Origin of the sequence: Butyrivibrio sp. M55 (assembly GCF_900116865.1) — a bacterium.
Classification (GTDB): Bacteria; Bacillota; Clostridia; order Lachnospirales; family Lachnospiraceae; genus Butyrivibrio.
The window spans coordinates 1-57,671 of record NZ_FPCD01000007.1; the positions used below are offsets into that span (position 1 = coordinate 1).

The 57,671-nt window shown below is 40.2% G+C and carries 53 protein-coding genes, 2 tRNA genes and 1 riboswitch (1 of these 56 running past the window's edge); of the genes, 46 read left to right on the top strand and 9 right to left on the bottom strand.

The features are described 5' to 3' along the window. Positions 1-21: 21 nt before the first annotated feature. The 18 genes from BM398_RS09310 to BM398_RS09395 all read left to right on the top strand — a co-directional run bounded on the left by BM398_RS09310 (position 22) and on the right by BM398_RS09395 (position 14,750). Positions 22-93, top strand: a tRNA-Glu gene (locus BM398_RS09310). A 27-nt stretch (positions 94-120) separates the two neighbouring features. After that, positions 121-191: transfer RNA gene (locus BM398_RS09315), tRNA-Cys, on the top strand. Positions 192-269: 78 nt separating this feature from the next. Then, on the top strand, positions 270-1,178 hold the full coding sequence (locus BM398_RS09320; RefSeq protein ID WP_092337438.1) for a S1 RNA-binding domain-containing protein: 909 nt from the start codon (positions 270-272) through the stop codon (positions 1,176-1,178). A gap of 28 nt (positions 1,179-1,206) precedes the next feature. Continuing rightward, on the top strand, positions 1,207-1,923 hold the full coding sequence (locus tag BM398_RS09325; protein WP_026656497.1) for an NAD-dependent protein deacylase: 717 nt from the start codon (positions 1,207-1,209) through the stop codon (positions 1,921-1,923). Continuing rightward, on the top strand, positions 1,923-2,096 hold the full coding sequence (locus BM398_RS09330) for a DUF951 domain-containing protein (RefSeq protein WP_074461860.1): 174 nt from the start codon (positions 1,923-1,925) through the stop codon (positions 2,094-2,096). The genes BM398_RS09325 and BM398_RS09330 overlap by 1 nt, the downstream gene beginning before the upstream one ends. A gap of 107 nt (positions 2,097-2,203) precedes the next feature. Beyond that, positions 2,204-2,491, top strand: coding sequence for a 30S ribosomal protein S6 (gene rpsF, locus BM398_RS09335; RefSeq protein ID WP_026514351.1), 288 nt, complete (start codon positions 2,204-2,206; stop codon positions 2,489-2,491). Between the two features lie 19 nt (positions 2,492-2,510). After that, a complete protein-coding gene (locus BM398_RS09340) occupies positions 2,511-2,966 on the top strand; it encodes a single-stranded DNA-binding protein (RefSeq protein WP_092337439.1) in 456 nt (151 codons plus the stop codon). A 19-nt stretch (positions 2,967-2,985) separates the two neighbouring features. Beyond that, positions 2,986-3,249 (top strand): 30S ribosomal protein S18, encoded by a 264-nt coding sequence (gene rpsR / locus BM398_RS09345; protein WP_026489979.1) that lies wholly within the window; start codon positions 2,986-2,988, stop codon positions 3,247-3,249. A 160-nt stretch (positions 3,250-3,409) separates the two neighbouring features. Continuing rightward, positions 3,410-4,303: an ABC transporter ATP-binding protein gene (locus BM398_RS09350; RefSeq protein WP_092337440.1), complete on the top strand. Its 894-nt coding sequence runs from the start codon at positions 3,410-3,412 to the stop codon at positions 4,301-4,303. Beyond that, on the top strand, positions 4,269-5,066 hold the full coding sequence (locus BM398_RS09355) for an ABC transporter permease (protein ID WP_175531902.1): 798 nt from the start codon (positions 4,269-4,271) through the stop codon (positions 5,064-5,066). Before BM398_RS09350 ends, BM398_RS09355 begins: the two co-directional genes overlap by 35 nt. Beyond that, complete coding sequence (locus tag BM398_RS09360) at positions 5,047-5,796, top strand: LytR/AlgR family response regulator transcription factor (protein WP_092337442.1); 750 nt, start codon at positions 5,047-5,049, stop codon at positions 5,794-5,796. Before BM398_RS09355 ends, BM398_RS09360 begins: the two co-directional genes overlap by 20 nt. Next, positions 5,793-7,070, top strand: coding sequence for a sensor histidine kinase (locus BM398_RS09365; RefSeq protein ID WP_175531903.1), 1,278 nt, complete (start codon positions 5,793-5,795; stop codon positions 7,068-7,070). Before BM398_RS09360 ends, BM398_RS09365 begins: the two co-directional genes overlap by 4 nt. Positions 7,071-7,178: 108 nt before the next feature. Next, positions 7,179-7,262, top strand: a riboswitch (cyclic di-GMP riboswitch). Between the two features lie 123 nt (positions 7,263-7,385). Further along, positions 7,386-8,690 carry a protein kinase family protein gene (locus BM398_RS09370; protein ID WP_175531904.1) on the top strand — a complete coding sequence of 435 codons (1,305 nt, stop codon included), beginning with the start codon at positions 7,386-7,388 and terminating at the stop codon, positions 8,688-8,690. Further along, on the top strand, positions 8,683-9,594 hold the full coding sequence (locus BM398_RS09375; protein WP_092337445.1) for a serine/threonine-protein kinase: 912 nt from the start codon (positions 8,683-8,685) through the stop codon (positions 9,592-9,594). Before BM398_RS09370 ends, BM398_RS09375 begins: the two co-directional genes overlap by 8 nt. A 110-nt stretch (positions 9,595-9,704) precedes the next feature. Continuing rightward, positions 9,705-12,830 carry a DEAD/DEAH box helicase gene (locus BM398_RS09380; protein ID WP_092337446.1) on the top strand — a complete coding sequence of 1,042 codons (3,126 nt, stop codon included), beginning with the start codon at positions 9,705-9,707 and terminating at the stop codon, positions 12,828-12,830. After that, complete coding sequence (locus BM398_RS09385) at positions 12,823-13,797, top strand: hypothetical protein (RefSeq protein WP_092337447.1); 975 nt, start codon at positions 12,823-12,825, stop codon at positions 13,795-13,797. The genes BM398_RS09380 and BM398_RS09385 overlap by 8 nt, the downstream gene beginning before the upstream one ends. Continuing rightward, the gene (locus tag BM398_RS09390; RefSeq protein WP_092337448.1) at positions 13,790-14,374 is read left to right on the top strand and encodes a hypothetical protein; all 585 of its coding nucleotides are present in this window, start codon (positions 13,790-13,792) and stop codon (positions 14,372-14,374) included. Before BM398_RS09385 ends, BM398_RS09390 begins: the two co-directional genes overlap by 8 nt. After that, the gene (locus BM398_RS09395) at positions 14,358-14,750 is read left to right on the top strand and encodes a hypothetical protein (RefSeq protein WP_026656509.1); all 393 of its coding nucleotides are present in this window, start codon (positions 14,358-14,360) and stop codon (positions 14,748-14,750) included. The genes BM398_RS09390 and BM398_RS09395 overlap by 17 nt, the downstream gene beginning before the upstream one ends. Before the next feature lie 67 nt (positions 14,751-14,817). On the opposite strand, the gene BM398_RS09400 is transcribed toward BM398_RS09395, so the two are convergent. Then, the gene (locus tag BM398_RS09400; RefSeq protein WP_026656510.1) at positions 14,818-15,462 is read right to left on the bottom strand and encodes a DUF4867 family protein; all 645 of its coding nucleotides are present in this window, start codon (positions 15,460-15,462) and stop codon (positions 14,818-14,820) included. A 183-nt stretch (positions 15,463-15,645) separates the two neighbouring features. On the opposite strand from BM398_RS09400, the gene BM398_RS09405 reads away from it, so the two are divergent. The 12 genes from BM398_RS09405 (at position 15,646) to dnaB (ending at position 28,330) form a co-directional block, all read left to right on the top strand. Beyond that, entirely contained in the window at positions 15,646-16,287 is a 642-nt protein-coding gene (locus BM398_RS09405) for an HAD-IA family hydrolase (RefSeq protein ID WP_092337449.1), read from the top strand. Between the two features lie 68 nt (positions 16,288-16,355). Then, positions 16,356-16,529, top strand: a complete 174-nt coding sequence (locus BM398_RS09410) for a chorismate--pyruvate lyase (protein WP_092337450.1) — start codon at positions 16,356-16,358, stop codon at positions 16,527-16,529. Positions 16,530-16,680: 151 nt separating this feature from the next. Then, the gene (locus BM398_RS09415; protein ID WP_092337451.1) at positions 16,681-16,896 is read left to right on the top strand and encodes a hypothetical protein; all 216 of its coding nucleotides are present in this window, start codon (positions 16,681-16,683) and stop codon (positions 16,894-16,896) included. A gap of 88 nt (positions 16,897-16,984) precedes the next feature. Continuing rightward, on the top strand, positions 16,985-17,374 hold the full coding sequence (locus tag BM398_RS09420) for a hypothetical protein (RefSeq protein ID WP_092337452.1): 390 nt from the start codon (positions 16,985-16,987) through the stop codon (positions 17,372-17,374). A gap of 168 nt (positions 17,375-17,542) precedes the next feature. Further along, entirely contained in the window at positions 17,543-18,967 is a 1,425-nt protein-coding gene (locus BM398_RS09425; RefSeq protein WP_092337453.1) for an MBOAT family O-acyltransferase, read from the top strand. Between the two features lie 35 nt (positions 18,968-19,002). Continuing rightward, positions 19,003-20,010 carry a hypothetical protein gene (locus BM398_RS09430; RefSeq protein ID WP_139233806.1) on the top strand — a complete coding sequence of 336 codons (1,008 nt, stop codon included), beginning with the start codon at positions 19,003-19,005 and terminating at the stop codon, positions 20,008-20,010. A 16-nt stretch (positions 20,011-20,026) separates the two neighbouring features. Next, the gene (locus tag BM398_RS09435) at positions 20,027-21,256 is read left to right on the top strand and encodes a M48 family metallopeptidase (protein WP_092337455.1); all 1,230 of its coding nucleotides are present in this window, start codon (positions 20,027-20,029) and stop codon (positions 21,254-21,256) included. A gap of 61 nt (positions 21,257-21,317) precedes the next feature. Then, on the top strand, positions 21,318-21,503 hold the full coding sequence (locus BM398_RS09440) for a hypothetical protein (RefSeq protein WP_139233807.1): 186 nt from the start codon (positions 21,318-21,320) through the stop codon (positions 21,501-21,503). Between the two features lie 483 nt (positions 21,504-21,986). Beyond that, positions 21,987-24,353, top strand: coding sequence for a phosphoketolase family protein (locus BM398_RS09445; RefSeq protein ID WP_092337457.1), 2,367 nt, complete (start codon positions 21,987-21,989; stop codon positions 24,351-24,353). Positions 24,354-24,478: 125 nt separating this feature from the next. Then, positions 24,479-26,536 (top strand): DHH family phosphoesterase, encoded by a 2,058-nt coding sequence (locus BM398_RS09450; RefSeq protein ID WP_092337458.1) that lies wholly within the window; start codon positions 24,479-24,481, stop codon positions 26,534-26,536. After that, positions 26,537-26,983: a 50S ribosomal protein L9 gene (gene rplI, locus BM398_RS09455; protein WP_026656522.1), complete on the top strand. Its 447-nt coding sequence runs from the start codon at positions 26,537-26,539 to the stop codon at positions 26,981-26,983. It abuts the gene before it with no gap. Positions 26,984-26,986: 3 nt separating this feature from the next. Continuing rightward, positions 26,987-28,330: a replicative DNA helicase gene (dnaB, locus tag BM398_RS09460; protein WP_026656524.1), complete on the top strand. Its 1,344-nt coding sequence runs from the start codon at positions 26,987-26,989 to the stop codon at positions 28,328-28,330. Between the two features lie 164 nt (positions 28,331-28,494). Here dnaB and BM398_RS09465 read toward each other — a convergent pair whose 3' ends face one another. Next, positions 28,495-28,665, bottom strand: a complete 171-nt coding sequence (locus BM398_RS09465; protein WP_092337459.1) for a DUF362 domain-containing protein — start codon at positions 28,663-28,665, stop codon at positions 28,495-28,497. A gap of 420 nt (positions 28,666-29,085) precedes the next feature. On the opposite strand from BM398_RS09465, the gene nifJ reads away from it, so the two are divergent. Continuing rightward, the gene (gene nifJ / locus BM398_RS09470; RefSeq protein WP_092337460.1) at positions 29,086-32,616 is read left to right on the top strand and encodes a pyruvate:ferredoxin (flavodoxin) oxidoreductase; all 3,531 of its coding nucleotides are present in this window, start codon (positions 29,086-29,088) and stop codon (positions 32,614-32,616) included. A 79-nt stretch (positions 32,617-32,695) separates the two neighbouring features. On the opposite strand, the gene BM398_RS09475 is transcribed toward nifJ, so the two are convergent. After that, positions 32,696-33,493 (bottom strand): adaptor protein MecA, encoded by a 798-nt coding sequence (locus tag BM398_RS09475; protein ID WP_092337461.1) that lies wholly within the window; start codon positions 33,491-33,493, stop codon positions 32,696-32,698. A gap of 675 nt (positions 33,494-34,168) precedes the next feature. Between BM398_RS09475 and BM398_RS09480 the strand changes: the two genes are divergently transcribed. The 6 genes from BM398_RS09480 (at position 34,169) to BM398_RS09505 (ending at position 39,927) form a co-directional block, all read left to right on the top strand. Next, positions 34,169-35,986, top strand: coding sequence for a glycosyl hydrolase family 18 protein (locus tag BM398_RS09480; RefSeq protein ID WP_092337462.1), 1,818 nt, complete (start codon positions 34,169-34,171; stop codon positions 35,984-35,986). Position 35,987: 1 nt separating this feature from the next. After that, positions 35,988-37,046: an L-threonylcarbamoyladenylate synthase gene (locus BM398_RS09485; protein WP_092337463.1), complete on the top strand. Its 1,059-nt coding sequence runs from the start codon at positions 35,988-35,990 to the stop codon at positions 37,044-37,046. 87 nt (positions 37,047-37,133) lie between these two features. Further along, positions 37,134-37,562, top strand: coding sequence for a ribose 5-phosphate isomerase B (rpiB, locus tag BM398_RS09490; protein ID WP_026656529.1), 429 nt, complete (start codon positions 37,134-37,136; stop codon positions 37,560-37,562). A gap of 33 nt (positions 37,563-37,595) precedes the next feature. Continuing rightward, complete coding sequence (gene upp / locus BM398_RS09495) at positions 37,596-38,225, top strand: uracil phosphoribosyltransferase (RefSeq protein WP_026656531.1); 630 nt, start codon at positions 37,596-37,598, stop codon at positions 38,223-38,225. 9 nt (positions 38,226-38,234) lie between these two features. After that, positions 38,235-38,717, top strand: a complete 483-nt coding sequence (locus BM398_RS09500) for a deoxycytidylate deaminase (protein WP_026656532.1) — start codon at positions 38,235-38,237, stop codon at positions 38,715-38,717. A gap of 13 nt (positions 38,718-38,730) precedes the next feature. Beyond that, positions 38,731-39,927: a cell wall hydrolase gene (locus BM398_RS09505; RefSeq protein ID WP_242949797.1), complete on the top strand. Its 1,197-nt coding sequence runs from the start codon at positions 38,731-38,733 to the stop codon at positions 39,925-39,927. On the opposite strand, the gene BM398_RS09510 is transcribed toward BM398_RS09505, so the two are convergent. Next, a complete protein-coding gene (locus BM398_RS09510; protein WP_092337464.1) occupies positions 39,921-40,412 on the bottom strand; it encodes a ribonuclease FAU-1 family protein in 492 nt (163 codons plus the stop codon). The two genes, BM398_RS09505 and BM398_RS09510, sit on opposite strands and share 7 nt — an antisense overlap. A gap of 67 nt (positions 40,413-40,479) precedes the next feature. Here BM398_RS09510 and BM398_RS09515 point away from each other — a divergent pair, with 67 nt between their 5' ends. Together BM398_RS09515 and BM398_RS09520 are read left to right on the top strand one after the other, a co-directional pair. Beyond that, complete coding sequence (locus BM398_RS09515) at positions 40,480-43,203, top strand: hypothetical protein (protein WP_092337465.1); 2,724 nt, start codon at positions 40,480-40,482, stop codon at positions 43,201-43,203. 68 nt (positions 43,204-43,271) lie between these two features. Then, positions 43,272-44,006 carry a DNA/RNA non-specific endonuclease gene (locus BM398_RS09520; RefSeq protein WP_330390574.1) on the top strand — a complete coding sequence of 245 codons (735 nt, stop codon included), beginning with the start codon at positions 43,272-43,274 and terminating at the stop codon, positions 44,004-44,006. 121 nt (positions 44,007-44,127) lie between these two features. On the opposite strand, the gene BM398_RS09525 is transcribed toward BM398_RS09520, so the two are convergent. Next, entirely contained in the window at positions 44,128-44,757 is a 630-nt protein-coding gene (locus tag BM398_RS09525; protein ID WP_092337529.1) for a lactate utilization protein, read from the bottom strand. Between the two features lie 143 nt (positions 44,758-44,900). Here BM398_RS09525 and BM398_RS09530 point away from each other — a divergent pair, with 143 nt between their 5' ends. Next, entirely contained in the window at positions 44,901-45,554 is a 654-nt protein-coding gene (locus tag BM398_RS09530) for an HAD family hydrolase (protein ID WP_092337466.1), read from the top strand. A 36-nt stretch (positions 45,555-45,590) separates the two neighbouring features. Here BM398_RS09530 and BM398_RS09535 read toward each other — a convergent pair whose 3' ends face one another. From BM398_RS09535 to murC, 4 genes are all read right to left on the bottom strand, one after another. Further along, positions 45,591-46,805, bottom strand: coding sequence for a ribose-phosphate pyrophosphokinase (locus tag BM398_RS09535; RefSeq protein WP_026656540.1), 1,215 nt, complete (start codon positions 46,803-46,805; stop codon positions 45,591-45,593). After that, the gene (locus BM398_RS09540; protein WP_026656541.1) at positions 46,805-47,788 is read right to left on the bottom strand and encodes an ATP-binding protein; all 984 of its coding nucleotides are present in this window, start codon (positions 47,786-47,788) and stop codon (positions 46,805-46,807) included. Before BM398_RS09540 ends, BM398_RS09535 begins: the two co-directional genes overlap by 1 nt. A 159-nt stretch (positions 47,789-47,947) precedes the next feature. Beyond that, positions 47,948-49,039, bottom strand: a complete 1,092-nt coding sequence (locus BM398_RS09545) for a DnaD domain protein (RefSeq protein WP_242949798.1) — start codon at positions 49,037-49,039, stop codon at positions 47,948-47,950. A gap of 287 nt (positions 49,040-49,326) precedes the next feature. Further along, the gene (gene murC, locus BM398_RS09550; protein ID WP_092337467.1) at positions 49,327-50,721 is read right to left on the bottom strand and encodes a UDP-N-acetylmuramate--L-alanine ligase; all 1,395 of its coding nucleotides are present in this window, start codon (positions 50,719-50,721) and stop codon (positions 49,327-49,329) included. Positions 50,722-50,970: 249 nt separating this feature from the next. Between murC and BM398_RS09555 the strand changes: the two genes are divergently transcribed. From BM398_RS09555 to mfd, 6 genes are all read left to right on the top strand, one after another. Further along, on the top strand, positions 50,971-52,239 hold the full coding sequence (locus BM398_RS09555) for a glucose-1-phosphate adenylyltransferase (RefSeq protein WP_026656544.1): 1,269 nt from the start codon (positions 50,971-50,973) through the stop codon (positions 52,237-52,239). Position 52,240: 1 nt separating this feature from the next. Next, positions 52,241-53,359, top strand: a complete 1,119-nt coding sequence (glgD, locus tag BM398_RS09560; protein ID WP_026656545.1) for a glucose-1-phosphate adenylyltransferase subunit GlgD — start codon at positions 52,241-52,243, stop codon at positions 53,357-53,359. A gap of 55 nt (positions 53,360-53,414) precedes the next feature. After that, the gene (gene spoVG, locus BM398_RS09565) at positions 53,415-53,693 is read left to right on the top strand and encodes a septation regulator SpoVG (RefSeq protein WP_026514385.1); all 279 of its coding nucleotides are present in this window, start codon (positions 53,415-53,417) and stop codon (positions 53,691-53,693) included. Positions 53,694-53,885: 192 nt separating this feature from the next. Beyond that, positions 53,886-54,167, top strand: a complete 282-nt coding sequence (locus tag BM398_RS09570) for a hypothetical protein (protein WP_092337468.1) — start codon at positions 53,886-53,888, stop codon at positions 54,165-54,167. Between the two features lie 197 nt (positions 54,168-54,364). Then, complete coding sequence (gene pth / locus BM398_RS09575) at positions 54,365-54,934, top strand: aminoacyl-tRNA hydrolase (RefSeq protein WP_092337531.1); 570 nt, start codon at positions 54,365-54,367, stop codon at positions 54,932-54,934. Next, positions 54,935-57,671: the 5' portion of a transcription-repair coupling factor gene (gene mfd, locus BM398_RS09580; protein WP_092337469.1), read on the top strand. 818 nt of this gene lie beyond the right edge of the window; 2,737 of the gene's 3,555 nt are visible here — the first part of the coding sequence; the start codon lies at positions 54,935-54,937; its stop codon lies beyond the right edge, outside the window.

The following is a 57,671-nucleotide window of genomic DNA, read 5'->3' on the forward strand; positions in this document are numbered from 1 at the left end:
TGTAACTACGGTCTGTAATATGGCTCCGTGGTCAAGCGGTCAAGACATCGCCCTTTCACGGCGGTAACACGAGTTCGATTCTCGTCGGAGTCACTAAGATTCATTATCAATTACATATTTGGTGACATAGCCAAGCGGTAAGGCATAGGTCTGCAACACCTTGAGCGGCGGTTCAAATCCGCCTGTCACCTCTAAAAACTGTGAGTATTAAATATTCACAGTTTTTTTGTGCTATAATCTTTTTATCTGATTTATTTGGAGGTTAGTTTATGGCAGAAGAAACGATGAAAGATTTTAGCAAGGAGATTGAGAGCTCCTTCAGAAAGATAAAGGAAGGAGATATTATTGACGGAACTGTTATCGGTGTAAATGATACCGAAGTTATTTTGGATATTAAATATTATACTCAGGGAATAATTAGGCTTGAGGAACTTAGTGATGATCCCAAGTTTTCTATACATAGAGATATAAATGTCGGAGATGAAGTATCTGCTACTGTTATTTCAACAGACGACGGAGAAGGAAATATTCTTTTGTCCAAGAGAAGAGCAAATGAAGTTCTTGCATGGGATAAGCTTAATGCATTACTTGAATCCGGTGAGTATGTTGATGTTAAGATATCTGAAGCTGTTAAAGGCGGAGCAGTGGCTTTCCTTGAAGGAATAAGAGGATTTATTCCGGCATCTAAGCTTGATCTTTCTTTTGTAGAAGAAGACAAAATCGCTGATTATGTCGGTAAGACTGCAAAGGTTAGAGTAATTACTTCTGATGAAGAGAATGGTAAACTTGTTCTTTCGGCGAAAGATTATCTCAAGGAACAGGCTGATCTTAAGAGAAAAGAAATGGTTTCTAATGTAGAAGTCGGTCTTGTTACTGAGGGAACAGTTGAGAGTTTGCAGAATTACGGTGCATTTGTTGATCTGGGTAACGGACTTAGCGGACTTGTGCACATTTCTCAGATCTGCAACAACAGAATTGCACATCCTTCAGCTGTTCTTAAAGTCGGACAGAAGGTTAAAGTTAAAGTTATTTCAATTAAAGACGGAAAGCTTAGTCTTAGTATGAAAGCGCTTGAAGATATAGCTGCAACTGAGATTACAGAAGAAAAGATTGAATATCCAAGTGACGGAGATGCAACAACATCTTTGGCTGCGCTTCTTAAGAAAGCAGGTTTTTGATCATACATAAATAATGAAGGGGGATAATATGGACGAAGCTGTAAAAGAGTTAAAAGAAATAGTTGACGGTTCGAATAATATTGTCTTTTTTGGCGGTGCGGGAGTATCGACAGAGAGCGGCGTTCCCGATTTCAGGAGCGAAGACGGTCTTTATCATCAGCAGTACAAGTACCCTCCGGAGCAGATTTTAAGCCATACATTTTATATGAGAATGCCTGAAGAGTTCTTTAGATTCTATAAGGATAAACTTCTCATTACGGGTGTTAAGCCCAATAAAGCGCATCTTAAGCTTGCAGAACTTGAAAAGCAGGGTAAACTCCGTGCTGTTATTACACAGAATATTGACGGACTTCACCAGGCTGCAGGCAGTAAAGAAGTTTTGGAACTTCACGGTAGTGTGCATAGAAATTATTGCGAAAAATGCGGTAAGTTCTATGATTTTGACTACATGGCCAACGCGGAAGGAGTTCCCGTATGCAGTTGTGGCGGCAGGATAAAGCCTGATGTGGTCTTGTATGAAGAAGGCCTTGATATGGGGATAATGCAGAAAGCTGTTGAGTATATCAGTAATGCTGATGTCCTTATAATTGGTGGAACTTCACTGGCTGTTTATCCGGCGGCAGGACTTATTGACTATTACAGGGGAAATAAGCTTGTTCTTATCAACAAGTCGGCTACACCGAGGGATAGACAGGCTGATCTGGTAGTTCAAGGCGCAATAGGGGAGATTTTGGATCAGATTTAATGGATATTCAGGTTGGAAATATAATAAAACTAAAGAAACAACATCCTTGCGGTAGTTTTGAATGGGAAGTTTTGCGTGTGGGTGCGGACTTTCGAATCAAATGCCTTGGTTGCGGTCATCAGGTAATGATTTCCAGGAAAACACTGGAAAAGAGCATTAAAGGGATACGATAAAATGCTTGCATTTGGAACATATATATGATAGCATATTATTCTGTGATAAATTCCTTGCTGCTTGACTGATACAAGTAGCCAGAGACCAAAAGGAGGTAACAAATAGCATGAACAAATACGAATTAGCCGTTGTTGTTAGTGCAAAGATCGAAGACGATGCCAGAACAGCAGTCATCGAGAAGGTTAAGAAGACTATCGAGAAGCATGGTGGTCAGATTACCAATATTGATGAGTGGGGAAAGAAGAAGCTTGCTTATGAAATCGAGAAGATGACAGAAGGCTTCTACTATTTCATCCAGTTCGATGGCGAAGCAACAACTCCTGCAGAGATTGAAGCTCGCATGCGTATTATGGACGGTGTCATCAGATATTTATGCGTTAAGAACGAGGCTTAAATAGAAGAGGACGAAAAATATGAACAAAGTTATACTAATGGGACGTTTAACAAGAGACCCCGACGTAAGATATTCACAGGGTAATGAACCTATGGCTGTAGCAAGATATACACTTGCTGTAGACAGAAGATTTGCAAGAAGAGACCAGCAGGATTCTCAGACAGCAGATTTCATCGGTATCGTAGCTTTTGGCAGAGCCGGAGAGTTCGCTGAGAAGTATCTTAAGAAGGGTACTAAGGTTATCGTAACAGGACGTATCCAGACAGGTAGTTATACCAATAAGGATGGCGTTAAGGTATACACAACTGATGTAGTTGCAGAGGATCAGGAATTCGCTGAATCCAAGAATGCAGCATCCTCCAACGGAGGATCATTTGGAGGCGTTGCTCCCCAAGGAGAGCCCGCACCTTCTGCAGCCGGCGACGGCTTCATGAATATTCCCGACGGAATTGACGAGGAGCTGCCGTTCAATTAATTGAAGGAGGAATATTATAATGGCTTTCACAAAGTCTGATAAATCCGATGCTCCTATGAGGAGAAAGGGCGGAATGCACAGAAGAAAGAAAGTTTGTGTATTTTGCGGAAAAGATAACGTAATTGATTATAAGGATACAGCTAAGCTTAAGAAGTTCGTTTCTGAGAGCGGCAAGATTCTTCCCAGAAGAATCACTGGAAACTGCGCTAAGCACCAGAGAGAGCTTACTTCAGCAATCAAGAGAGCAAGACACCTTGCACTTATGCCTTACGTAGCTGAGTAATCAGTATATAAGTAAATTATTGAAGACACTTTTTAGAAGAGATTCTAAGAAGTGTCTTTTTTTGCCATTTATTACTTGGTTCAATACCAAAAATTACAATACAGAATAAATGCTGATTTCTAATGATAGTATTCTTATATAAATTTTCAGAGGTGAGAATATGTCTTTGTTAGAGATCAGAAATCTAAAGAAAGATTATGGCGGTTTCAAAGCGCTCAAAGGTGTAAATTTTAAGGTTAATGCAGGGGAGATAGTTGCTCTTTTAGGAAAAAACGGAGCAGGGAAAACTACTCTTTTAAACAGTATTGCAGGGAATGTTTTTCCTACAGGGGGAGATATAGTTTATAAAGGCGATACGCTACTTAAAGACAATTCAAGGCTTAATGAATTCGGAATACTGATTGAGCCTACTTTTATTCCCTATATGAATGCATATGAGAATTTGGATATATTAATCAAAACATTGGGGGGAAAAGTTCCGAAAGCAAAAATAGATAATCTGTTGAATGCGGTTGGGTTAGAAAAGAAATCAAAAGAAAAGACAAAAGCATTTTCTTTTGGAATGAAACAAAGGTTGGGGCTGGCGCAAGCTCTTTTAAACAATCCGGAGTTTCTTATACTGGATGAACCGTTTGTAGGATTGGATCCAATAGGGAAAAATATATTTAAAAGAATCCTTCTGGAAAAAGCGCACGATGAAAAAGTGGGAATATTGTTTTCAAGTCATGATTTGGAAGATGTTGAGGAAATATGTGATCGGGTGGTCTTAATAGATAACGGTGAAAAGAAATTTGATGGCGTGATGGAATACAGTAAAAAATATGTTGTCCAATGTGACCGAGTGTTGAACCCAGGAGAATTTGAAAAGTCAGGGGTAAAAGTTGATAAAAACAATATATTGATTGAACAAGTCGAAGATTTAAAACAGGTTCTTGATAAACTTGAAGAATTAAGTATTGACGTTTTGGATTTAGAAATAGAACGCAAATCTTTATATGATCTGTTTGAGGAGAAGGGCTATGAAAATATCGATATTGCATATCATAAAAATTGAATTGTTAAAATTTTTAAAGCGTAATGATATCTTGGCGGTTGCTGTAATTGTAGCCATTGGATTTATTTATGCGATCGGTATGAGAAACGAAATGTATGAAGGAGTAAAAAATCAGAATGCTTTATTTTGGATAACATTGCAACTTGTAACAACAACAGTTCTTTTTATTGGCCCGGTTGTGACAGCTTTTTTGGGAACTCAAATGTTATCAGGTGAAATTGACAATAAAAGTATTTCTTTGTTCACGGTGAGAATAAGGAACAGGAGAAATTTGTTTATAGGTAAAAGCTTAGCGTTACAAGTTATTACTGCGGTTTTCTTTGTGATTACAATTATTGTAATGCTGGCTATTTATTTTGGAATCGCGAATAACGGCAGCGTTTATACATCAGGAAAAATATTTGGAAATAATGTAGCAGATTTATTATGTCTTTTGCTTTTGATATATATGTATACGTTTTTCTTTATTCCACAGCTTGCATTGTGTATTGGGACAAGATATAAACCGATTATAACGATAGTGATTTCTTTTGTTGCATCTTTGGTATGCAATCACGTGCTGACGTATTCATTTGTAAAATATATTAATCCGATGAATTATATTTATCAGTTATCAGAAGATGTTTTGGAGACTACAGAAGTGTTAAGTATCAGCAGTACAGGGAGGGGGAAATGTGTGCTGATTCAATTGCTTTTATGTATGCTATACTATGTAGTGTTTATGGTGCTTGGAACAAAATCATTTGAGAGTAAAGAATTCTGAGAGAAGCGGTGACTGGATGCAGATTGCAATATGTGATGACAACAAAGATAATCTCGCGTTAATGGAAGATGTTATTGAGAACATCAGAATCAGAGATGTTGAGGTCGATTGCTTTGAGACCGGTGAAAGTCTTTTAGATTATCTGAATAAAAATTCTAATGTATTCTACCAAATATACCTGCTTGATATAGAGATGCCCGGAGTTAATGGGCTTGAAGCTGCAAAGAAGATAAGGGCTATAGACCAAAGAGCTGTTATTATCTTCGTTACGGCATACTCGGATTATGTCTTTAGCTCGTTTGAAGTACAGCCGTTCAGATTTGTAAATAAGCCTATAGATACGCATAAGCTTGAAGATGTAATACATGCAGCGGTAAATTATATTTATTCCAGTCAAAAATATATATTCATTTCTGTTGATAAAGCCAAAATACAGTTACGCTGTGAGAGCATAATGTATTTTGAAGGAGATAAACGAAAAATAAATGTCTATACAACAGATGAAAACTATTCTTTTTATTCAAAGATGTCCGATCTTGAGAAAATGGTGGACAACAATTGGTTTGTAAGAATCCATGCGTCATACATTGTTAATATGGATTATGTTAAAGTTATTTATTCCGATGAGATTATTTTGAATAACGGCGTCAGGTTGCCTATCAGTAAGAAATACCACAAAAGCGTTAAACTAGAGCATATGAGATATTTGAAATGGAGAATTGGACTATGAATCATGCGAAGATTAACATCTATCTCTATTTTCTTCTAAATTTATTTGATATTTGGATTGTCTTGCATTACTACGATAGGGTATTAGAGGCAATAAAGAAATATGATCTGATAAAAAAGGTGATGAGCGTTCTGTTCGTCATTTTATTTTCTGTTTTTATAAAATATGACCTGAAATATTGCAATCTTGTTTCGCTTTCTTTCTGGAGTTGCCTGTTTTTATGTGCATACAAAGGCGAAAAGAAAATGAAATTTGCATATGCTACTGTACTCATAGTTTTTGCCGGATTTGCGCAAACGTTGATGTATTTAATTGAGGGTAGTTCTTTAAATTCCGGATATGTTCTATTTATTCCACATTTATGCTTTTATATTGTTGTTGAAATAGTGGCAAGGTATCAAACTATAAAAAACAGAAAAGTTGATATGCGTGTTCTGCTGAAACTTTTATCGGTTCCGATCATTAGTTTCATTGCATTTACGTGCATTGCCATGCTAAGCGAAAGCCTGAGTATTAGCTCAAATCAAGAAAGGATACCCCTATTGGTACCATTAGCAGTTCTTGTCTTGTATGTGAATATTATGATCATTCATTTGTATGACTTGATCAGTGCATCCTATGAGGTTAGAAGACAGAACGAAGAGTATGAAAAGATAACCAATTGGCAGCGTTCGTATTATGAAGAGTTGTCTGAAAACCAAAAACTCATAAGAACAATAAAGCACGACATGCAGAATAATATGCAGTTGATTTCAGGCTTTTTGAAAGAAAAAAAGTATGACAAAGCGCAGAATCATTTACAGGAACTTATAGATGAACAATCTGCTATAAATAGTTTTGTTAACACCGGGAATGAAGCTATTGATACAGTTCTGAACATTAAATTTTCTGCAGCCGAACAAAACGGAATTACAGTCAAGAAAGATATAAATATCCCGGCCGGTTTACCAATCTCATATCATGATTGCATAAAAATATTTGGAAATCTTTTTGATAATTCAATCAATGCTTTGAAGAGCCTTGATTCAGGGGATAAGATATTAAGCTGTTTTATGTTCTATAGCGCGAATGCTCTTATTGTACAGGTTTCAAATCCGTACACAAAGAAAGATGATACATGTGATAAAGATGAATTTTTGCATGGACTTGGATTGGGTATAATTAAGTCAGCTGTTGAAAGTTATGAGGGGACTTTCGAGATATGTGATGATGGGAAAAATTTCACTGTAAATATTGTTTTATATATAAATAACGCACATCGGCAAAAAGTCTAAAAATTGCCGATGTGCGTTAATATTTTGACGAAAATTAAATTGTAGTTAAATTTCAAAACAATCAGAAAATTTTGTACAATTACTTGCATATTGTGTATTTATGTGATAGTATTTCGATGGCAAAACTAGAGTGATCTAGTGACGCAAAGCTATAGGGCCTATGCTGAACAGGGTAGGTAGCCAGTTGCTTTTTTTGGTAGCGATGCGGAAGTATCGCTTTTTTTGTACCTTAAAAATAGAGCATTATAGGTGGCCCCTGTAATGCTATTTCTTTTTTACCGGAAAATTTCAGTACGTGGTGGAGGAAATAAGCTGATGTTTTTTGATTTTTTGATCAAGGTGAGAATGCCCAATAATAAGACTCAGGAATTTGGTGCGTGGAAAGAGCTTCACAGTATATGTTGTGCAGTTGAGTCAAATGCGCGCATGGATCCTGACTCATGCATTATAAATATCAGACAGGCACTTGAAGTACTGTTTTCCGGTTTATGTCTTGATGCTGGATTTACGGATCTTCCGGATTCACTGTCAGGAATAATGGGGAAAAGTAAAGGTATAAGAGGGCTTTGGTATGGTGAATGTAATATAAATTCATTTTATCAGCTCAAGAATCAGGCAAATGAAATTGTACACATTTCAAAGGAAGTATCCGGCATACGGAAATATGAAATAAAGGGTAAGCATGCAGACGTGACAATGGCTTGTAAGCTTACAATGCTGTTTTATAAGTCTGTTGCAAACTTGTTCAAGATCGATAAAAAGCGAATGAAACCAATGGAAGCAGATATGCTTCCGTTTGGGGAATATGAAGTTATAAAAAAGATTCCGAAAAAGCCCTACGAATCTATAGAGGGTAATTTCAAATATATCGCCAGAAAGAATAACAATAATATTTCTACATATGTATATGTAAGACCCTTTTTAAACACTGATGAAAAAACAGCATTTAGTGACAGGGATATGGAAGCTCAGCAGTTCTTTAAGAATATGAGGGGCTCGAACAATATTATTGCGGGTGAAGAGTTAAGAACAAGCGCGTATTGCAATCTTAAATATCTGGTATATAACATACGTGAAAATACTAAGACACTCGATGAGATTGCAAAAGAAATTAAACCGTATGAACTTCTGGATATCATAGAGCAGGTTGCAAATGGTCTGAGCAGGCTGGCTTCTTCAAAAATAAATATTCATCACAGGGATATAAGACCCACATGTATTTTTGTATCTTCTTTTGAAGACGGATATGAAGCGAAGATTGGATGCTTTGAAACAGCAAAAATTGATTATAAAGAAAAGAGCATGGAGACAGTCGGAGCGTGGGTTGCGCAGAGACAAAAGAATAATGTATATACGCATCCGAGAATGCTTCTTGAATCAGAACACGATAACAAAGAATGGGAAGCTGGGGATGTATATTCACTTGCAATGGTTTTGTTAGCATGCCTTGATACATCAATTGAAAAAGGCGGTGCGGTGGATTGTTCTGTTTTGTATGATTACTACTCCGACGATTTTGTTGACGAGATAGAAGGAATAGTAAGAGCGGCCTCGCTTTCACAGATACCGGGCATGAGAGAATTTGACAGGATTCTTTTAGAGGAAATGGATAATGAATAAGATTGAGTTTGCAAACGTAAAGAGCTTTCGAATCGAGCAGACAGTACATACAAACGAGGAAGCCGGAACAAGCGTGTATATAGCCATAGATAATGATCTTAACAGAAGAGTTATCTTGAAGGTTATGCGTTTTGAGGATAAAGAACAAAAGAGGATAATACTTGAGGAAATCAGCAATCAGGTAGCACTTGAGCAGCATTCGGATTTTGCGCCTAAAATCTACAATTATTATGTAGATAATAAAGAGTCAAAGATAATAATCGAGATGCAGCATGTTGAAGGAAAGAGTCTTAGAGCAATATTGGAGAGCAGGCTTAACCTTAGAAAAGATAAAGTGTGGTATGACAAAGCATATAATCTTTTAATGGACATTGCTAAGGCTGTTTCATATATTCACGGATTGAGGGGATTTGTACATAAGGATCTCAAGCCTGAAAACATTATTGTGGTAAGCAAGAGAAATTCTGTTTACATTTTGGATTATGGTATAAGTGGACTTGCTCTGGCGGATAAAGGCACAGGTACTGCAAGATATATGGCACCTGAGCAGATTTCGGGAGCAAACAATAACTTTGTATATCAGGCAACAGATGTATATGCACTTGGTCAGATAGCATTGGAATTGTTTGGGATAGAACCGGTTGAATACGGAGTTGATGTTTTGCCCGACAGATCGGGTAGTTCATGGTTGACATTTAAAGACATATCAAGCATAGGAGGAGGTTTTTATCCCGGGCTTTTTAAGGTGATAAGCAAAGCATTATCCTTAAATCCCAAAGATAGATATATGGATTCAAGAGCCTTCTACGAAGCGCTTAACAGAGAAAGGAAATCAGGACATGGACTTGACAGGATTTCATATCGTGAAAATCAAAGAGCCACATTCAAAAGAAAGAATAGCTGATATTATGGATGAATTTGATATTAAAATTTTGGGAGCTTCAGAAGAAAAACTAAAAACGTTTCCTCTTCACATTAACGTACCGGATGAGGCAGAACTAATGAGGAATCCTTATGCAGAATAATATATTGAATCTTCGCCCTATTAACTATTTTACCTTAAAAGAAGAACTTTGCTTCTTTATGGGAGGTAGAGTAGCTGCGGGTAGACCTGAGGATAGGGATGGAATAATTGATGAGATCGTGAACGCGGATTGTGTGACAGTATGTAATCATATTGTGCGTGATGACCGTAATTACTATGTCTTTATGACTGCAAATTATAAATTTAATGCAATCCGTTCGGATGATAATAACTTCTCTATTACAAGTATTTTTTCCGGAAGAGAGTTTCAGGCTCAAAAGAAATACCTCTATAATCATGGAACTTTTTTGATTATTGCCGAAGGTCGAACCGCGATAGTTGCGGATGGCTATAAGAATACATTAAATGAAGAAACTTCCGAGGATTGGGGAATGACCCCGGAAGCTTTGACAGAGCTATGCGATGGTATCGATGCGTATTTTTTTAGTACCGAAAGAAGTGAAGAACTTAAGGTTGACAACAAATTCGCAAGAGAGATTATTCAACCGATAAAGAATTTTACAAAGTATGAAGATCAGGTAGAACAGCTTGATGCATACAAGGATAATTACGTTAACTACGATTATTGTGAGTTTGTTAAAGGTAAGGCAAAAAAGAAAACGTATAAATTCTTTTCATCTTCATTCGATCCCGATAGTGAGCTTTATTGTTCGGAAAGCAGAGTTGCAATCGAGACAAATGAAGAAATAAACGAGGATTTCCGAAGGAAGATAAAAGGAATAATCATCGACCGTATTGATGAAGAAAATGGCACGAGCTTTATTGTCGAATTCATTGAGCAGTTTGACGATAGTATTCTGGTGAAAAATAACGGTCATATGTTTTTGCAGATAAATGATGTCCAGAAGCGTGTAAGAGAAAGAGTAATTCAAAGTATTGAAAACGGAACCGTAGATTCCGGATATATGTATAAGCTTTTTGGAAGAAAAGGTCATCCTTCTGCAGAAGAAGATGAGGCTCCGGGATGGGATGAGTTTAAAGCAGAACTACTCAGCAAAGAGCAGAAGCCAAACGCTTCACAGATGCTGGCTATTGAGAGAGGAATCAAGACAAAAGACATACAGCTTGTATTGGGACCTCCGGGAACAGGAAAGACCACTGTAATAGTCAATTGGGTAAAATATTTTGTTAAGCATGGAAAAAGAGTGCTGGTATCATCTCAGAATAATTCAGCCGTAGATAATGTATTGGAGCGAGTCGGAAGAGATGAAAATGCCAGGATAATCAGAATAGGCAACATAGACAAGATTCAGGATAACTGCAAGCAGTATGCTCCTGAACAGCAAGTTGGAAAGACTGCTGAGGATTATTTAGAAAAACTCAAGATGAGCCAAAGCGGAATATTAAAAGACATGTCAGGTATCAAGGAGACGCTGGCTTATGTCGAGTCTGTCTATGATGATTATAAACTTTTTTCGGATTGTCGTAAGACTACCTGGGACAGCGCACTCTTACAAAAAGAAAAACTTAAGCAGTTATCGGATTTTTATAATGAAAAGTGCAACGCTCTTATAAAATATAGAAGTATATATGAGCTAAGAATCCGTAAAGATATTGCATATTTTGCCTTAAAGAAAAAAACAGGTTTTCTGAGTTTCCTTCTTAAACCGATTATTTTTTTGCTTGATAAAACAACAAAATATCTGAATAAGAAGCTTAAGGAGAGAGCGGACAGATACATAGAAAGTATACAAGATTACAACAGAAGTGCAGAAGAATTCAAAGCTTTAATAACCGATGCTAAATATGTTTCTGCCAAAAAAACATATGGGGAAATACTTCAAAAATGCAGTGGTTACAAGTTTGATCTGAAAAATGAAGGGCCTTTTCCGATAGAACCTTTATCTGCAGACTATCTTTTGAGCGATAATGTTGATCCTGTTACAGAGATTGATAATTATAGAAGAAAACTGACTGATATATATGCAAGACTTGTTATCGTGAAGAAGACATTGGACGATTGGGGAAAGTCGATTGAAACTCATAGAACAGAGATTGTTACAGATCTTTTGGTGGAAAACTCAAATGTTGTCGGTGCTACTTGTATAGGAATCAATACAAGACCAAAGTTCAGAAAGTTAAACTTTGATGTTTCCATCATTGACGAAAGTGGTCAGATACAGATTCATAACGCTATAGTGCCGATGACCAGAGCGCCCAAAACACTTATGCTTGGAGACCATTTGCAGATACCTCCGGCAGCAAATGATGCTGTTGTAAAACTTTGCAGAGATAACGAGGTTCCCGAGAAGCAGATTGAATTATTGAATAAGAGTTTCTTTGAATATCTTTTTACAAGATTTGAGAAGGAGGATGAAAACACTCCCAATCTGACAAGGTTGGATGAGCAGTTCAGAATGCCGGGTAATATTTCGGATGTCATATCTGATTGGTTCTATAAAGGGAATTATCATGCACACTATGATATGGGTGGATGGAATCCTATCATTTCAGGTACGACTACTCCTCTTATAACGATTTCAACAAGCAGGGAAAGGAATCGTTTTGAGACAGCTGAGCAAGGCGGTGGATATTCCAATGATCTTGAGGCAAGGATGGCAGCGAAGATTGTCGCATCACTTGCAGGTAGTGCGTTTAAGGCCGATAAGTCGGGAGTGAGCACGCCTCAGATTGGTATTATCTCTGCGTACGGTAAGCAGGTAAGGCTTATAAGGCAGAAGATAACGGAAGAGAATCTTGGTTTTTCACCGGATCAAGTATATAGTATAGCAGCATCTCTTGATAGCTTTCAGGGACAGGAACGACCGCTTATCATATATAGTTGCACGCGTAGCGCCGACGCAAAGCGTGTTCCGCCTTCAAGGGCTAGGGTTGGCTTCTTGAAAGAACTTAGAAGATTGAATGTTGCATTTACACGATGCCAGATTCAGTTGGTGATAATAGGTGATTTTGATTATCTGACTACGTGTGAATATGAAAAGATTGATGAGGAAACAGGCGAGCCGGTTCCAAATCAAAGCGAAAAGAAATATTCGGAGTTTATGACAAAGGTGCTTGATCAAGCTAAGAGTGATAAAGGTGAATTTTACTATGTTGATGAGTTTTATGAGAGGACAGGAATAAGCAATGTCTGATATTTCACTAACCAATAATGATGATCTGAAATTATTTAGAACATGTTGCCCTGAGATGTTTGAGGAAAACGATGTTGATATTTTTCGTAAATTTTTTTGCCCAATCTCAATAATTGAGGCGGACGTAAAAGAATATATCGTAGATGAATATGATAGTGTTGAACTGCTTGTGCTAAGGCTATATTCCGCAGGTATACGGGATATCAACATTATCAATGAACTCACCGGTATAGATATACATATGCTGGATAAGGTATTAAAAACTGAAATTTATACATACGGGCACATTAATCCAAATACCGGTGAACTGACGGAAGCCGGCAAGCAGACTTTGGAAGACAATAAAGATATAGAAAAATTGTTTCAGCATGCTCTTTATGATGTGAAACGTGAAATTCAGGCAGATTCACTTACCGGAACAATTATTAGAGCTGAAGCTGAGCAGCCCAAAGAAAAAATGGTAACGTTCAGTGACAGAATTAATCCTAATATCCTTCCTTTAGAAGCAGTAGTAATTGATTCTGAGCTTGAAAAAGAAATAACAGAACGACTTCAGATGTACATTAAGGAAGGGTATTTGACGGACGGAAATACCATAAATGAAATTGGTAATCTGAGATCAAAAGAAATCAGATATAGAGCAGCGTTCTTTGTTAAAATGAGAAAATTTGAATATCCATTTATTGCGATATCGTATTTCGAAAAAAAAGAAGAGAAGTGGGAAAAATATATTATACCCATTGCTATAGCAAAATCTGATTCTATTAAGTTTGATTATCCAAAGAGGAACAAGGAGTATCTTGTAAGAGAAGACCGGTACTTTGAATATCTGCTCGAGAAAAAAGAATTGTTTGATAATGAAGTTAAGCTTACTGAGGATGCAATCAGAGAGATTATTTTGAGTAATGACTATAACGATTCAAATGATTCTATCATTGATGAAAGCAGGGACGTAGTCAATGGATGATAATAATTTTTGGAAATGTAAGTGTGGTCGTGAAAATAGCATAATAGACAGATATTGTGTGTACTGTTCAGAAGAAATTCCTCAAGAATATATTGATAAAATTGCAAAAGAGGAAATCGCAGCAGTATGGCGCGATTTGCGTGACAGGGTAAATGAAAAATGGAAGAAAGGCGCAAAAGCTCGCTATGAGTTTTGCGTAAAGACATATAAGCCTGGAGTTGTTGGTTTTATACTGTCGGTTGCGACTATTACTCTTGTTGTGTCGAATGTACAATCTGGAGTTATAACAGCCCAGACGTTGTTAGAAAACATTTTCACCATATGTTTCGCGGCGATTTATAAAGCAGGAGATATTCTTTCTTTGATGCTTGAGATCATAGCGAAGCCATTGGATAGATTGTTTCATGGCTCGTTTGACCTTATTGTTATTCACAAAGAACAATTTGAGACCGTAAGTAAAACAAGCGCTGTATTGACCGAAAGGGTTGGAAGTATCTTAAAAGAGGTCAGTACGAATATTGAAAAACTAAATGCGTTGGAAAGGATAAAAGGGTTTATAAATGGGTTTATTAAATAGTATTTTTGCTTTTATTTGTGTAGTATTACAGCTGATGTCTCTTGCATTTGTCTGGCTGTTTGTGATAGAAATGCGAATGGGAGATGCATCCAGCCTTTTTGATGTCTATAAAAAGAATGGAGATTTTCTTTTCTGGTCTTCAGTAGTAATGGAAATAGTGTTGTGGCTTACGGTTCCCGGAATGCAAAGAGTTATATTGACAATGTTTATTATTTCTTTGATTGTGTGGTTGCTTTCGGCTGTTGGGCTTATGATCTTCTCAATTGGAAAAAAAGTTGATGGTTTAACAAAGCGTAATGCTATGTCGGCGGTAAAAGCATCTGTGATCAATACAATTACTTTTTGCATTATATCATGGTTGTTTATGGTGAAATGATTAAGCATCAAAAAAGATGTTGAGGTGTTGCCCCAACATCTTTTTTCTAAACAAAGTAATATCAAAATTATTTAAGATCGCCTGCGATGTCGATGTTCTCGCCTGTGATTCCAACCCATGCGCCGTTTGCAGCTTCAGAAGCTTCTGCGTGAGCAAGGAGCCACTTGTTTGTTGCTGTGAGCATGCGGTCTTCCTGGTTACGAGCTTCGAACTCAGGCTTGCCAACGTTGGTTCCCTTAGGAAGCCCTACAAGAACCTGGAATCCTGAATCTTTGCTTGCCTGGCAGGGAGCATAGTGAAGTGCTGTAGCGTAAACTTCGATCATTGTGCCTGCAGGGCAAAGGAAAGCTTTAACCTTGCTTGAATCAATCTTGTAGTCTACGATTTCTTCTCTTTTAGCAAGTAAAAGAATGAAATCTGTTGAACCAAGGTTGATCTCTGATGAACGGTGATACTCAAGGCAGTTGAGCTTGGTATTGTGTCCGTTGCACCATCCGAACTGCATATCGGAACCGCCAAAGAGGCTGTTTGTAATTGATGTTGCTGCAGCGAGAGACTGAAGTGCAGGCTCCTCGGCAACATAATCTGTTCCCTCGGGAACGGGAGTGCTTGACTTAAGAGCCTCCACGATTGCCTTCTTCTCTTCTTCATAACCCTCGATGATCCTGCCGTAATTTGTAAATTCAGGATCGTTTACATTATATATTTTCATAACCTTCTCCTTTCAAGAATTATTGATAATAATAATCATATTGCTATTTTACAGATAAATCTTATCATTTGGTAGCGATTTCTTTTCAAAAGTTGCTTTTGTTGTCAGATAAGCGATAAATCTTTACTTTCGAAGCGGCTGTGTGCTAAAGTGTGTAAAAGGTTTAGACAGGGGAGGAATTGGATGAAGTATAAAAATCTATTATTTGATCTTGACGGAACGCTGACTGATTCATCGGAAGGAATAATAAAGAGTGCGCTATATGCATTTGAAAAGATGCAGATAACTCCGCCTGGTGAGAACGATCTTTATACATTTATAGGACCACCACTCGGTGACAGTTTTGTAAAACACGGAGTTGAGGAAAAAGACAAGGATAGGGCGGTTGCAACATTCAGAGAACGATATACCAAGATTGGAAAGTTTGAAAATGCACCTTATCCCGGGATGATAGATCTTTTAAATAAACTAAAAAAAGAAGGATTCAAGTTATATGTTGCGACTTCAAAGCTTGAATCGATAGCGCTGGAAGTACTTGAGCATTTTAATATGACCGGTTATTTCGATGAGATTGCAGGATCTACAAAGGACGGCAGCAGGGAAAAGAAGGACGATGTCATAAGATACCTTCTTGATAAGATAGGAGAAGACGCGTCGGATACGGTTATGGTCGGTGACACAAATTTTGATGTCCTTGGAGCTGCGGAGCTTGGAATCCCTTGTATTGCGGTGACATGGGGATTTGGTGATATTGATGAGATGAAAAAAGCCGGTGCAGTCGCAATTGTTAGCAGTATGGATGAACTATACGAGGCAGTGAGATAATGATAGCTGTTGGCGCGTTTTACTATGATAGAGAAATTTCATATCGAATTTGAAAGGAGATAAGCCGGATGGAAACATGGTTTTATGTAGTTGAAAGTATTGACGGAGATTATGCGAATCTTCGCAGAACTGATATCGAGTCGAGTGATCTTAAGCTTGTTGCAAGAGCTCTTTTGCCCGATGGAATTGCGGAAGGGACCAAGCTTAAGTATGAGCTTATGCAGTATTCGATAGTAGAATGAGGAAAAGCTGTTCTTAATTTGCAAAAAAAGAGAAATAGGCATGTTTTTTTCTCCACAATGAATATGTATTTTAATAGTAGGGCGGCATATAATATATTCATCAGCAAGCATTAGATGACAATTACTTATGTTTGAAAGGATGGTGGAAAATATGTTGTCACTGCTTTTTATTATATTGTTCTTTATGATCTTCGGAAGGATGATCGGATTTGCTTTTAAAGCAACTTGGGGAGTCTTCAAGGTCGTAACATTTTTGATATTCTTACCTCTTATTCTGGTAGGACTGGTAGTTGGCGGACTTCTTTCCATTGCTTTCCCGATACTGTTGGTTGTCGGAGTTGTAAATCTGTTCATGAGACTGACGTAAAAGCTATCCGGATATTCAAAGCGTTCTGTTATTGAGTGAAATATTCAGTGTCTCAGTTGACAACTTGTTGAAAGGAGATGTTGAGAAGATGGAACGGATTGTTACGGAAGATGCGGAGATGGATATCAGAAAGATGACAATCTATGCCCGTATGATGACATTCTTTTTTGTGGGATTGCTTGTTTTGACACCAATCTTGGCGTACTTTCTCGGTTGGTGGTTTCTTATTCCATATGGAATATGGTCTGCGATTGGAATGTACTTCGCATTTAAGGTTGAGGAACTCAAGAAAAAACACAATGTACAGACTTATAAAGAAATCATCGCATTCACTAAGGGAGAGACGCTTTCGCCCAATGAAAAGATAATGGAAGGTGCGAAACGTCCATATCAGAAGGTTTTTGCGGTATTATTATCGGCGCTGGCTGCAATCGTAATATCAGGTGGACTTGGGTTTATTTTAATCAAATTTACTTAAAATGATTCAGAAGAACAGCAAGATTAATGAAAATATAGCATTATATATAACATAGGCTTCCGTTTTTGCGTTAACGGGAGCCTTTTTTCGTGAAAAAGTACATGGATGACAGCATATACGTTAAATGGTAGAATAAAAAACACAAGTTAGTTGTTGGGAGGATTGTTTGTGGCATTTTCGTTGTACACTGCTGTCTTTTTGATTTCTGTGATAGCAGTTTTTTTTATGGTTCGAAAAGAAGCAAGACCGCTTGTGCTGCTTCTGGCGAGTATTTCATATATAGATCATCTTAATGGAAGAGCTGTAGTTGTGCTTTTTGTGACAACTGCCATTGTTTACGCTTTTGGATTACTGATTCAGTTTTTTAAAGATAAGAATAGAAACAGGGTAGCAGGTGTCTGTCTTTTTGTGTGCTTATTTCTTCTGGTTTTTTCATTGTCTTTTCTAAAATTTTCATCCAGAATCCCGAGATTTTCAAATTTGATCATTCCGATCGGTTTTTCTTACTATGCGTTCCAGGCAATAGGATATATTGTTGATATTTACAACGGTAAGATACGTGCGGAAAAGAATATCATGTTCTTTGCGCTCTATATGAGCTTTTTTCCTAAATTTGTAAGTGGACCCATAGAAAGAGAAGAAGATTTCGTGGCACAGGTAAAAGAGCTTAAAAGTGTCAGATTTCTGGATGAGCAAAGAATGTCCGAGGCTTTTGGATACATATTGTACGGATATTTCTTGAAGCTCGTGGTCGCAGATAATTTGGGCGCTTTGGTGACTAAGCTGTTTAACGGTTACAGGGACAGCGGCAGTTTATGGCTCATGCTCGGATCGTTATCGTACACCATGCAGATTTACTGTGATTTTGCGGGATATTCGGCGTTGGCTGTGGGAGTATCAAGAATTTTTGGAATCAATCTCGTTCAGAATTTTACGGCACCATATATGGCTGTGAATATTTCGGATTTTTGGCGCAGGTGGCACAGATCTCTTAGTATGTGGCTTAGGGATTATGTCTATATTCCGCTTGGAGGAAACAGGAAAGGAGTGCTCAGACAGTGCATAAATGTGTCGATCGTATTTATTTTATGCGGCATATGGCACGGGAATGGGCTTAATTTCCTGGTATGGGGAATGCTTCACGCAATATATTCCGTCATTGATGTTTTAATCAGAAAGAAAAAGAGCAATGACAAGGCTAAAAGCACTTTTTCAGTAGTGAAGGGGCGCGTTATTACCTTTTGCTGCGCTTCTTTTGCGTGGATATTTTTTGGAGCCAGTGGACTGAAAACAGCCGTTGAATACTGCATAGCTATGTTTACCGCGGGAAATGCGGGAACTACTTTTATTGCGGAATACAATGAATTGTGCAAAGAGACGGCTCGAACAAATTTCTTATTGGTGTTTATTGCAATAGTTATATTGATGGACGTAATAAGCTATAAGAAAAATAAGCCATTTCCCGTCGTGCTGCAGGATTATGCCTGTGGTGTAAGGTATCTGATATATTATCTGATGATAATCGCAATCATAGTATTTGGTCTTTACGGACCGGGCTATAGCGCAAGTAATTTTATGTATATGAATTTTTGAGTTTTGTTGTGTATTGAAGTGGGGTAGCGCATTATATGTTAAAAAAGAGGGTTTTACAGAGTTTTTTCATATGCCTGACAGTCTTTACTTTGTGGTATCTGGACGGCGTGTTTTGTATAAAATCGGAGCATGGGATAAATCAGGCAAGAGGGTTATATTATCAGCCCAGAAATACTATTGACGTGGTGATGATGGGGTCGAGTCATGTGCACTGCGATATAGATACGGGACTTTTGTGGAATGAGCAGGGTATAGCATCGTATGATTACAGTGCTGCCGAGCAGCCGCTTTGGTGTACATATTATTATCTTAGGGAATTTTGCAAATACCAAAAGCCGAAAGTTGTTGTACTTGACCTGTATTCTCCGGCAAGATTTAAGGACGATTATCAGTATACCTGGCTTAATCAGAACCTTAACGGAATGAGATTTTCATTTAATAAATTGGGGATGATCGTTGATAGCGTTGAGCCTCGCAAGATTAGCGGAATTTTTCCTGATTTTATAACATATCATGGAAGAGTTGATACGCTTAAAGCGGAAGATTTTCTTTATCCGTTTACTGTGCGGAAGAAAATGCTGACTTTTAAAGGGTTTACGCCATATCTAAAGCGAGAGCCGCAAGAAGAGCCGGTCATCGATGAGACGGCAAGTGTAGGTGTGACCGTTAAGTCTGAGATATTTCTTACCAAGATTATTGAATATACGCAGGAAAATGATATAGAGCTATTTCTTGTCGTGACTCCGTATATTACTTCTTCGGAGGATGAAAAAGTATATAATAGGTTAAAAGAGATTGCTGAGTATTATGGAGTGCAGTTTAATAGTACGAACTATGACTACAGTGAGATCGGACTTGATTTTGAAAAAGATTTTAATGATGAATCGCATTTGAATTACTGGGGGGCATATAAGTTTACCCATTATCTTGGAGAGGAACTTAAGAGGCGATATGATATTCCGGACAGAAGAGGACAGAAGGGATACGAATCGTGGCAAAGAAATTTTGAAGAGATTGCAGAGTATGTTAAAGAGAATACATGACCCGAAGGAGTGAATAATGCTTAAGACAATAATTCTGATTTCTTTTTTCCTGAATAAGGGATTCGATGCAGTGATCAGATATCTTAATGATAAGCATCAGAAGGGAGAACTTCCTGAGAATGTAAGAGATGTTTATGATGAAAAAGAGTATGCGAACTGGAAAAACTATAAGGCAGAGAGTGGAAAACTCTATACCGTATGGAATATAGCAGACATTGTCTTTTTGGCGATTCTTTTGATATCAAATGCATATGCATGGGGATTTAAGGTGCTTGAAGGTTGTAATGTCTATGTGCAGTATTTGATCTTTATATTTGTGCTTACGGTATTATCTGAATTAATTGATATGCCTTTTAAGTATTATGATACTTTCGTTATAGAAGAGAAGTACGGTCTTAATAAGTCTACGAAGAAAACATTTTTTGCTGATATTATAAAGAATATCCTCGTTGGAGGTATAATGTCATTCCTTATCATAGCGCTCACAATGTTTATATTTGAGGCTTTTGGCAATATGGCAATTCTGGTTGGAACTGTTGCAATGATGGTTATCATGCTTGTGCTGAATTTGATAATAGTTCCGCTTATGAGAATTTATAACAAATTTACTCCGTTGGAAGATGGAGAATTAAAGAGTAAGCTCCTGACACTTTGCGAGAAATATGGGATGCGCGTCAGGAAAATTGTAGTGAGGGATGCAAGCAGAAGAACTACGACTTCGAATGCTTTCTGTGCAGGATTTGGGAAATTAAAGACCATATCTTTGGATGACAACCTTGTCAATAATTTTACCGATGATGAGATTGTTGCTGTATTTGCACATGAATTTGCGCATGCAAAATATAAGCATACCGTTAAGTCGCTTCCGTTTTCTATGGTAAGGATACTGCTGGTATTTATAGCATTGTGGATTGTGCTTAATATTCCCGGCTTTTATACAGCGTTTGGTTTTGACGGAATTAATTATTTCTTCGCGGAGATATTGGTAACATTTATAACCTGGCCTGTTTCAAATGGCCTCAATATAATATCCAACTATCTTTCGAGAAGGCATGAGTATCAGGCGGATGCTTTTGCGGCAAAAGAAGGTTATGGACATGACCTTGTTTCCTCGCTTAAGAGACTTCATAAAGAGGCATTGTCGGATATCAATCCACATCCTGTAAAGGTTGTGCTGGATTATTCGCATCCAACGCTGTCACAGAGAATTACAGCGATTGAGGGCGTTCAAACCGGCAGAGGCTGAATGTTTAAAGTTTTTTGATGACGTATACCATTGTGTGATCGGGGAAAGGATGGTGACGGTTATGTTTTTTGGAAAGAGAGATAAGGACGTGCGGCTTACGGACAAACAGTACAAAGATCTTGTGGGTAACATGAGTAAGCGGGAACGCAAAGAGTTCGACCGTAAGCAGAAACAGCTTCAAAGAGAGAAGGATGATGACTGGCTTTTGGAAATGTTGTTTTTGACAGATGATTCTGATGATATCTAAATATAATATGTGTTCTTAGATGAGTAAGCGTGATTGCAAGGTGTGCAATCACGTTTATTAAATATCTATAAAATAACAAAAACTCTATGAAAATATGGTAAAATAAGGCGAATTCTGTACAAGGAATAATAAGCGACAGCATGGTATCAACTTGATATATAGTGCTGTTGCTTTTTTATTTGGTAACAGGCTTGAAAAATGCAAGAAGCATTATTTGCGTTTTGACGATTGCTATCTTATTAACGGAACGCATAACCATGCGGGTTTCAAGAGACGGTAATGCGACATTTTTTTCACAATAGCAATAATTGATAAAGATTTAGCAATAATAATATAGTAAATGTTCTTCAAATAGCTTATCTTACAATAGAAATACCAACGACATGAGATTTTATAAAAGATATACAGAAGGTTGGGTATGGCACTTTGTATCGGCAATATATCATGTCGGTATGTAATTAATAATAAAGGGAGAGGAATAATATGAATCACATGGAAATTACTGATGAGTATTTAGGAAAAATGGACGCCTACTGGCGTGCAACTAATTATCTCGCAGCAGCACAGTTGTATCTTCTTGAGAACCCGCTTCTTCGTGAACCACTTAAGAAGGAGCATATCAAAAAGAAAATCGTAGGTCACTGGGGAACAGTACCCGGACAGAACTTTATTTATGTTCACCTTAACAGAGTAATCAACAAATATGATCAGGATATGATCCTTATCTCAGGTCCCGGCCACGGCGGAAACTTCTTCGTGGCAAACACATACCTTGAGGGATCATACAGTGAAGTATATCCTAACGTAAGCCGTGATATGGATGGTTTACAGAAGCTTTGCAAGCAGTTCTCATTCCCCGGCGGTATCTCAAGCCACGTTGCTCCTGAGACTCCCGGTTCTATCCATGAGGGTGGTGAGCTTGGTTATTCTATCGCACACGCTTTTGGTGCAGTATTTGATAACCCTGATCTTATCGCTGCATGTGTAGTTGGTGACGGTGAAGCAGAGACAGGACCTCTTGCTACATCATGGCAGTCAAACAAATTCCTTAACCCCGTTTCTGATGGAGCAGTTCTTCCTATCCTTCATCTTAACGGATTTAAGATTTCTAATCCTACAATTCTTTCTCGTCTTTCACACGAGGAACTTGAGGCATTCTTCAAGGGTAACGGCTGGAAGCCTTACTTCGTTGAAGGAACAGATCCTAAGGAAATGCATCGTAAGATGGCTGAGACTCTTGATGTTGTTATGGATGAGATCAAGGCTATTCAGAAGAATGCAAGAACAACAGGCGATACAACAAGACCTGTATGGCCTATGATCGTTCTTCGTACTCCTAAGGGATGGACAGGACCTAAGTTCGTAGACGGAAACAAGATCGAGGGATCATTCCAGGCACACCAGGTACCTGTAATGATGGATAAGCCTGAGCACCTTGATATCCTCAAGGAATGGCTCGAGAGCTACCATGCAGAGGAACTCTTTGATGAGAACGGACGTCTCATTCCTGAACTCGAGGAGCTCGCTCCTAAGGGAGACAGACGTATCGGTGCTAACCCTCATGCTAACGGTGGTAAACTTCTTCACGACCTCAGACTTCCTGATTTCCGTGATTACGCTATCGATGTTCCCGCTCCCGGCGCTGTTGAGAAGCAGGATATGATCGAGCTTGGCGGATATATCAGAGACGTATTCAAGCTTAACGATGAGCACAAGAACTTCCGTATCTTTGGACCTGACGAGACAATGTCTAACCGTCTTAACAAGGTATTCGAAGTTACTAACCGTGACTGGAACAACCCTATCGACAAAGATACAGACCAGTTCCTTGCATCAGACGGACGTGTAATGGATTCAATGCTTTCAGAGCATATGTGTGAAGGATGGCTCGAGGGATACCTTCTTACAGGTAGACACGGATTCTTCGCTAGTTACGAAGCATTCATCCGTATTATAGATTCAATGGCAGCTCAGCATGCTAAGTGGCTTAAGGTTTGCAACGGTCTTTCATGGAGACAGCCTATTGCATCTCTTAACCTCCTTCTTACATCAAACGTATGGCAGCAGGATCACAACGGATTCACACACCAGGATCCCGGATTCCTTGACCATATTTCAAATAAGAAGGCAGACGTTGTAAGACTTTACCTTCCACCCGATGCTAACTGCTTGCTCTCAACAATGGATCACTGCTTGAAGAGCAAGAACTACGTAAATGCTATTGTAGCAAGTAAGCATCCCAGACCACAGTGGCTTACAATGGAGCAGGCTGTTAAGCACTGCACACAGGGTATCGGCATTTGGGATTGGGCTTCAACAGATACAGGAGAAGAGCCTGATATCGTACTTGCATGCTGCGGTGATACACCTACACTTGAGGCTCTTGCTGCAGTTGATATTCTCCACAGAGAGATGCCTGAAGTTAAGGTTCGTTTCGTAAACGTTGTTGACCTTATGAAGATGGAGCCTAAGAACAAGCATCCTCACGGACTTTCAGACGTAGAGTACGATACAATCTTTACAAAGGATAAGCCTATTGTATTTGCATTCCATGGATATCCGACTCTTATCCATGAGCTTACATATACAAGAACAAACAGAAACATCCACGTTTACGGATATCATGAAGAAGGAACAATCACAACTCCTTTCGACATGAGAGTTCAGAACAAGATTGACCGTTTCGATCTTGTAATCGCTATGCTTAACAACATGCCTCAGTTCGGCAACAAGGGCGCATTCCTCATCCAGAAGATGAGAGATAAGCTCGTTGAGCATAAGACATACATTCACGACATCGGCGTAGATATGCCTGAAGTTGCTGAGTGGAAGTGGACAGGTGTGAAGTAATCAATCACATTCTTCTGTGTATTTCAAATAATAATGGAGGCGTCTGCGACGTATTGTCGCAGATGCCTTTTATGTTATAATAAAGATTGGAATGTCCAAAGAATTGCAGAAGAGGACCTAATAATATGGCTACTAAAAACAGGATTAAACTAAAAGGTAAGTTAGTGACATATCTCAAAGTATTGGCATACTTGGGAGTACTGTTGCTTTTTGTAAATATTGCGGTATTTATTGTGGACGACTCTGCGGGTCTGATTCTTTTGATATTTACAGGATTTTATTTTGTTTCGGTCATGTACCTTAATTTCTACAACAAACCCATCATAATGAATGAGCTTATCAGTTTTGCGACACAGTACGGACAGATTCAGAAAAGGTTGTTAAAAGACCTTGATCTTGCACATGCCATTCTTGATGATGCGGGTAAGGTCGTTTGGGCAAATACAGCATTTGAAAAAGCAGTCCATATGGAGAAGGGGCTTTATAAGAAGACTATCTTTTCCCTTTTTCCCGGTATTTCGGCGGATAAGTTTCCTGTTGATAATGAGGAAGTATCTTATAAAGTAGACTATGAGAATAGCAACTTTACTATCAAGTTTAAGAGAATCTCTCTTCATGAGATGGCGGTAAACAGCGACATAATAGATGCCGAGAGTTATGAGGGAAGCCTTATAGCCGTTTATCTGTATGATGAGACGGCACTCAGACTTGCCATTCAGGAAGTTGATAATCAGTCACTGGCAGCAGGACTTATCTACATAGATAACTATGAAGAGGCTTTGAACAGCGTAGAAGAGGTAAGAAGATCTCTTTTGACCGCTCTCATAGACAGAAAGATCAATAAATACATTGCATCAAGCAATGGAATATCCAAAAAGATAGAAAAAGACAAATATTTTGTTGTCATGCCTAAGAAGTCCTGCGAGACACTTATCAAGCAGCGATTTGATATTCTTGAAGACGTTAAGACGGTAAATATCGGAAATGAGATGGCTGTAACACTTAGTATCGGTCTTGGCCTTGACGGTCTTTCATATGCGCAGAACTACGAGTTTGCGCGTAATGCCATAGACCTTGCTCTTGGTCGAGGCGGCGATCAGGCTGTTGTAAAGAGCGCAGACAGCACATCTTATTACGGCGGAAAGAGTCAGACCATTGAAAAGAGTACGCGAGTTAAGGCGAGAGTTAAAGCTCACGCGCTTCGCGAGATTATCTCGGGAAAAGATACCGTTATAGTAATGGGACACAGAATGGGCGATGTGGACAGTTTTGGTGCATCTGTCGGTATTTACAGGATTGCAAGAACCCTGGAAAAGAAATGCCACATAGTTTTGAACGACGTGACAGCATCAATGCAGCCACTTGTTGATCTGTTTAAGAGTAATCCCGATTATGAAGACGATATGATAATCAACAATCAGCAGGCGATTGATATTGCCGGAAACAATACTGTGTTGGTAGTTGTCGATGTCAATAAACCGAGCATTACAGAGTGTCCGGAACTTTTGAGATTTTGTAAGACTATAGTTGTTCTCGACCATCACAGAGCAGGAACAGAAGTTATAGAGAATGCGACGCTTTCATATGTTGAGCCGTATGCATCGTCTGCGTGTGAGATGGTTTCCGAGATCCTTCAGTACATCGGAGAGAACGTCAAGATTCACAACGAAGAGGCTGACAGCCTGTATTCGGGAATGATGGTAGATACCAATAACTTTATGAACAAGACAGGTGTCAGAACATTTGAAGCGGCTGCTTTTCTTAGAAGAAACGGAGCGGATGTTACGAGAGTAAGAAAATTGTTCCGTGAAGATGCAAATGAGTACAAGGCTAAGGCTGATGCAGTCAGTCAGGCAGAGATATATCGTGACAGATATGCCATCTCTGTTATGAAGAGTGATGATATACAGAGCCCTACAATAGTAGGCGCACAGGCAGCAAATGAGCTCCTTAACATCAAAGGTGTGAGAGCAAGTTTTGTATGCACTGATTATCAGAACAAAGTGTATGTAAGTGCCAGATCCATAGACGAAGTCAATGTTCAGGTCATCATGGAGAGACTCGGCGGCGGTGGCCACATGAGCTCTGCGGGATGCCAGATAGAAGGAATGCCGATAGAAGAGGCTGTTGATGTAGTTAAGGATGTAATTGATAAAATGATTGAAGAAGGAGAATTGTCATAAATGCAGGTTATATTACTTGAAGACGTAAAGAGTTTGGGTAAAAAAGGTGAGATCGTAAAAGTCAGCGACGGCTACGCAAAGAACTTTGTAATTCCCAAAAAACTCGGTGTAGAGGCTACACAGAAAAATCTTAACGAACTTAAGAATCAGCAGAAAAGAGATTCAATTTTGGCGCAGCAGCGTCTTGATGAAGCCAAAGCATATGGCGAAAAGATAAGCAAAGAGACAGTACAGCTCACAATGAAAGCAGGAGAGGGCGGAAGAGTATTCGGATCCGTTTCCACAAAGGAAATAGTAACAGCTGCAAAAGCTCAGTTTGGATTTGATATTGATAAAAAGAAACTTCAGATGCCGGAACCTATAAAGTCATTCGGAACTTATGAGATTCCGGTAAAACTCCATCCTCAGGTTACTACTGTGTTAAAAGTGAGTGTAAAGGAACAATAAGAAATGGCAGAGGAGACTCTATTAAAGCGTGTCGCACCCAACAGTCTGGAAGCAGAGCAATCTGTTGTCGGAGCGATGCTGATGGATAAAGAAGCAATAGAAATTGCGTCCGAGATTGTCAATCCGGACGATTTTTATAACAGACAGCTCGGAACGGTTTTTGAGACAATGGTAGAGCTCAACCGTGAAGGAAGTGCTGTCGATTTTGTCACGCTTCAAAACAGGCTCAGGGAAAAGAATGTTCCGCCGCAGGTCAGCAGTGCCGAATATATCGGCGAACTTGTTTCGGCGGTACCTACATCTGCGAATGTAAAGTATTATGCGCAGATTGTTGCGGATAAATCCACACTCAGAAAACTGATTCGTGTAAGCGAAGAGACAATAAATACCTGTTATTCAAATTCTGAGAATATGGAAGGAATACTTAATGATGTAGAAAAGAGTGTCTTCCAGATCACACAGAAGAGAAATACAGGTGAGTTTGTTTCTATCGATCAGGTAGTAATGAACGCACTAAACCGTATCGAGCAGGCAAGTAAGATGAAAGGAAACGTTACAGGTCTTTCTACAGGTTTCCTTGATCTTGATTACAGTACAGCAGGATTTCAGCCTTCAGATCTGATACTTATCGCGGCCAGACCTTCAATGGGAAAAACCGCTTTTGTACTTAATATAGCAGAGCATATGGCTTTCCATGACAACAAATGTGTTGCGATATTCTCACTGGAAATGTCAAAGGAACAGCTTGTAAACAGACTACTTGCGATGGAGTCTCACGTTGATTCACAGCATATCAGAACAGGTAATATGTCTGATATGGACTGGGAGAACCTCATCGAAAGTGCCGATGTTGTAGGCTCTTCCAAACTCATTATAGATGATACTCCGGGTATCTCGATTCAGGAACTTCGTTCAAAGTGTAGAAAGTATAAGATGGATCATGGTCTTAATATAATCATGATCGACTACTTACAGCTTATGACAGGCGGATCCGGAAGAGGTTCCGAGTCACGTCAGCAGGAAATTTCGGATATTTCAAGATCTCTTAAGGCTCTTGCCAGAGAACTTAACGTGCCCGTTGTTGCGCTTTCACAGCTTTCCCGTGCGGTTGAGCAAAGACCCGATCACAGGCCCATGCTTTCAGACCTCCGTGAATCCGGAGCTATCGAGCAGGATGCCGACATGGTAATGTTCATTTACAGAGATGATTACTATAATAAGGATACCGAGAAGAAGGGCGTGGCCGATATTATTATCGCTAAGCAGAGAAACGGCCCGATCGGAACGGTAGACCTTTTGTGGCTTCCTGAATTTACTAAGTTTGCGAATCTGGAGAAGGGACACTGATATTGGTAAAAGAATGAGGTAATCTCACAGGGCTAAAACCAAGCGTGCACTCGGAAATGCTGTGCATTTCCTCGTTCATTTGGCTGTGCCAAATAAAGATAAAAAAAGAGCGTTTTCCTCAAGTAAACTTGAGAAAACGCTCTTTTTATTATCTTTGCTTGGTTTTAGCCCTGTGAGATTGCAGCTACAGGACACTGAGCAGCACAAGATCCGCAGTCGATGCATGTGTTTGCGTCGATAACGAACTGTGAGTCACCCTGTGAAATTGCAGAAACAGGACACTGAGCAGCGCATGAGCCACAGCTGATGCAGCCATCACTAATAACGTATGCCATAATAATCTCCTTCCATCATTAAATGCCATAAATTAAAGTATTGTAGCAAAAAACGATTGGTATTTGCCATTACCAATCTTTGATACGTCTATATCATATAATAAGTAAAGCGTTTAAGCAATACAGTAAACGAAAACTTTTATCAATCAATAACGTTATATAATTAACAATTGACAGATAATAACGTTCAAAATGCAATGGGGACGAGTTTGTTAAAAAGTCGTCAAACCCTTGCCAGCATTGACATCTGAGGTAATTTAATGATAGTATTGTTAATGGCAGAATACGAGTGAAAATTGGTCCGTCGCACTGTTTTCGGAGATGAAAGCTTGCTGACGGAATTTTTGCACTATTCCTTTTTTTTTAACACAATTTAATAAAATGCCAAAAATAATCCAAAATAAGGTAGGAGGAAACAAAATGGCTAGAAACATGAAAACCATGGATGGCAACGAGGCAGCTGCATACGCTTCATATGCGTTTACAGAAGTTGCTGCCATGTACCCTATCACACCATCATCTGTTATGCCTGAGCATGTAGATGAATGGGCAACAGCCGGAAAGAAAAATATTTTCGGTCGTACGGTTCAGATTACAGAAATGCAGTCTGAGGCCGGTGCAGCAGGAGCTGTGCACGGATCACTGGTAGTAGGTGCTCTTACATCTACATATACCGCATCACAGGGACTTCTTCTTATGATTCCCGACATTTATAAAGTCGCAGGTGAAAGACTTCCCGGAGTATTCAACGTATCAGCACGTTGTGTTGCTTCACATGCGCTCAACATTTTTGGTGATCATTCTGACGTTTATGCTTGCCGTCAGACAGGTGCCGCAATGCTCTGCGATTCAAGTGTACAGGAGGTTATGGACTTAACACCTGTTGCTTATTGTTCAGCTATCGAAGGACGCATTCCTTTTATTAATTTCTTTGACGGATTCCGTACATCACATGAGATCCAGAAGATCGAAGTATGGGATTATAAAGATCTTGACGAGATGGTAAATCACGAGGCAATTGATGCATTCAAGGCAAACGCTTTGAATCCAAATCATCCTTGCCAGATGGGTTCTGCTCAGAATCCCGACATTTTCTTCCAGACAAGAGAAGCTTGCAATACAGGCTATAACGAACTTCCTGACATCGTTCAGAAGTATATGGATAAAGTTAATGCCAAGATTGGTACAGACTATAAGCTCTTTAACTACTACGGAGATCCTAAAGCAGAAGTAGTTATCGTTGCTATGGGTTCTGTAAACGATACAATCGAAGAGACAATTGATTACCTTGAGAAACAGGGCAAAAAAGTCGGCGTAGTAAAAGTCAGACTTTACAGACCTTTCTCAGCAAAAGCCCTTGTTGCGGCTATTCCTGATTCTGTTAAGAGAATTCAGGTTCTCGACAGAACTAAAGAGCCCGGATCATATCGCGAGCCTCTTGCTCTTGATGTTATCGCTGCTCTTAAGGGAACAAAATTCGAAAGCGTTCCTGTATTCTGTGGACGTTACGGACTTGGTTCAAAAGATACAACACCTGCACAGATCGTTGCAGTATATGAGAACACAGATAAAGAAGAGTTCACTATCGGTATCGAAGATGACGTAACAAACCTTTCGCTTAAGGTTGGTGCTCCTCTTGTTACAACTCCCGAGGGAACAACAAACTGTAAGTTCTGGGGACTTGGTGCTGACGGTACTGTCGGTGCTAACAAGAACTCTATCAAGATCATCGGTGATAACACTGACATGTATGCTCAGGCATATTTTGATTATGACTCAAAGAAGTCAGGCGGTGTTACAATGTCTCACCTTAGATTTGGTAAGACTCCTATTAAGTCTACATACCTTATCAAGAAAGCAGACTTCGTAGCATGCCACAATCCTTCATATATCCGCAAATTCAACATGGTTCAGGAAATTGTGGACGGAGGATCATTCCTTCTTAACTGCCCTTGGAGTGTAGAACAGCTTGAGGCTGAGATTCCCGGACAGGTTAAGAAATTCATGTACGATCACAAGATCAACTTCTATATCATGAACGGTTCTAAGATCGGTGTAGAAGTAGGAATGGGACCTACAAGAATTAACACAATCCTTCAGTCGGCATTCTTCAATATTACAAAGATCATTCCTGAAGAAGATGCAATCAAATTTATGAAGGATGCAGCTCAGAAGACATACGGCCGTAAGGGTGAGGATGTTGTTAAGAAGAACTGGGCAGCTATTGATGCCGGAGCAGATCCGAAGAACCTTATCAAGGTAGAGATTCCTGAATCTTGGAAAGATGCCAAGGATGAAGGTCTTGACTTCAAGAAAGCTGAGGGAAGCAGAAAGGATGTTATCGACTTCGTTAATAATATCCAGACCAAGGTCAATGCTCAGGAAGGTAACAACCTTAAAGTTTCAGATTGTCTTCCTTATGTTGACGGTGCTACACCTTCAGGATCGGCTGCTTACGAGAAGCGTGGTATCGCAGTAAACGTTCCTAAGTGGGATGCTACAAAGTGCGTAGAGTGTGGATTCTGTTCACTTGTATGTCCTCATGCAGCAATCCGTACAGTTGCTCTTACAGACGACGAAGTTGCTAAGGCACCTGAAGGACTTCAGACTAAGGACGTTAACGGTGTACCCGGATACAAATTCTCAATCGTTATTTCAGCGCTTGACTGTACAGGATGCGGATCTTGCGCAAATGTATGTCTTGGAAACAAGGCAGGCGAGACACTTAAGATGGGTGCTATCGCAGAGAATAAAGATGAGCAGAAGTATTTCGACTATGCTGTAACTCTTCCTGAGAAGAAAGATGTAGTTGAAAAACTCAAAGCTACAACAATCAGAGGATCTCAGTTCAAACAGCCTCTCCTTGAGTTCTCGGGAGCATGCGCAGGTTGTGGTGAGACACCTTACGTTAAACTTGTAACTCAGCTTTTTGGTGACAGAATGTATGTTGCAAACGCAACAGGATGTACTTCAATTTGGGGTAACTCTTCACCTTCAACACCTTATACCGTAAATGCGGAAGGTCACGGACCTGCATGGGATAACTCATTGTTCGAGGACAACGCAGAGTTTGGTATGGGTATGGTACTTGCTCAGAACGCACTTCGTGATGCGATAAAAGAGCAGGTTGAGGCAATCGTAGCCGATGGCGGAAAAGCTAAGGCTGCAGCTCAGAAGTGGCTTGATACATTCAGTAACGGTGCTGAGAATACAGCAGCTACAAATGAACTTATCGCAGCACTTGACGGTGATAACTCAGATGCAGCTAAATATATCAAGAAGAATAGAGACTTTGCAGCTAAGAAGTCACAGTGGATCTTCGGTGGTGACGGATGGGCATTCGATATCGGATTCGGTGGTCTCGATCACGTACTTGCTTCCGGTAAGGATGTAAATGTTCTCGTTGTTAATACTGAGGTTTACTCAAATACAGGCGGACAGTCATCTAAGGCTACTCCTACAGGTGCTGTTGCACAGTTTGCTGCAGGTGGTAAAGAAATCAAGCAGAAGGATCTTGCTTCTATCGCAATGAGTTACGGTTACGTATACGTTGCACAGATCGCTATGGGTGCTGATATGAACCAGACGATCAAAGCAATTTCAGAAGCTGAAGCTTATCCCGGACCTTCACTTATCATCGCATATGCTCCTTGTATCAACCAGGGTCTTAAGGCCGGCATGAACAAGGTTATGGATGAAGAGAAGAAGGCTGTTGCTACAGGATATTGGGATATGTTCAGATTCAATCCTCAGGCAGACAAGAAGTTCACTCTTGATAGCAAACCTGCTACAGAAGACTTCCAGAGCTTCCTTGACGGAGAGGTAAGATACCTTTCACTTAAGCTCAAGAATCCTGAGAGAGCAGCTGAGCTCAATGCAAAAGCAGCTGAGCATGCTAAGGAGCACAGAGCATATCTTGAGAAACTTGTTTCTCTGTACGGAGATGAGTAATTCATAAGATAATAAGAAAGCCGGAGAAAATGAGAGATCATTTTCTCCGGCAATTTTATTTAGTAAAAAAATTAGTCTGTCAAATTCTTGAAAGAGTCTGTACTGCGTTACCCTTTAAGACAACTGAGAAGTGCTCCGATAAATATTGTTCCTCGGCACTGCTTCCGATTTCGGCTGTTCCGTATTCTGTTAATAAGGAACAGATATTTTTGAAGAGATTATCTTCAAGATCACCCTGATGAAGGATCAGGTAAAACTTACCCTTTGTTTCATCTTTATATAATGTGTTTTCACCATTAAATTTTTTGCTTACAATAACCGCGAATTTGCTTGCTTCATGCAAAGAATCAAAGGAAAAAATCTGTATGCCTCTTCTGGTCGGTTGGCCCTTTTTTCTGACGCTTGAAGTCTTTTCCTTAAGTTTTTTTACATCTGATGAAGTGCTTCCTGCATTATAGTCCTGATACTCATTCAAGTTGCTGTGCTGCAGTCTTTTAAAGAGGGACGAAACGTCTGCTTCCTCATTTTCGTCGTAATCTGCTCCGTCGTAATCCTCATATTCCTCATCATCTACGTCTTCTTCGTGAACAGAGGGGGCAAAATTGGAGAATCTTGTATCCAATTCCTCAGGATCATCTACTTTAGTGATTACAAGAACGATACATTCGGAATTGATCGGAATAGCCTCTATCATAAGCGGGGTATCTTCTGCATCAAAACCAAATGCAATATTTGCTTGCTGCATCATATCTTGGAAAAGTTCTTTTGCTTTGTCGGTACCATACGCAAGTTCTGTTATCTTAAGGTCGCGTTTCGCAAGGTCATCTCTGGTAAGCGTGCATCTAATCTGGTGATCGTTGACTTTTTCTATCTTCATGATGCGTTACCTCCTGACTTTGGAATACATAGATACTAATTTATTGAGTTTTCTATGTCAATAGATGTATCGACATATTTTAAAAATAAATTCGCATCTACATAAAATCTTAAGAAATTTCGACGGTAAATCTTAAGATTTATCTGTTATGATGGATTTTGTGAGATGCCTTTCGAGGATATAAATCCGGGAAGGAGGCGATTGAGGAATTATTTATCTACTAGTCTATGGTTCTGCGAATCATCGCAGAATGTCTTACAGATAGTTTCAAAAATAAATCCCAAACAATTTTTACATCACAACAATCACAACAGATTGAGCATAAACAAAAGATATTGTTTACAATATCATTATACCATATATTTGCGCTGTATTTGAGCGTAGAGACAAGGGTTTGCGAAGTGGTATCTCATACATATTAATATACGTCAAATCATATTTGAAACGAAAAAATGGTTTAGCAGGGAATTGTCACAAAGTAAAGACCTTTTGGCTCTCGTTTCGGATAGAATGTCCCCAAAACAGCAATAAAAACATCAAATGAAATTTTTATAAAGAGGCACCCCGCCATAACATATACAATAAATAGTTAAATATATTGCTTTAGGGGACATTCATAATGACGTATAGTTAATAGTCTGTTATAATAGAGGGCGATTGTAAAGGAGCTAGATAATGACAAGAAGAAATACAAGACGAAGACCAAGCCCCAATTCCAGAAGGAGATCCGGGTCCAGATCAAGATCCAGAAGAGGATCTCGCAGAAGACCAAGAAGGAGATTCAATCCGGCGGTTTTTATAATCGCCCTTATTTTAATTTTAGGAGCAGTTTTCGTAGTTCAAAGTGGCGAAGATTTAGAGTCACTTGCTCATATGTTTTCATATAGTAATAAAAAAGCAGATCTCAAAGCCTATTTTGACATAAAGGGCAAAGATGATGTAGCGATCGTACTTGGTGATGAGTACATAGAGAAAAGAGCAAAGCTCTGGGACGGCGAGTATTACGTAGACCTTGAAGTTATTCGTAACAACATTAATCCTAAGTTCTACTACAGTAAAGAAGACGGTACGCTGAAGTATACAACTCCGGATACCATCATTACATCGAATATAGGTGAAAATACCTGGACCGATTCAAAAGGCGGTTCGGGCGAAGAGAAGTTTGTTATTTCCAAAGAGGGAGATGATACCCTCTATGTTGCGCTTGATTATGTAAAACAATACAGTAATTTTGCTTATGAAGCGTTTACAGAGCCAAATCACATTCAGCTGACCGCAAAATGGGATGAAGAGGCTGTTGCTACTATTGCAAGAAAGACTGACCTTAGAGTAAAGGGCGGTCCTAAGAGTGATGTCATCAGAAAGCTGAATAAAGGCGAGGATGTAGTACTTCTTGAAGAGTTTGAAAATTGGGTTAAGGTAAAGAGTGCCGATTCATTTATCGGTTATATTGAGAAAAAGAAACTTAAGGATCCCAGAAAAGTTACTCCCGATCCTGTTACTGATTATCAGGAGCCTGAATATACAAGAATCAAGAAAGATCAGCTGATCAATCTCGGATTCCATTGTATCGGATCTGAAGCAGGCAATGCTACGCTTACGGATTATCTTGCCAATACAAAGGGGCTTAACGTAATTGCACCACAGTGGCTCTATATTGCAGAGGCGGATGGTACTGTAGGAAGTATCGGTTCAGCTGATTATGTCAAGCAAGCTCATGAAGCCGGAATGGATGTGTGGGTAGTATTTGATGACATGAGAAATAAGGAAGGCTTTAAGCTTATGGATCTTCTTCCTTATGCAGAGAAGAGAGCTAAGATTATAAAGGAAGCTTTGGCACAGGTTACTCTTTTGGGAGCGGATGGCTTAAACCTTGACTTTGAGAGTATTATACAAGAAGAGAAATCACAGCCGTTTATTGAGTTCGTAAGAGAAATGTCAATCGCGTGTAGATCACAGGGAATAGTTTTCTCTATAGATAACTATTATCCTATCTACAATAAGTTTATGAACATAAAAGAACAGGGAATAGTTGCCGATTATATCGTATTGATGGGATATGATGAGCATACTGACGGAAGTGCTGAGCCCGGACCTGTTGCGTCCATTGGATTTGTTGAGCAGGGTATGGATCTGGTACTTCAGGATGTGGATCCTTCTAAGGTAATTAACGCAGTACCTTTCTATTGTCGTGCTTGGAAGGAATCGGACGGAAAATATAACAGTGTTGTTCAACATATGAATAATGTGCAGGATTTCCTTTCTACCAATGGAATATCGGTTTCTTGGGATGAAGAAACAGGCCAGAATTACGGCGAAGGAACTTCAAAAGATGGCACTAATTATAAAATCTGGGTGGAAGATACCCAGTCTCTGGCAAAGAAGCTTGAAGCAATGAAAGCAAGAAATCTTGCCGGAGTCGCAGAGTGGGCAATCGGATTTGAAACAAGTGAAGCCTGGGATGTGATCGCAAGTTATACAGAGGGACAGTAAGTTGGAAACTGAGCTGGTAGTAATAGATGAGAATAATATCAATGCCGAGGCTGAGAAGGCGATAAGGCATGCCGGAGAGATCATAAAACGCGGCGGACTTGTAGCATTTCCGACTGAGACAGTATATGGTCTGGGCGGAGATGCCCTTAACCCCGAATCTTCAAAAAAGATATATGCGGCTAAGGGAAGACCGTCTGACAATCCGCTTATAGTCCATGTTGCAGATATAAAAGACCTCGAACTTATAACAGAGGGAGTCTCGGAAGCGGCAAGAAAGCTTGCTGACGCGTATTGGCCGGGCCCTCTTACCATGATAATGAATAAAAGCGACAAGGTACCGCTTGAAACAACAGGCGGACTTGGTACGGTAGCTATCAGAATGCCGAACAACAAGATCGCGCTTGAGCTTATTAAGGCTTCAGGCGGATATATTGCGGCACCGAGCGCAAATACGTCGGGACGCCCAAGTCCTACGGTTGCTAGATACTGTGTAGAAGACCTTGACGGCAAGATAGATATGATAATCGACGGCGGACAAGTAGGAATAGGACTTGAGTCTACGATTGTCGACCTTACATCCGATGTTCCAATGATCTTAAGACCGGGATATATAACTGCGGATATGATAGAGAAGGTACTGGGCAAGGTCAGCATAGATAAGACTATCATAGACAGTTCTTCGACACTTAAGCCCAAGGCGCCGGGAATGAAGTACAAACACTACGCACCAAAGGGAACTCTTACTATAGTAAGCGGACCTCAGGACAAGGTTGTCGAATATATAAACGGCGAGACCGATAAGGCAAAGAAAGAAGGCAAGAGGACCGGAGTAATAGGGACCGATTCAACGACTTCTTTATACAAGGCTGATACAGTAAAGAGCCTTGGAAAAAGAGAAGATGAAAATACAATAGCGCATGAACTTTTCAAGGCACTCAGAGAATTTGACGATGAAGGCGTAGATGTTATGTTTTCTGAATCATTTGATGACAGCGGAATAGGACAGGCAATTATGAACAGGCTCTTAAAAGCCGCAGGACATAATGTGGTATCCTTATAAAGGATTTGTATTATAATATGATATAGAGCTACGAGAACAGCCTATGATTGGGTAGTTCTCATATCATTACGAAAAGAGGAAACAGGCATGATAGCACTTGGAAGTGATCACGGCGGATTTGACCTTAAAGAGGTTGTAAAAGAGCATTTGCAGAAAAGAGGATTCGAGGTAAAGGATTTTGGTACTTATAACAAAGAATCCTGCGATTATCCCGAATTTGGAAGAGCGGCAGCAGAGGCTGTAGCGAGCGGAGAATGCGAAAAAGGCATTGTAATCTGCACTACCGGAATTGGAATTTCGATTGTGGCAAATAAAGTCAAAGGCGTAAGATGTGCACTTTGCTCAGAGACAACATCAGCCAGACTTACAAGAGAACACAATGATGCTAATATGCTTGCAATGGGTGGCGGACTCGTAGGAGATTTGCTTGCTCTTGAGATAGTTGATACATTCCTTGATACGGAATTTTCTAATATGGAGAAACACAGTCGCAGAATTTCCAAAATTGAGGAATAACTTATGGGGGACTCTTTACGCTAGGAGGACAGCATGGGAAAAGTAGTAATTATGGATCATCCTTTGATCCAGCATAAGATAGGTTATATCAGAAGAATTGATACGGGAACAAAAGACTTCAGACAGACAATAAGCGAGATTGCAATGCTTATCTGTTATGAAGCAACAAGAGAACTTCAGTTACATGATGTTGAGATTGAAACACCTATATGCAAGACAACCGTTAAGGAACTAAAGGGCAGAAAACTCTGCGTAGTTCCTATTTTGCGTGCAGGTCTTGGAATGGTGGACGGAATGCTTGCGCTTATTCCTGCGGCTAAGGTTGGGCATATCGGACTTTACAGAGATCCCGAGACACTTAAGCCTGTAGAGTATTATTGCAAGATGCCTGCAGATGTTTCGGAGAGAGAAATATTTGTGGTAGACCCTATGCTTGCGACAGGCGGATCTTCTGTTGCAGCTATAAATATGCTTAAAGAAAAGGGATGTAAACACATTCATTTCATGTGTATAATCGCTGCTCCCGAGGGACTTAAGGCGATGCAGGAAGCACATCCCGATGTAGACATATATGTAGGCTCTTTGGATGAAAAGCTAAATGAACACGGCTATATCGTTCCTGGACTCGGAGATGCCGGTGACAGAATTTTCGGAACCAAATAAGGAGCAGACATGAAGAGAGAAGACTATATATCATGGGATGAGTATTTCATGGGAGTTGCCAAGCTTGCGGCTATGAGGTCAAAAGATCCGAATACGCAGGTTGGCAGTTGCATAGTCAGTGAGGATAACAACATTCTTTCCATGGGATACAACGGATTTCCTAAGGGGTGTTCGGATGAGGATTTTCCCTGGGAACGTGACGGAGAGGATGAACTTTCCACGAAGTATCCTTTTGTTACGCACAGTGAGCTTAACGCCATTTTGAACTACAGAGGCGGAAGCCTTGTCGGCGCTAAGATTTATGTATCTCTTTTCCCTTGTAATGAGTGTGCGAAAGCAATCATTCAGGCCGGGATAAAGACGGTTGTATATGACAGCGACAAATACGAATCTTCTGCAACAACGCGTGCTTCAAAGAAAATGTTTGATGCAGCGGGCGTAAGATATTATAAATATGAGCGAAGCGGAAGAGATATAAAAATTACTATTTGATTAAGAATGGTATATGAGAAAAGTCGGGGTTAGGGGTAAATCAACTAAAAAGTTCGGAATGCTCTTTTCTCTTATGGCATCGATCATGGCAGCTATCTTGCTGGGCCTGTCGATGTCTCCTATTTCGTATGCCACGGAATCTACCAAGAAACAGCTTCAGGATGCAAAAGACAGAAAAGCCCAATCAGAAAATGAATTAGATACCAAGAAAAAAGATATTGAAGAGATGAACGAGGAAAAGTCATCTTTGCAAGGTCAGCTTAATACGCTCAATACACAGCTTAGCGAAGTAAGTAACAATCTGGAACAGATTGAGGAACAGATAGGAAGCAAAGAAAATGAGATTGAGAATACGCTGGCAGAACTTGACGCTGCAAAGCAGGATCAGGAGAACCAGTATGTTTCCATGAAGAAGCGTATTCAGTTTATCTATGAGAAGCAGAACTTCATGGTAATGGAGATGGTTTTCGGCTTCAGTAATTTTTCGGATTTTCTCAATCAGAATCAGTATATTGAGCAGCTTACTTCCTATGACAGAAGGAAACTTACGGAATATATTCAGATAAAAGAGCTGATCGAGGAAAAAGAGGAAACTCTTGAGAGCGAGAAAGAGCAGCTTGATATTTATCATGCCAAACAACAGGCTGAACAAAGCAGAGTTGCGGGACTCGTGAGCCAGACTTCGGGAACAATTCAGCAGTATGCAAATGATATTTCTGACGCGGAAGCAAAGGCTGAGGAGATTGAAGCACAGATAAAAGCGCAGGAAGAAGATATAAAGCAGCTCGAAGCAAAACTTGCGGAAGAGATGCGACTTTCCAAATTGGCAGCGGCATCTACATGGAGAGATATTTCGGAAGTAACGTTTGCCGAAGGGGACAGGTATCTGCTTGCAAACCTCATATATTGTGAAGCAGGAGCAGAACCTTACGAGGGAAAGGTTGCAGTAGGTGCGGTCGTGATAAACAGGGTGCTTAGTTCTGTTTATCCGGATACAGTTGTTGGTGTGATTTACCAGAATAGGCAGTTTTCGCCTGTTGCGAGCGGAAGACTTGCTCTTGCACTTGCTGAAGGGCGTGCTACCGCATCATGTTTTCAGGCAGCGGATGAGGCCATGAAAGGCTATTCGAATGTCGGAAACTGCGTATATTTCAGAACTCCTATTCCCGGTCTTTCGGGACGTAATATCGGAGGACATGTATTTTACTGATCTTGCCCGGATATAATTTCTTCTATGGGCGCTGTCAGTGAAGATATGCCATTTTCGTAGATTTCGTTAAGGAGTCTGTTCAGAGAGAGCAGGCTTTTTTTGAGCAAAGACTCGTTGATTAGCTTTTTTTCAAAAGCTTCGGATAATTCATCAAGATCGTCAATCTTCATCTTGCCATCGGGAAAGATTATGACATCGGCAAGAAGATCGATCACGGTAAGTGTATTGGACTTTGTATCGCGGTCATAGGTTATGATGTCAAAGTACCAGCGCGAAAGTGTGTTGTCGGCTTTGAGAAATTTGCTGATCTTGTAGCCCTCTTTGAAGTAATAGCAGGAATATCCGTTGCATATATCAGATCTTTTTTTGAGAGCTTTCCATTTGGTGATCATGACAGACTCGTCAAGCTTAAGAATCTCGTCATCCTTAAGTTCAACGCATTCGTCTGGTATGAAACGTTTTCGATATAGAACAGGATAATTCATATTTTTCCTTTCCATATTGATGATTATATTATGAAAATATTACTATTATTAAATTTGAAAGTCAATTATGCGTGATAATACTATCAAAAAAACAACTATTAAAATTGCATATTTTTTCGGCCTTCTGATCATTTCAATATTTGTGATCAGTAAGTTGTCTAACATCGATAAGGCTGATATGACCGCTAAGATGTCTCCGGCATCGCTTCCTGTCATAACCGTGCAGAGCGGCGACAAAGAGGTTAATCCTCTTCACGGATATCTGTCGGAGGTTAACGCCAACTATGTAAGGGGAACGGTTTGGCCGATAAATGCGGACCGTACCATGTCTTTTAAGATCAATACTTTTGGTCAGAAGATATCAAATGTGGGATTTGAGCTTAGAAATATCGGTAAGGACAACAGACTTATTGCCGATGAGGATCAGACTGAATTCAAAGAGCATGATAATACCATTGATTGTAAGATTCAGCTTGCGCCTGTTGCGGACCTTATTTTGTCCGGAAGAGAGTATATGCTTGTCATAAAGGTTGAGGTCAATAATGCTGTGGCAAAGTACTATACAAGGATTGTCTGGACGGAAGAAGATGAGACTAGATACAACATCGACAACGAGATAGACTTTATAACAGGCTTTTCCGAAGCTACGTTTGACAGGGAAAAAGCAAAAGCTGAATATGCGAAGTACCTTGAGACAGATAAAGATAAAGAGAAGAATGATACTTTTTCCAGAGTTAATCTGCACAGCAGCTTCGATCAGGTAACGTGGGGAACTCTTCTTGATAAGAGTACTGTGGATACCAAGGGCAAGAATAATAACGGTCTGGGAAAAGATAAGGATAAAGAAGAGGAGACGGTTGATGTCAGGATTACCGATCATACCAAACCTCAGATATATGTAAATGATATCCAGAGTGATGTCGGAACTTATAAGCTTCAGTACAGAGTGACCACTCAGGAAGGTGATGACAACAGATTATATAATGTCACGGAAGTTTATAGGGTAAAGTGGACCAAGAAGAGGCCGTTCATTTTGAATTTCGAAAGAAAAATGAACTGCATTTTTGATACGTCTTCTTATTCTGTAGGTAAGAATTCAATTACGCTGGGAATCTGTGAACCGGATTTTGAATTTAAGGAAAGCGGCGGAGTAAGCGAAGGCGGAAGTGTATTTGCATTTGTAAGCGAGAACAGGCTTTTTTCCTATAACAATGTAGATGGCCGTCTTGCGTATATTTTCGGATTTTATGACAAAGAGAATGACGACATAAGAGCCAACTGGGATAACAACAAGGTAAAGATCCTTAATGTGGATGAAGACGGAGATGTGCGTTTTGTTGTTGCCGGCTACATGAACAGAGGTATACATGAAGGAAGAGTCGGTATAGCGGTGTATAACTACAGTGCTTCATTAAATGCTGTGGAAGAGCAGGTATTTATTGAATGCGGACAGGCTGCGGAAATCCTTGAAGATTGCGTGGATACACTTGCTTACGTAAATGACAGCAACACGCTTTATATAATGCTTGATCAGAATATCTATGAGGTTAATCTCGCAGACAGAACTTATAATCTTGTCGTTGAAGATATAGGTGCAGGATCGTATAAGATTTCGGAATCAGAGGGAACCATTGCATGGCAGGGAGATGATCTGACCAGATTTGATGTAATGAATCTTGATACGAAAGTAAAAGAAGAGATAACAGCTGAAAATGGCGAAAAGGTAATCCTTATGGGATTTAGGGGCGAAGATTTTGTCTATGGATTCGTAAGGGCTGAAGATGTAGCTAAGGATCAGCTGGGTAATCCTTTATATCTGATGTATAGAATACAGGTTCATAACATGGCGGCTCTGCAGGAAGGCAGCAAGCCTTTGGATGACAGAGAGGTGCCGAGTGAATACGGCTATGTAACGGGTATTAAGAAAATCGGTAAGCAGATTAATTTCTATTCTGTGAAAAAGAATGAAAACGGCGAATACGAGAGTACTGATGAACTTGGAATGGAGAATGAGTATGTTTTCAATTATACTCAGGAGGACAAAGAGGTCAGAAACAAAGTAACTCAGGTTGCGGTTGATGAGTATGAGAAGATTGTTCAGATCAGTACCAAAAATGAAATAAAGTCTAAGCAGATAAGAGTTCTTACACCTAATCAGATCTTGTTTGAAGAGAGCAGAAACGTTGATGTGGAACTTAAACGAGATGCGGGAAAAAATCCTTTTTATTATGTATATGATATGAAAGGAAAGGCGAAAGTTTACACCGATTCTGCGAAGGCTGTTAAGGATGCTGAGCTTAAATCCGGAGCGGTTGTCGGAGATACCAATAATTATATTTGGAGAAAAGGCGACAGACTTTCATATAACCGTATCGGTTCGCTTACAGAGAAGATAGAGAACTATGAGGGTATTACAACAAAGAATCCCACAGCGGTTTGTATCGATCTTATTTTGTATCACTATGGCGGAAGAAATGTGGATGTCGAATCTTCGCTTGCAAGCGGAAACAGTGTTGAAGACATTTTGAGGTCGCAGTTTACCGATGCAAATATAGTTAAGCTTGACGGATGTGCGCTTGACACAGTTTTATACTACATAAGTAAGGGTCTTCCCGTAATGGCATTTTTGAATAACGATGATGCCGTATTGCTTCTTGGATATGACAATCAGAACATTGATTATCTGGATCCGAGAGCGGGAAGAATTCAAAAGCTTGGCATGACTGATGCGAAGGATTGGTTTGCTAAAAACGGAAATCATTTCATTTCTTATGTACCTAATGAAAAATAAGCAAAGTTTTCTGAAAAAACATACTTAGGACACAGGATTTTCACTTTAGTGTAGCAGAATAGCTTAATATGGCTAGGAAAAAGAAGAAAAAAACAAAACTGACTGCACACTACAAAAAAATCATGGTGTTGCTTTCACTACTTTGCGCGGTTTATTTTTCCGTTTTTCATCCGGAATTATTACCTGATACAAGCGTTACAAGCAGTGTAAGCGCAGAAACTGATTATTCAGGAAACGCCTCTGTAGAGGTAAATGGTAATAAACCTACATTTACCGAGGATGAGATTGTTGATCAATCGTTTGAAAGATATGGTGAACAGGATGCTCTTGGAAGGTGTACAACAGCAGTCGCCTGTGTTGGACAGGATATTATGCCGACCGAGAAGCGCGAATCTATTGCAAGGATTAAGCCTACAGGCTGGAAGCAAAATAAGTATCCGGGAGTTGTAAGATCAAAGCCTCCGTACTTATACAACAGATGTCACCTTATCGGATTTCAGCTGACCGGAGAGAATGACAATGACAAGAACTTCGTGACGGGAACAAGATACTTGAACGTGGATGGGATGCTTCCGTATGAGAATATGGTTGCGTCATATGTAAAGGAGAGTGGTAATCACGTAATGTATCGCGTTACACCTGTATTTGAAGGCGATAACCTTTTATGCAGCGGAGTCAATATCGAGGCACTGTCCGTTGAGGACGGCGGAGCAGGAATATGCTTTAATGTGTTTTGCTATAATGTTCAGCCCGGAGTAGTGCTAAATTACGCCGACGGCAGCAACTGGCTTGAAGAGACTTAAGATAATACTGATCGGATCAGTGTTTTAGAATTATAAAATATATAAAGAAGGAAGATATAATAAAAAAGTTGGAGAATACCTCCAACTTTTTTAATTTATTTTTTATTTCATCTTACTGAGATCAGAATCCAAGACTGTCATTTACAAGGATAACGTGGATTCTCTCTGCATGTCTGGAAAAGCGTGTTACGAGGAACTGGCAACAAATTGTGTCAGGTGATTTGCAGTCCATGCATGAACCAGTTTTGCAGCATGGAGTGTTTAGACCAAAGCGCTGAGCGTTTATAGGTGCTGCGACATTTCTTGCTCTTTTAAGGGCGCTGTCAACGTCCGGGCATACTTTGTTCATGCCAACGATAAATACAACCTTTTTGGGACCCTGAGCGATCGCAGAGACACGGTTTGCATTACCGTCGATGTTGACAAGGACGCCGTCTTCCGTAATTGCATTTGCACTTGATAGAAAGACATCTGCGTCGTAGGCTGCAAGCATTGCTGCGCGTTTGTCTTCATATGCATCTCTGTCGATAAAGTTATAGCTGCCTTCTTTTAAGGCATCTACAAGTCCGATTTCGTGAGCGCTCATTGCGCCGCCCATAGTTACGCTTGAACCTGTGGGGATCAGAACCATGGCGAGTTTAAGAGCTTCTTCTTTGGAAGATGCAAAATATCCGCTCATATTTCTTGATTCAAGACCCTTTATCACTTTCTGTGCAAGCAGGGTATTTCTTTTCGTGATGTTTTCGTTTATTGCCATAGAAACCTCCTTAGTCGAACGATTAAGAAATCATATAGGTAATTATATTACAAAGTATTGCGGGATAGGAATATAAATAATCCGAAGTCATGGTATTATAGGATAGTGGAAAAAGCAGATAGAGTGAGGATATAGATTTGGATAAAAAAGCAGAAGCAGTGATCTTTGATCTTGACGGTACATTAACTGATACGGAGAAGTATTATCAGATTGCGTGGCCAAAGGCGCTTGCGCATTTCGGATATACCATGGAAAAAGAGAAGGCACTTGAACTTAGGTCTCTGGGGAGGCCTTTTGCACCTGCGAAATTTAAGGAGTGGTACGGTGAAGACTTTGACTATATGAAAGTAAGAGAGTACAGAAAAGGTCTTGTCGAAGAGATGATACGCGAGAGCGGAATACCACTTAAGTCCGGGGCAAAAGAGATACTTACCTGGCTTCGTGAAAACGGCATACTTACATGCATTGCCACAGCCAACGATTATGAAAGGACTGAGCGTTATCTTAAAAAGATAGGACTATTTGAATACTTTGATAAGATAATATGTGCAAACATGGTAGAAAAAGGAAAGCCCGCGCCTGATATATATGCATATGCGTGTGAGCAGCTTGGACTTTCACCGGACAGAACATTTGCGGTTGAAGATTCACCAAACGGCGTGATGAGCGCATACCGCGCAGGTTGCAATGTTATTATGATTCCCGATCTGACGCAGCCGGATGAGGAATTGCAGAAGGTACTATATAAGAAGATCGATTCTTTGATCAATATAAAAGAACTGTTTAGTTGAGTGGATTCCATTCAACTAAACAGTTCGTATTTTTTATCAGATTTTTTTCTCTGCTTCAAGTGAAGCCTTAAGCTCGCCGCTGTTGTATCTTTCAATAATGCTGTTGATTCTCTCAACAGGATTGAGAAGATCGCTGATAGAAGCGTCGTGGTTAAGAGTATCGATAAGGTAAGCGATATACTTACTCATATCACAGCTTATGTACCATTCACGAGAGAGAAGCTCAGGTGTCTGATAGATAAGGTTTGTTGTGAAGACTTTATCTATGATACCGTTCTTGTATGCTTCATCAAATACATCGAGTCCGCCTGTGAAAAGACCAAATGTTGAGAAAGCATAGATTCTTGCGGCTTTACGCTCTTTAAGAGCCTTGGCAACATCAAGTAAGCTTTCACCTGATGAGATCATATCGTCGACAATGATAACAGATTTGCCTTCAACACTTGTTCCAAGGAACTCGTGAGAAACGATAGGATTTCTTCCGTTTACAACCTGTGTATAGTCACGACGCTTGTAGAACATTCCCACATCGAGACCGAGCACGCTTGCAAGATAGATTGCACGGCTCATTCCGCCTTCATCAGGGCTTATTACCATCATGTTGTCTGAATCAATCTTGAGATCCCAGACGTTTCTAAGAAGTGCTTTGATAAACTGATATGTTGTTCTAACGGTCTCAAAACCGTTAAGAGGAATAGCATTCTGTACTCTCGGATCGTGAGCATCAAATGTAATGATGTTGTCTACGCCCATGCTTACAAGTTCCTGAAGGGCAATAGCACAGTCCAAAGATTCTCTTGAATTTCTCTTGTGCTGTCTTGATTCATAGAGGAAAGGCATGATAACGGTTATTCTTCTGGCTTTTCCACCGACAGCAGCGATAATTCTCTTAAGATCCTGATAATGATCATCAGGAGACATGTGATTTTCTCTGCCAAACATTGAGTATGTCTGTGAATAGTTACAAACATCTACAAGAAGAAAGAGGTCATCTCCACGAACGGAAGTTTTAATAACACCTTTTGCTTCACCTGTTCCGAATCTCGGTACCTCTGCTTCAAGGATATAAGATGGTCTCTCATAACCTGTAAAGGCCAAGCTTCCTTTGTGTTCGTTTTCTCTTTCGGCTCTCCATTTTACGAGATAGTAATCAACCTTTTCAGCCAAGGTCTTAACACCTTTTAATGGAATGATTCCCAATGATCCAACGGGAATTGTTTCCAGATTACGTTTCTCTTCTTTTTTCGGCATTACTGAAAATCCTCACTTTCTTTTATGGCAATCTTTTTGATTTTCCTGATGTCAGGACCGGAGAGCTTTAGCAGCTTATAGTTGCTGGCAACTCTTGAAAAAATACGGTCCGAATATATAATCTGTACTTCTTCCAAAGACAGATTAGTGTTAATGATTGTTGACTTCTTGCGAAGATCTCGTTCATTTAAGCATGAAAAAAGTTCGGAAGACACGAAACTGTTTGTGCGCTCCGTACCAAGATCATCTATTATAAGAAGTTCACAGTTATAGATATCATCATAGATTCCGCGAAGTTCTTGTTTGTTCTTGTAGTCAAATGAATTTTCTGCCAGAAGTTCAAACAAGCCCGATGAGCTGAAATATATCACTGAGTGACCTTTTTTTAGTAGCTCATTGGCAACACAAGTTGACAGGAATGATTTGCCAACACCCACTGTACCATAAATGAAAAGATTTTGGTAGTCAGAGTTAAAAGAGTTTACAAAAAGTTCAGCGGTCTTTAGCGCACCGCGAAATCTCTGCAGATCGTCGCCCTGATAATATTTTTCATTTACAAGTTTAAAGTTGGCAGTCTTTGCCATCTCTTTGAGATTTGATCTGTCATAGAGTTTTTCAATTATCTTTTGCTTGAAACAGTGACACTTTTCATTACCGATATAACCGGTATCTTTGCAATAAGGGCAGGAGTAGCCCATATCGAGATAGTCATCGGAAAATCCGGATTCGGTAAGAAGTAATTTTTTTTGACGGGCGAGTTCAGCCAGCTGGTGTCTTAACACTGAGCGGTCAAGCCTTTCGCCTGAAAGAAGTCTTTTTCCGAAATCAACGCTTATGGTGGAGGACTTGTCCTCCAGTTCCCTGTATCCGGGGATGGTTTCGTAGACGGAGCGCTTTCGCTCCTCAAGTTCCTGTCTGTGAAGAGAGCGCATCTCCTCATAAGTGTGCATTATTTCATCGAATTGCGCGTTGGTCAATGCCATATGTTCATACCTTTCAAAATGCAAATCGCTACACTATTCGTTTCACTTACATACTTATGCCCTGTACGTGTTTCAGGGAAGGCTTGTGCCGCCACCGAACCAAAGTACAGGGCCGAGTATGTATGTACCCGTATCTGATTCCCCAATCAAATATGAGCATCAGTTGTCCAAAAGCTGCTTCTCAAGCTCGGCAAAATTATATGTATTTTGCTGGAACTGATTAAAGCGGTTCTGGACTCCGCTTGGGCGAATATATGATTCGTCGGAGCGGATTTTGGTATTAATGGATGCCACGGAAGCCTTCGATCTCTTTTTGCGGAGATCTTCAGTGAAGTCAGCATCAAGTCTGGCAATATCCTCCCTTGAAGAAACATTGTTGGCATGCCAGTTTCGAAGAATTGAGTCACAATATTTGAGACGATTCTTCTGTGTCGCCATAACAGTACGGTCGCAGGCTTCCATAATGATATCCATTGAAAAACCCAACTCCCTACGCCACGATTTAATGAAGTTTCCTTCTTTTTCCGTGGGACTATTTTCCATACCGAGTGCCTTCATGATCTCGATTATCTCGTGATCATGTTTGAAATTCTCCACGCGAGCCTGTTTTGGCGTTTTGATGCCTTGCTGAGTCCAGTTTATTGCGACTTTTTCCACATACCTGAAATCAGCCTTATGATTATCGACGCAATATTGCATCAGATAGTCCAAAAGATCATCAGAAAACTTTAGTTCATCCTTTATGTAGAACAGAGTCATAAGCTCTGTCGATGTAAGAGGTCTTTTAAAATACTGTTCTGCAGGAAATACGATATTCGCAGCGGAAGATTGTTTAAAAGCACTGAGTTCAGCGGCAGTATAGTTAGGTTTTGCCTTAATAGTGCTTTCCGGTTTTGGAGCCGGAACAGTTCTCATAACAGACTCGCTCTTGCGTGGAGCAGCCGGTTTCTGAGAAGTAATATCTTCCATATGTATTCCGATAAGTGTATCCGAGTTGTCGTATTCAAGACTGATAAGAGCCTTTTTCTCCCAGTACTTGAGAGCGCGGACTACGTCCTTCTCTGTATGGTTGAATTTATCTGCCAACGCAGAAACGCTTGTAGGCAGATTGGCCTTCATCATGCGCAACAAATAAAGGTAGATCTTTATCTGCGCATCGTTAGCATCCTGCATGTATTCATCTATAAAGATATTTGAAACACTGGTAGAATCCTCCCCCACCTTAGTACTGATAGTTACTCGCCCCATCATCTCTCTAATCACCTGCTTTACTTTTTCATCACATGTAGGATTATAGCATGGTAGTTTTTAATATGATATGGGAAAAGTGACGAAGAGAAGCGGAATTTGAGCGTCTTGCAAAAAGTGGAAATCTTTGTGGATAATGTGGATAACGTGGATTATTATTAAAAAAATCTAAAAAAACAGCCAAACTCTCATAAAGACCGGGAAAATAGGTCTTGTTGAAAAGTCTGACTGTTATCCACGAAGAATGTATTTTATAAATTGAATCAAAAAAGTGGAAAAGTGGAAAAGTATTACTTGCCAAGTAGCTCGTTGCCGATTTTTACTACATCTCCGGCTCCCATGGTTATCAACAAATCTCCTTTAGTGCAATTTTGCAAAAGAAATTTTTCGACTTCTGAAAAGCCATCCAAAGTAGGAAAATACGTGCAATCATGGCCGAGTTCAACAATCTTGTCACAGAGGGTACGTGAGCTGATGCCCAATGTATCTGTCTCTCTTGCAGCATAGATGTCAACAAGTACCACTTTATCGGCAAATGAAAGTGCTTCGGCAAATTCATCAAGAAGTGCCTTGGTTCTTGTATATGTGTGTGGCTGGAATACGCACCAGATCTTATTGTGTGGATAATTCTGCGCTGCAGTGAGCGTAGCTTTTATCTCTGTGGGATGGTGGGCGTAGTCATCAATGATGGTAACGCCGTGTATTTCTCCCTTGTGCTCGAAACGGCGGCTTGTACCTCCGAATAATGAAAGAGCTTTTGTTGCCACATCGGAATCTATTCCGAGAATATTGCTTACCGCGATTGAAGCAAGCGCATTGTACACATTGTGAAGTCCCGGTACCGCGAGCTTAACATCAAGCACTTTTCCGCCGGGGATATGAGCCTTAAATGAAGGATTTCCGTGCTCATCATATTCTATATCAGAAGGATAGTAGTCAAAATCTTCTTTTGAACCGTATGTTATTATTTCACAGCCCAGTCCTTCTGTGATCGCACCAACGTTCTCGATGTCACCGTTTATTACTAGTGTTCCGTCATCGGGAAGAAGATGTGCGAATTTGGTAAAAGAGTTTCTTATATCATCAAGATCCTTGAAGAAATCAAGGTGATCCGCATCTATATTGGAAATAACACTGATCTTAGGGAAGAAGCTGAGGAAACTGTTAGTGTACTCACAAGCTTCGGTAACAAAGAAATCAGATTTTCCTACGCGGATATTTCCGCCTATGTCGCTGAATACGCCACCGATTGAAAGTGTGGGGTCTGTATCTGCTTCAAGAAGAATCTTTGAAAGCATTGAAGTAGTCGTAGTTTTCCCGTGAGTTCCGCTGATCGCGATGGGAATCTTGTACTCCTTCATTATCTGACCGAGAAGCTCGGCTCTTGTCAAAATGGGAATATTTGCTGCTTTTGCAGCCATGAACTCCGGATTGTCGGGATGGATGGCAGCTGTATGTACAACAACGTCAATGGGGCTCGCATCCGTGATATTCTGAGCACACTGACCGTACATAATGTTAACGCCAAGGTCGGAAAGAGCTTTGGTCATCGGAGATTCTTTTGAATCTGAACCCGACACTTTGAATCCTTTCTCTATTAATATATGAGCAAGACCGCTCATTGAGATACCGCCTATCCCCATAAAATATACGTGCGATGGCTTATTGAAATCAATTGTGTACATAAAAAACCCTCATTTCATAGAATGCGTATTATAACGTAATCTATATTGTAACACGATTTTTTACAAAGTCAAAAACAGAAACCTGATTGAGTGAAAATATATTCTATATTTAGAGTATTTATGTTTTTTAAATAATATGTTTATGATATACTCATATATAAGAGGTAACATTTTTTTCTGTAATACAGGACAGTGAGTTTGGTGTATCAAAAACCGGCAGCTATAGCCGGATCCGCAACGAGGTGGAACATGATAAAAAAAGAGATGATCGCCATGCTGCTGGCGGGGGGCCAGGGAAGCAGATTAGGAGTGTTGACAGCAAAGATGGCAAAGCCGGCTGTCTCTTTTGGTGGAAAGTATCGAATCATCGATTTTCCGCTTAGTAACTGTATCAATTCTGGAGTGGACACTGTGGGTGTTCTTACACAGTATCGTCCGCTTAGGCTTAATTCTCACATTGGAATAGGTATACCGTGGGATCTTGATCGAAATTTCGGAGGAGTCACGGTTCTTCCTCCTTATGAAAAAAGCTCCAACAGTGAATGGTATACCGGTACTGCCAATGCTATTTACCAAAACTTTGAGTATATGGAAAATTACAATCCGGATTATGTTTTGATCCTTTCGGGAGATCATATATATAAGATGGATTATGAGACTATGCTTGACTTTCACAAATCAAGCGGAGCGGATGTGACGATCGCGGTTATGCCGGTTCCGATGGAGGAAGCAAGCAGGTTCGGAATAATGATCGCGGATGAAAATAAGAAGATCGTGGATTTCGAGGAAAAACCTGAGCATCCAAGGAGCAATCTTGCTTCAATGGGTATTTACATTTTTTCCTGGGAAGCGCTTAAAGATTCTCTTATTAATAATAAAGATCAGTCGGGACTTGATTTTGGTAAGCATATTATTCCTTATTGCAAGGAACAGGGATTGTCACTATATGCATACGAGTTTGACGGCTATTGGAAAGATGTGGGAACTCTTACATCGTACTGGCAGGCAAACATGGAGCTTATAGACATTGTTCCCGAGTTCAACCTCTATGAGGAATACTGGAAGATATACACTTCCAGCGGGGTTCAACCGCCTCAGTATCTGGGACCCGAAAGCGCCGTTGAGAGAAGTATCATCGGCGAAGGCTGTGAGATTTACGGAAAGGTGTACAGCTCAGTTATCAGCCCCGGAGTTAAGATTGGGAAAGGTACTGTGGTCAGCAATTCAATAATAATGAATGAGACCGTTATCGGTGAAGGTTGCAATATAGAAAAAGGAATTATCGCCGAGAAGGTTACCATAGGAAACAACGTAAGAATCGGAGCTTTTGAGGAAAAAGAAAACGACTCGAAGCCCAATATCTATTGTGAAGGTCTCTGCACTATCGGAGAGAAGTCGGTTATTCCCGACAATGTGACGATTGGAAAGAATACGGTTATCTCGGGTGTGACTGCTGAAAAGGATTACAGTGACGGTAAACTTGACAGCGGCAAGACACTAGATAAGGCAGGTGATTGATATGAGGGCGATTGGCATAATTTTAGCGGGCGGCAGCAGTAGCAGGATGCAGGAATTATCCCAGAAGAGAGCGGTTTGCGCAATGCCTGTGGCAGGTTTTTACAGAAGTATCGATTTTGCCCTGAGCAATATGACAAACTCTCATATTCAGACAGTTGCCGTATTTACTCAGTATAATGCAGGAAGCCTGAATGCTCACTTGAGTTCATCCAAGTGGTGGGACTTTGGTAGAAAGCAGGGCGGCTTGTATGTATTCACCCCGGCGGTAAAAGCATCCGGAAACTTGTGGTACAGGGGAACGGCTGATGCGATTGCGCAGAATCTTGATTTCCTCAGAGCGTGCCATGAACCGTATGTGATCATTACTTCCGGTGATTGCGTTTACAAGATGGACTACGGAAAACTCCTCGAATACCATATCCAGAAACAGGCCGATATAACGGTTGTGTGCAAGGATATGCCGGCGAACACGGATACCGAGAGATTCGGAACCGTGAGGATGAATGAAGAGAGCCGGATAGAGGAGTTCGAAGAAAAACCTGTAATTTCGCGGTCGAATACGATATCCTGCGGAATATATGTGGTCAGACGAAGGCAACTCATTGAACTTATTGAGAAGGCTGATAAAGAAGGGCGATATGATTTTGTGCGTGACATCCTTGTCAGATACAAGGATATGAAGCGCATCTACGGATACAAGATAAAAGAGTACTGGAACAACATCGCTTCCGTTGAAGATTACTTCCGGACAAATATGGATTTCCTGAAAGCGGAGATCAGACAGTATTTCTTTAGAGAATATCCGGGAATCTACACGAAAGTCGTAGACCTTCCACCCGCCAAGTACAACGTCGGAGTAAATGTAAAAAACAGCATTATCTCCAGCGGATGCATCATAAACGGAACAATAGAAGATTCTGTAATATTTAAAGGTGCTTTTATAGGAAACAATTGTTACATTAAGAATGCTATCATCTTAAATGATGTTTACATCGGCGACAATACACATATTGAGAACTGTATCGTTGAAAGTCACGGCACGATTCAGGCGAACTCTTACTACAAGGAAGATGACGGCATTAAAATAGTTATTGAAAATAACGAAAGATACATGATCTAAGTAAACCATTACTGCAGACTTCATGAAATTTATTTGACCAAGAGGGGGTTATATGATGAAGATAACAGACGTCAGAGTAAGAAAAGTTACAAAACAAGGAAAAATGCGTGCAATCGTATCGGTTACATTTGAGAATGAATTTGTTGTTCATGACATCAAGGTAATCGAAGGCGAGAGAGGCTTGTTCATTGCAATGCCCAGCAAGAAGTCTACGGATGGCGAATATCGTGACATCGCACATCCAATCAACTCAGATATGAGAAAGGTTCTTCAGGATACAATCCTGGAAGCTTATGATAAAGCAGCCGCAGAAGACAGCGAGGGGGAAGCGTGACATAACGGCTGAATAGAATATTGAGTAAAAATGAGGCTGCGCCGGAGAATGTGATTCATCCGACGCAGTTTTTTATGTGTGAAAAAACTAATTCATAAATTGAACGAATTGAAGAATAAATAGCGACAAAATATGGTATTATATTTAGCAGAGGTTTATTACAAAAATTAAATAAGGAGCTGGGGAAATACTATGGGAAACGTGATGATTGTCTCGCTACACATTTTTTTGGCTACAGTATGTTTATTGTCTATGTACAAGGCTGCAAGGAGACTTGTTGCTAAGAGAGCCGACAAAGAAGAGCATATTGATGATGTTTATGAATATGCCGGATTCGTAATAGCTGTAATTATGGTACTGATGTATATTGCTCTTATATTTATGGGGGCATACGGAATTACAAGTGCATGCCCGTTGGCGTGTGCGGCAATGTGCGTGAACAATCAGCGTTTAAATAACAGAAATGAAGTTTGAGGTATTTGTATAAAAATTGGCTGCGCCGAAGGAACAAAACTCCGGTGCAGTCTTCTTTTTTCGCTCATAGTTGGACTATAAGCAACTTTCAAAGTATACTTTGAATAGGCTTTATACATTGTAATATCAAGGGAGATGTAGTAGTGTTAGGATTAATAAAGAAATTATTTGCAAAAAAAGAAGAGGATTTTGGCAATATGTTTGTAATAGCGGGACTTGGAAATCCCGAAAAGAAATATTTCGGAACAAGGCACAATGTGGGCTTTGAGACAATAGACGCATTGTCGGATAAATATAATATAGGACTTACAGAGACGAAGTTTAAGGCAGTATACGGAAAAGGAAGAATCGGCGATCAGAAGGTTATTCTCGTAAAGCCCATTACATATATGAATTTGAGTGGAGAAGCGATAAGACCTATATGTGATTATTTCAAGGTAGATTCCAAGTCGGAGCTCATTGTGATATCGGACGACGTTGAACTTGATGTGGGAAATATCAGAGTAAGGCCTAAAGGAAGTGCCGGCGGACACAACGGACTTAAGAATATTATCGCGCAGCTTGGACACGACGAGTTTAGCAGGGTCCGTGTCGGAGTTGGCAAGAAACCAAAGGAATACGATATGGTGAACTGGGTTCTCGGTCATTTCGAGGGCGAGGACGCTGCCGGAATCAAGGACGGAATAGGACGAGCTGTCGATGCGGTATGCGAGATAATGGAGAACGGCGTTGACAGTGCCATGAACAAATTTAACGGTAAAAAATAAATGAGAGCGATAACAACTCCTTTAAACGAATTAAAAGAATTCGAAGAACTGAATAACTATCTTGAGAAGCCCTTTGCCTGTGCGGAAGTGACGGGATGCGTAGACTCCCAGAAACTCCACTTTATAAGCAGTCTTGGGGCTGACTTTAAGTACAGGATAATTGTAACTTACAGTGATCTTAGGGCAAAAGAGATATATGAGGATTACAAGTTTTATGACAAGAATGTCACTGTGTATCCCGCTAAAGACCTTATCTTTTACCAGGCAGATGTGCACAGTAACGAAATTGTAAGACAGAGAATACGCTGCATGAGAAGATTTCTTGAAGGAAGACCCGTTACCGTTGTGACGACATTTGCAGCGCTTATGGCACCTCAGATAAAACCTGAAGTTATAAAAGAAAACATTCTATCCATAGACAGGCACGTTCCGATTGATGAAACCGAGATAGCAAAGCGCCTCGTTACAATGGGATATGTCAGAAACTATCAGGTAGAGGGACCCGGCGAGTTTTCTGTAAGAGGAGACATCGTCGATGTTTTTGACCTTACGGAAGAAAATCCTTTCAGAATAGAGCTTTGGGGAGATGAGATCCAGTCAATAAGAAGCTTTGATATTATGTCGCAGAGATCGCTCGAAAAGCTTGAATCCATCGACATTTACCCGGCATCAGAAATCATCCTTGATGAGAAAAAACTCAGAGAAGGAATGGACAGGGTTAACGAAGATACCGAGAAAGTCTGCAAAGCACTTCGCGCTGAATTTAAGACGGAAGAAGCTCACAGGATAAAAAAACAGACTGAAGAATTAAACGAGCAGCTCTTTGAACTCCACTCAGTAGTCAATCTCGAGAGTTACATCCGTTATTTTTATGACGACACCGTCACTATTCAGGAGATGTTCCCGAAGGGAAAGAGCTGTATCTTTATCGACGAGCCTCAGAGAGTTCAGGAACACGCGATGGCAGTCGAGGCTGAGTTTAAGGAGAGCATGACTCACAGAGCCGAGAAAGGATACGTCCTTCCGGGGCAGATGGATCTTCTGTACTCCATAGATAATTGTATATCAAGAATGGGAAACGGCCGAAGAGTGCTTGTTTCCGCACTTGCCATGCCCAAATCCCAGAATCTCTTTTCACCGGAAAAGAGCTGGGACATTAACGCAAGGAGTGTGGCTCCCTATAATAACAGCTTCGATTCTCTCGTAAGCGATCTTAAAAGTTATGTAAAAAAAGGCTACAGAGTGCTTATTCTCTCGGGTTCCAGAACGAGGGCAAAAAGAATTGTCGAAGACCTCAGGGATAATCTCGTTACTGCGTTCTACAGTGAAGATCCGGGAAGAGTCCTGAGACCCGGCGAGATAATGACTTATTACGGAAGGATTCTCAAGGGCTTTGAGTATCCGGGGATTAAGTTTGCAGTGATCGCGGAGAGCGACATTTTTACCGAGCACACAAGGAAGAAGAGGAAGAAAAAATCTTCATATACCGGTGAAAAGATATCTAACTTTGCGGACCTTAAGATCGGCGATTACGTAGTTCATGAAGAGCATGGACTTGGTATATACAAGGGGATAGAAAAAGTTGAGACTGACAATGTTGTCAGGGATTATATAAAGATCGAATACGGAGACGGCGGAAACCTATACGTTCTTGCAACGGGGCTCGGCGTTATCCAGAAGTATGCTTCGGGTGGCGAAGAAGGTCATGGTCACAAGCCAAAGCTCAACAAGCTTGGTACCTTGGAGTGGACGCATACCAAGAACAAGGTAAAGGCAGCAGTAGAAGAAGTTGCGCAGGATCTTGTCGAACTCTATGCGAAGAGGCAGGAGACAAAGGGCTTTGAGTTCAGTAAGGATACGGTTTGGCAGCAGGAATTTGAAGACGCATTTCCTTTTCAGGAGACGGAAGATCAGCTGAATGCGATAGAAGAGACCAAGCGGGATATGGAATCATCTGTTATTATGGACAGACTCGTTTGCGGCGATGTCGGATTCGGAAAGACTGAGATTGCGATAAGAGCGGCGTTTAAGGCGGTTCAGGACGGAAAGCAGGTTGCGGTTCTTGTTCCCACGACAATCCTTGCCCAGCAGCATTACAATACTTTCAGCGAGAGAATGAGGAACTTCCCTGTAAGAGTCGACCTGATGTCCAGATTCAGGACGGCAAAAGAGCAGGCGAAGACCGTTACCGACCTTAAGAAAGGACTCGTTGATATCGTTATCGGAACGCACAGACTTCTTTCAAAAGATGTTCAGTACAAAGATCTTGGACTCCTTATCGTAGACGAGGAGCAGCGTTTTGGTGTTACACACAAGGAAAAGATAAAGACGATAAAAGAGAGCGTCGACGTTCTGACGCTTACTGCGACGCCTATTCCGCGAACGCTTCACATGTCGCTTGTCGGAATAAGAGAGATGTCTGTCCTTGAAGAAGCACCTAACGACAGACTTCCAATCCAAACTTATGTTATGGAATATAACGACGAGCTTGTGCGAGAAGCGATAGTCAGGGAACTTGGAAGGGGCGGCCAGGTTTACTATGTTTACAACAGAGTAAATAACATAGCAGATGTTGCGGCTAGAATCCAGAAACTTGTGCCCGAAGCGAACGTTGCTTTTGCACACGGACAGATGAAAGAGTCCGAGCTTGAGAGAATCATGTACGATTTTATCGACGGAACTATCGACGTTCTCGTTTCGACTACTATTATTGAGACAGGCCTTGATATTTCTAATG

What these genes read in the sequence shown, in the direction of transcription:
- BM398_RS09320 (WP_092337438.1), top strand. Translation starts at nt 270, where the DNA reads ATGGCAGAAGAAACGATGAAAGATTTTAGCAAGGAGATTGAGAGCTCC.
- BM398_RS09325 (WP_026656497.1), top strand. Translation starts at nt 1,207, where the DNA reads ATGGACGAAGCTGTAAAAGAGTTAAAAGAAATAGTTGACGGTTCGAAT.
- BM398_RS09330 (WP_074461860.1), top strand. Translation starts at nt 1,923, where the DNA reads ATGGATATTCAGGTTGGAAATATAATAAAACTAAAGAAACAACATCCT.
- rpsF (WP_026514351.1), top strand. Translation starts at nt 2,204, where the DNA reads ATGAACAAATACGAATTAGCCGTTGTTGTTAGTGCAAAGATCGAAGAC.
- BM398_RS09340 (WP_092337439.1), top strand. Translation starts at nt 2,511, where the DNA reads ATGAACAAAGTTATACTAATGGGACGTTTAACAAGAGACCCCGACGTA.
- rpsR (WP_026489979.1), top strand. Translation starts at nt 2,986, where the DNA reads ATGGCTTTCACAAAGTCTGATAAATCCGATGCTCCTATGAGGAGAAAG.
- BM398_RS09350 (WP_092337440.1), top strand. Translation starts at nt 3,410, where the DNA reads ATGTCTTTGTTAGAGATCAGAAATCTAAAGAAAGATTATGGCGGTTTC.
- BM398_RS09355 (WP_175531902.1), top strand. Translation starts at nt 4,269, where the DNA reads ATGAAAATATCGATATTGCATATCATAAAAATTGAATTGTTAAAATTT.
- BM398_RS09365 (WP_175531903.1), top strand. Translation starts at nt 5,793, where the DNA reads ATGAATCATGCGAAGATTAACATCTATCTCTATTTTCTTCTAAATTTA.
- BM398_RS09370 (WP_175531904.1), top strand. Translation starts at nt 7,386, where the DNA reads ATGTTTTTTGATTTTTTGATCAAGGTGAGAATGCCCAATAATAAGACT.
- BM398_RS09375 (WP_092337445.1), top strand. Translation starts at nt 8,683, where the DNA reads ATGAATAAGATTGAGTTTGCAAACGTAAAGAGCTTTCGAATCGAGCAG.
- BM398_RS09380 (WP_092337446.1), top strand. Translation starts at nt 9,705, where the DNA reads ATGCAGAATAATATATTGAATCTTCGCCCTATTAACTATTTTACCTTA.
- BM398_RS09385 (WP_092337447.1), top strand. Translation starts at nt 12,823, where the DNA reads ATGTCTGATATTTCACTAACCAATAATGATGATCTGAAATTATTTAGA.
- BM398_RS09390 (WP_092337448.1), top strand. Translation starts at nt 13,790, where the DNA reads ATGGATGATAATAATTTTTGGAAATGTAAGTGTGGTCGTGAAAATAGC.
- BM398_RS09395 (WP_026656509.1), top strand. Translation starts at nt 14,358, where the DNA reads ATGGGTTTATTAAATAGTATTTTTGCTTTTATTTGTGTAGTATTACAG.
- BM398_RS09400 (WP_026656510.1), bottom strand. Translation starts at nt 15,462, where the DNA reads ATGAAAATATATAATGTAAACGATCCTGAATTTACAAATTACGGCAGG.
- BM398_RS09405 (WP_092337449.1), top strand. Translation starts at nt 15,646, where the DNA reads ATGAAGTATAAAAATCTATTATTTGATCTTGACGGAACGCTGACTGAT.
- BM398_RS09410 (WP_092337450.1), top strand. Translation starts at nt 16,356, where the DNA reads ATGGAAACATGGTTTTATGTAGTTGAAAGTATTGACGGAGATTATGCG.
- BM398_RS09415 (WP_092337451.1), top strand. Translation starts at nt 16,681, where the DNA reads ATGTTGTCACTGCTTTTTATTATATTGTTCTTTATGATCTTCGGAAGG.
- BM398_RS09420 (WP_092337452.1), top strand. Translation starts at nt 16,985, where the DNA reads ATGGAACGGATTGTTACGGAAGATGCGGAGATGGATATCAGAAAGATG.
- BM398_RS09430 (WP_139233806.1), top strand. Translation starts at nt 19,003, where the DNA reads ATGTTAAAAAAGAGGGTTTTACAGAGTTTTTTCATATGCCTGACAGTC.
- BM398_RS09435 (WP_092337455.1), top strand. Translation starts at nt 20,027, where the DNA reads ATGCTTAAGACAATAATTCTGATTTCTTTTTTCCTGAATAAGGGATTC.
- BM398_RS09440 (WP_139233807.1), top strand. Translation starts at nt 21,318, where the DNA reads ATGTTTTTTGGAAAGAGAGATAAGGACGTGCGGCTTACGGACAAACAG.
- BM398_RS09445 (WP_092337457.1), top strand. Translation starts at nt 21,987, where the DNA reads ATGAATCACATGGAAATTACTGATGAGTATTTAGGAAAAATGGACGCC.
- BM398_RS09450 (WP_092337458.1), top strand. Translation starts at nt 24,479, where the DNA reads ATGGCTACTAAAAACAGGATTAAACTAAAAGGTAAGTTAGTGACATAT.
- rplI (WP_026656522.1), top strand. Translation starts at nt 26,537, where the DNA reads ATGCAGGTTATATTACTTGAAGACGTAAAGAGTTTGGGTAAAAAAGGT.
- dnaB (WP_026656524.1), top strand. Translation starts at nt 26,987, where the DNA reads ATGGCAGAGGAGACTCTATTAAAGCGTGTCGCACCCAACAGTCTGGAA.
- BM398_RS09465 (WP_092337459.1), bottom strand. Translation starts at nt 28,665, where the DNA reads ATGGCATACGTTATTAGTGATGGCTGCATCAGCTGTGGCTCATGCGCT.
- nifJ (WP_092337460.1), top strand. Translation starts at nt 29,086, where the DNA reads ATGGCTAGAAACATGAAAACCATGGATGGCAACGAGGCAGCTGCATAC.
- BM398_RS09475 (WP_092337461.1), bottom strand. Translation starts at nt 33,493, where the DNA reads ATGAAGATAGAAAAAGTCAACGATCACCAGATTAGATGCACGCTTACC.
- BM398_RS09480 (WP_092337462.1), top strand. Translation starts at nt 34,169, where the DNA reads ATGACAAGAAGAAATACAAGACGAAGACCAAGCCCCAATTCCAGAAGG.
- rpiB (WP_026656529.1), top strand. Translation starts at nt 37,134, where the DNA reads ATGATAGCACTTGGAAGTGATCACGGCGGATTTGACCTTAAAGAGGTT.
- upp (WP_026656531.1), top strand. Translation starts at nt 37,596, where the DNA reads ATGGGAAAAGTAGTAATTATGGATCATCCTTTGATCCAGCATAAGATA.
- BM398_RS09500 (WP_026656532.1), top strand. Translation starts at nt 38,235, where the DNA reads ATGAAGAGAGAAGACTATATATCATGGGATGAGTATTTCATGGGAGTT.
- BM398_RS09505 (WP_242949797.1), top strand. Translation starts at nt 38,731, where the DNA reads ATGAGAAAAGTCGGGGTTAGGGGTAAATCAACTAAAAAGTTCGGAATG.
- BM398_RS09510 (WP_092337464.1), bottom strand. Translation starts at nt 40,412, where the DNA reads ATGAATTATCCTGTTCTATATCGAAAACGTTTCATACCAGACGAATGC.
- BM398_RS09515 (WP_092337465.1), top strand. Translation starts at nt 40,480, where the DNA reads ATGCGTGATAATACTATCAAAAAAACAACTATTAAAATTGCATATTTT.
- BM398_RS09520 (WP_330390574.1), top strand. Translation starts at nt 43,272, where the DNA reads ATGGCTAGGAAAAAGAAGAAAAAAACAAAACTGACTGCACACTACAAA.
- BM398_RS09535 (WP_026656540.1), bottom strand. Translation starts at nt 46,805, where the DNA reads ATGCCGAAAAAAGAAGAGAAACGTAATCTGGAAACAATTCCCGTTGGA.
- BM398_RS09540 (WP_026656541.1), bottom strand. Translation starts at nt 47,788, where the DNA reads ATGGCATTGACCAACGCGCAATTCGATGAAATAATGCACACTTATGAG.
- BM398_RS09545 (WP_242949798.1), bottom strand. Translation starts at nt 49,039, where the DNA reads ATGATGGGGCGAGTAACTATCAGTACTAAGGTGGGGGAGGATTCTACC.
- murC (WP_092337467.1), bottom strand. Translation starts at nt 50,721, where the DNA reads ATGTACACAATTGATTTCAATAAGCCATCGCACGTATATTTTATGGGG.
- BM398_RS09555 (WP_026656544.1), top strand. Translation starts at nt 50,971, where the DNA reads ATGATAAAAAAAGAGATGATCGCCATGCTGCTGGCGGGGGGCCAGGGA.
- glgD (WP_026656545.1), top strand. Translation starts at nt 52,241, where the DNA reads ATGAGGGCGATTGGCATAATTTTAGCGGGCGGCAGCAGTAGCAGGATG.
- spoVG (WP_026514385.1), top strand. Translation starts at nt 53,415, where the DNA reads ATGAAGATAACAGACGTCAGAGTAAGAAAAGTTACAAAACAAGGAAAA.
- BM398_RS09570 (WP_092337468.1), top strand. Translation starts at nt 53,886, where the DNA reads ATGGGAAACGTGATGATTGTCTCGCTACACATTTTTTTGGCTACAGTA.
- pth (WP_092337531.1), top strand. Translation starts at nt 54,365, where the DNA reads ATGTTTGTAATAGCGGGACTTGGAAATCCCGAAAAGAAATATTTCGGA.